We start from the raw sequence: 57,671 nt of genomic DNA, 5'->3' as shown, positions 1-57,671 counted from the left end.
CGTTGAGCTCGTAGATGGTTGCGTTCTTGGTCCAATCGGGGTGCTTCACGTTTTTTTTGCTGTATGCCTCTTTGGTGCTGCCTCAAATATAGGGAAGAAGTGGTTGGGGATTCAAGGGGGTGGGGAATAAGATGCGGGATTTCGCCTAAAAAAATGCAGGATCAGTAATTAGAAGAGGAGAGAACTTTATAAAGATGATTTTCTCTTCTTATCTGTTCTTTTTGAAGGGCAAAAAGAACGAAAAACCCTTGGCCCGAATTAACTCGCTCGGTCGCGGTGGAATGTCTCTATCTTAAAGGCTTGCTTCTAGTCCTTTCGTCGCTGTTACGAGAATTGGCGTTGTAGCAGCTCCGCTCGCTCGAACAGAATTCGCGCCGATCTGGTATGGCTTCGCCATGGTGTTCACGGAGAAACTTTATTCTGTACGAGTAAGCATGTCCTCTGTTGGTTGGTTGTTCTTCCAATGATCGTTTTCTTCAATCTGTAAAAGCGGAATCCCTAGGGGATAAGATGCGTTAGGGGTTGGTTGTCGTTTGCTATTGGGGGCGTTCACCGCTTGAGGTGGCGCTGGCCTGCACGGATGTGCGTATGCTGGATGGGGAACTGCTTGGCGAACGGTAGCTCCCCCTTTACTCGTCGCAGTAGCTCCAGAGCTGGTCGCAGTAGCTTTAGAACTCGTCGCAGTAGCTTCAGAGCTTAGCGCAGTAGCAAAAGAGCTTAGCGCAGTAGCAAAAGAGCTGGCCACAGTAGTTCCAGAGCTGGGCGCAGTAGCTCCAGAGCTTAGCCCAGTAGCAAAAGAGCTGGGCGCAGTAACGGTAGAGCTGGCCGCAGTAGCAGAAGAGCTCGGCGCAGTAGCTTCAGAACTCAGCTAAGTTGCTCTAGAGTTTAGGCTGGAAACAAAAGAGCTCAGGCTGGAAGCAAAAGTACTCGGACTGGAAGCCGTAGAGCTGGGGCTGGAAGCAAAAGTATTCAGACTGGAAGCCGTAGAGCTGGGGCTGGAAACAAAAGTACTCGGACTGGAAGCCCTAGAGCTGGGGCTGGAAGCAAAAGTACTCGGACTGGAAGCCCTAGAGCTTAAGCTGGAAGCAATAGTACTCAGGCTGGAGGCAGTAGAGCTGAGCTAAGTTGCTCTAGAGCTCAGCCTGGAAGTAAAAGAGCTGAGGCTGGTGGCCGGAGAACCCGGAGATGGAGGCAAAAATAAGAGGCTGCTCGTGCGAGCAGCCTCTATGCGCTATGGTATGCTACTTTACGAAGATTAAGAACTCCCAAGGTTTTAGGGTGACCTTGGTGTTGGGCTTGTAGGTTTTGCCGCTGAGGTACTCCTTCTTTGCTGACGAAGGTGTCGCCATTTGGACCTCTTTGCCGCTCATGTTGAACAGGGCTACTACCCGGTTCTGCTCCTTGGTGCGCTCGATGATTAGCGTATTACCCTTTGGATCGACCTTGTACGAAACGTTGCGGTTGTCGCCGCTCCAAAGGGCCTTGTTGGCCTTGCGGAGCTGGTTGAGCTTTTGGTAGAAGGTGGTGTAGGCGGCGTCGTCCTTCCAAGCGATGGAATCCTTCTTGAAGAACTCGAGGCGGCGGTTAAAGGCAACCTCCTGTCCGTTGTAGATTAGCGGCATGCCGGGCATCATGTAGCAGAGCGCAGCGAAGGTTTTGGCCGCAGGGCCCATGCGCTCGAACTCGGTGCCGTTCCAGGTGTTCTCGTCGTGGTTCGAGGTGAAGCTCATCCTGATGGCGCTTTTGGTGTAGAGCGAATCCTGCTTCTTGAAGTAGCCGGAGATGGCGCTTACATCCTGCTTGCCCTGTGCAATCTGGTTCATGATGTGGTGAAGGTTCCAGGCGTAGTCCATGTCGAAAGCCTTTAGGGTAAGTTCGGGCTTCTCGGCTTCGGCGAGCATGAATACGGGCTTCACCTTGTCGAGCTCGCGACGGGCATCATCCCAGAAATCGGTGGGCACCTCGCCGGCCACATCGCAGCGGAAGCCGTCGATGTTGGCCTCGGTGAGCCAGAACTTCATGGCGTCGACCATGGCGGCGCGCATCTCCTTGCTGGTGTAGTCGAGCTTGGCCACGTCGCTCCAGTCGAATGGGGCAAGCACGTTCCCGTCCTTGTCCTTTACGAACCACTCGGGATGCTCGATGAGCCACTTCGAGTCGCGCGAGGTGTGGTTGGCCACCCAGTCAATGATTACCTTAAAGCCGAGCTTGTGGGCCTCCTTAACGGTGGCCTTAAAGTCATCCATATTGCCGAACTCGGGGTTGATGCTCTTGTAGTCCTGAATGGAGTAGTAGCTGCCCAGCTCGCCCTTGCGGTCCTTTACGCCAATCTTGTGGATGGGCATAAACCAGAGGATATCGACGCCGAGCTGCTTGAGGCGGGGGAGGTGTGCCTGCATGGCCTTGAAGGTTCCCTCGGGGGTGTACTGGCGGGTGTTTACCTCGTAGATTACGGCATTCTTGGCCCAGTCAACATGCTTGATGGTTGCCTGAGGGCTCTGCTTGGGTTGGCCGAATGAGGTAGCGGCAACAATTAGCGCAAGAGCACTTGTGATAAATCGTTTCATATTACGTATAGTTGACCTCTGTTGGTGATTATAAAAAGAAGAGGGGTTTCCCTAAAGAAACCCCTCTTAAAATTAGTAGTGCTTTATAGCTTTACGATGGTGTAGGTTCCTGTGTAGGTATTGCCATCCTTCTTCACCGTTAGGGTGATTTTGTACTTACCTGCCTCAGAAATTGCAATGTTATTGCCGCCTTGGGTTAGCGCTCCTGGTGTACCACCAAGGTTCAACCCCCAGTCGTTGTTAAACCTAAACTTAATTTCGCCAGCGTTTAGCGTAACAATAGCCTCGTACTGTCCTTCTACATCGCCATCGTCCATAACAAAGTCAGGACCATTCCATCCGTTTGGAGTTGCGCTACCAACAATACCCCACGATTTTACGTCAACAGGGGTGTTGAAAGGAGTAACGGTCATCGTTTGTACGGCTGTAGTGGCACCGCCAGCAGGGTAGGTGGTGCGAGGAAGACCTGCTACAACGGCAACAACTCTGTAGTAAATGGTTGCTGCAACGTTTGGTGTTAGCTTTAAGCTTCCAAGAAGGAACTTGTCGAATTCTAAGTTCGAAAGGCTGTACTTGTTGCTAAGCGAAACCGTGCTAAGCACCTTAGGCCTCGACATGTCGCTGTTCTTCGAAAACTGAATTTGGTACTCAATTGCAGCCTTAAAACCGTAGTCGGCTTTGCTCCATACAAACTGCGTAAACGTTTCGTCTTTGGTTCCTTCGGTTAAGGATATGGTCAGCTTATCTGCTGGAGTTGATAGCACGGGTGCTGTTGATTTATCGGATAGATAAACCTTTGTTTCGTCCTTTTCGCATGATGCTAGTAAAAAGATGCTAGCAAGGGCATATGCTAAATATTTTAATCTTTTCATGTCTTGGTTGTAAATGGATTAGTAACCAGGGTTTTGCTTCATGTTAGGATTCGATCCAACTTCTTGGTAAGGAAGAGGAAGCAGGTTGTACTTAACATCGGTAGCTTTACCATCCTTTGCACCACCTTTCCAAGGCCATAGGTAGTCTGCCGAAGTAAACTTTCCAAAGCGGACAAGGTCGGTACGGCGAGTTGCTTCGTAGTACAATTCTCTTCCACGCTCGGCAAGGATAAAGTCTAGCGTAAGATCTGCTTTAGCGACGTTGTGGTTCTCATCTCCAAATGCTCTCTTACGGATGTCGTTTACGAATGGAACGGTTGCATCAACATCACCACCGCCTCTAACTGCTGCTTCGGCGTACATTAGGTAAACATCGGCTAAGCGCAACATAGGGAAGTCGGTATCAGGGAACGTTCCGGTAGGATCGCTACCTACGGCACCTGTCGAAGTAATATTCTTAAACTTCATGATTCCGACACCTTGAACAAAGGTTTTCCAGTCATTCATTTTGATGTCGTCGAGCATTCTAAACATAGCACGCTTGTCTGGGCAGCTTTCAAGAGATGCCTTATCGGTAATGCCGAATAGCTCAGCTAGCTTTGCAGTACCTCTATTACCATTCCATCCACCTTGAAGGCCTATAGCCGACTTCCATGCAGCATCGCCACCGTTGGTTGAAGAGTTCATGATGAAGGTAAGGTTGGCAAAGCTTTGAGTTCTGGTACCATCGCTGGCGATAGGCCAAATGATCTCGCTCTTGTTTACATCGTTATCTGCCAAGAAATTGTAGGCGTAGTTGTTTTGTAGCTTGTAGCTTGATTCGGTAATAACCTTCTTAGCGTAGGTGTAAGCATCGGTGTAGTGCTTTTCCTTTATGTAGGTTTCTGCATTTAGGTAAAGCTTGGCAAGCAAAGTCCATGCAGCAGCTTTGTCAACTCTTCCGTAAGCATTGCTGTTTGGGGCAGCAAGCTCGTTTTGCACTTCAAGAAGCTCTTTTTCTACGAAGTCAAAAACTTCTTTTTGAGTTTTTTGTATTGGAAGACCTGCCCCAATCTGGTCGGCTTCGGTTACTACAGGAATGTTTCCGAATAGGTCTAGGCCAACCCAGTAGATGTAAGCTCTTAGGAAGCGAACCTCTGCACGGTATTTTTGTACATCAGGCCAAATATTTCCAAGACCACGTCCTTTTACCTTGTCTTCGGTAGTTTGACGTAGGTACTCGTTCATAAAGGTTGCCGAGAGCATAACGCGGTAGTACATGTAGTACACAAACTGGTTTTCGGGCGAAAGCTGTCCGAAGTTTAGCTGATCGATACCAGCATCACCCCAGGCGCATTTTGCATTATCCGAAGTTAGCTCTTGGATGTTCCAGTAAACACGAAGGAATCCAGAAAAACCTTCATCACCAGAGATGTCTCCCTTGATACCATCACCGGTTAAGCTAAAAAGACCGTATATTTTTGCTAGGCCTTGAGAGTACCCCTCAGGCTTTGAGTAAACAACTTCTGCTGTTACATCATCGGGATCGATTGGCTTTACATCCAAATCCTTTGTACACGATGTGATTCCGAAGACAACGGCGATCAGCATCAGTATGCCATATTTTATTTTTTTCATGGTAATCGCTTAAATTGGGTTAGAAATTTAACGTTAAGCCAAGTACGTATGTACGTGGAGTTGGATAAACTTGGTTGTCTATTCCGTTAAACACCTCTGGGTTCAAACCGCTATAATTTGTAATAACAAAGGCATTTTGTACAGTTCCTGTTACAACGGCCGACAGCTTGGTTGAGAATATCTTGTTGAAGGTATAGCCCAACGTGATATAGTCCATCTTAAAGAAAGATGCGTTTTCAACAAAGTAGTCAGACTTTAATAGGTTTGAAGTAAGAGTCTTAAATCCAGTTTTTACAGTCGATCTTGGAATGTTTTGAAGGAATCCAAGGTTGTTAGGGAAAATCTCACTATAGGTAGACTTAGACGCAACGTTGTTGTAAACGTAGTTGCCTAGAGAAAGTCGACCTGAGAAGTTAAACATCCAGTTCTTGTAGGTAAGGGCTGAGTTTAATCCCATTGTAACAGGCGCATATGGCGACTTGTAGATGTAACGGTCTTTTCCATCAATCTTGCCATCACCGTTCAAATCTTCGTATAGCGATTCGATTGGCTTTCCGTTTTGGTCGTAAACTTGCTTGAATACGTAGAAGCTGTTAAGAGGGTTGCCAACGGCATTGAGCTGAATGTTGTTGTTTTGAGCACCAGCAATACCTCCAACTTCATTTCCAACAAAGCTAGGATCTTCAAGAAGGGTAAGCTTCTTGATCTTCGTCTTATTGTAGTTAAGAACATAGGTTAAAGACCAGTTAAGATCTTTCTTGTTTATAACTTGGCCAGTCAGGTTGAGGTCGATACCTCTACTTTCGAAGTTGCCAACGTTGGTGATAATGTTTTCGGCAAAGTTGGTACCTGCAGGAATAGCAATGTTGTTGATCAAGTCAGAAGTGTACTTGTAGTATAAGTCAACTGATCCTGTTATTCTGCTATTGAAAACGCCAAAGTCTAAGCCAACATTGTACGATTCGGTTTCCTCCCACTTTAGATTTGCATCGTAAGCAACTGGGGTAATTACGTTGTAGTAAGTTCCTCCAAGTGGGTACTGGTGGGTGTTGTTACCGTAAGTGTACCTTGCTAGTGCAGGGTAGTCGTTGTTGGTAATATCTTGCTGACCTGTAATACCCCAACCTGCACGTAGCTTCAATGAAGAAAGAACAGGTATGTTCTTGAATATTTCTTCTTGGTCTAGCTTCCATGCAATTGCAGCAGAAGGGAATGTACCCCATTGATTGTCGCCTTGGAATCTTGAAGAACCATCTCTTCTAACAGTTGCAGTAAGCAGGTATTTGTCAAAAATCGAATAGTTTACTCTACCAAAGAAGGATACTAGGTAGTTCTCTGTTTTGTTGTCAGATTTGCTGGTAATTGTACCAGGAATATTAGAGTTGTCGTTGCTTTCCGATCTCCAGAAATGTTGCCAAGAGTAACCTGCAGTTATGTCTAGGTTGCTTTTCAAGAAGTCGAAAGGCTTATTGTAGTTAAAGTAGAAGTCTAACAGCTCGTTCTTTTTTTCTTGATCGTACTTGTTGTTTATGCCTTTGTCGTAGTATGCAAAACCTGCATTTTCTGAAGCATAAACCTTTCCATTACTCTTAGAGTAGTCGTATCCAAGGTTTAGTACAGCCTTTAATCCTTCTAGGTAAGGGATCTTATAGTCTAGCTGTAGATTCCCGATGCTTCTGTAAGCATATCCTTTGTCATAGCGTTGCTCTAGTTGAGAAAGAGGGTTGTAGGCAAATTTTAGCGGTTTGCCTGCATTGTCAAGCCAAGTAAAGTAGCCTCCATATGGCTGATATTTAGGATCGCTTGATTTTGGAGTTTTTGTAGGATCGTAAAGAAGCGACTCGTTAATTGCTCCAGCCTGATTAAACCTATTTTCTGAGTAGGTTCCTTTCAAGTTTAAGTTAACAGAAAGGCTCTTGTCAAAGAAGGTAGGAGAAAGGTTAACAGCCATCGTAGTTCTTTCTAGGCCAGAAGTCTTAACGATACCGTCTTGTTTGGTATAACCAAGCGAAACACGGTAAGGTAGGAACCCTTTTGTTCCAGATACGCTAATGTTGTTGTCTGAGCTAAATGCATTTCTTAAAATCGCATCTTGCCAGTCTGTATTAACTTTTGTATCGGCAGCATTGATTACAGCCATTGCTTGCGAGTTGCTCGCATAGTAGTTTTTGGCAATATCAATTAGCTCTTTAGAAGAAAGAACCTCTAGAGATTCAGTAGGAGTAGCAATGCTATTCTTGCTCTCGAAGGTTACGTTAAAGCCACTCTTACCCTTTTTCGTGGTAATGATAATAACCCCATTTGAAGCACGAGCACCATAGATGGCTGTAGAACTTGCGTCCTTAAGGACATTTATGCTTTCAATGTCGTTTGGATTGATTGATTGTAGCGCATTTCCAACACCTGAAATGGCGTTGTTGTCTACAGGAACGCCATCAATTACAATTAGAGGATCGTTGCTGGCTGACACAGACGAACCTCCTCTAATTCTGATTGTAGGAGAAGAGGTTGGGCTACCACCATTAGAGGTTACAGTAACACCAGAAAGTTTACCTGCAATCAACTCTTGAGGCGAACTTGCCATTCCTTTAGTAAAGTTCTTTGACGATACAGCCTGTACTGATCCGGTAGCATCTTTAATCTTTACAGAACCATAGCCAATTACAACAACCTCGTCAATAGTTTTTGTTGCTTCTACAAGTTTTACGTTAAGTATTGCTCCTTCTACAGTAGCCGAGAGTGGAGTATACCCAACGAAAGAGAACTCCAGCGTAGCACCTTTCGATGCATTAATAGAATACGCACCGTTGATGTCGGTGGCTGTACCAGTGGTGGTACCTTTAACGATTACGCTTACCCCTGGGAGACCTTCACCAGTTTTCGAATCAGTTACTTTCCCTGTAACTTTCAGTACTTGTGCCATGGCACCTACCGAAAATAGGGAAACTACCAGTAGAGTCATAAGGGATTTCCTTAATGCGGAAATGGGTAGTTTCATAATTCAAGTGTTAATTTACGTTCTAGAAATTGACCTTTTTGCACCGCTAATTTATTATAAGTTTAATAGCGTTAAGCAGTGTTAGTTGAGGGGATTTTTATCAAACGTTGTCGCAAACGATTGCAATGTTAAAAATATGTTGTAAAACATAAAAAACACCAAACCCAAAACCTGCTTTCTGATCATTGTAACATCTTTTTTTTTAAATTGTTTACTTTGCAAGTGGATAATTGAAATATCTAACCTAATGAAAAATAGCCGAGTAACCATTAAGGATATTGCTAAAGAGCTAGGGCTGTCTGTTTCTACGGTGTCTCGAGCACTGAAAGATCACCCTGATATCAGCGTTGAAACTAAAAAAGCCGTGGTTGAGTTGTCACAAAGGCTTAAGTATAAGCCAAATATGATGGCGCTTAGCCTGAAAAATAGTCGAAGCAATATTGTAGGGGTGATTATTCCTGAACTGGTTCATTACTTTTTTTCTTCTGTTATTTCCGGAATACAGGAGGTTGCCGATAAGCATAAAATGCGCGTAATAGTTCAGCAAAGTAACGAAAGTTTTGAGCAAGAGGGAGAGGCTTTAGATGCATTTTCTGATGGATGGATTGACGGTTTAATCGTATCTATTTCAAAAGAAACGTCAACCTACGAGCATTTTGACGAGCTTCAAGCCAAAGGTATTCCGATAGTTTTTTTCGATAGGCCTATTGAGCAGGATAACGTAGACTCTGTTGTTTTTGACGATTATAAAGGAGCATACGATGCGGTTGAATACCTTCTTAAAATTGGACGTCGAAGCATTGCCCATTTTGCAGGACCAGCATCAACGCATGTGGGGCGAGAGAGGCTTAGAGGGTATAAGAAAGCATTACAAGATAATGGTATTCCTTTTAGTGAAGATCTAGTGCTTTATGCCGATTCTTTTGAAAAGGGAGGGGCTGGCGTAGAGGCCTTAGTTGCAAAAGGAATTGAGTTTGATGCTATATTTACATGCAATGATTTTACAGCAATGGGTGTTTTAAAAGCCTTGAAAAGAGAAGGGATATTGGTTCCTGATCAGGTTGCTGTGGTAGGGTTTGGCGATGAAGATATCGCACGAATGGTGGAACCTCCATTAACGACCGTTCGGCAACCTGGAAGGGAAATGGGACGTGTCGCGATGCAGACCTTGATAGATAAAATAGATAAAGTTCCTACGAAAGAACGTGTCCATACGCTTGAGGCAAGTATTATTGTTCGAGAGACTACCTAGTTTTCTATACGACAAATAAAAAGGGGAGTGCTGTTTGAGCATTCCCCTTTTTATTTGTTAGTAGTTCTGTAATACTACTTTTTAGATGGAACTTTTTTGCTTTTTCTGTTGTTTTTTGGAGAGATTAGTATCTTGTTATTAAAAAAGAATTTTCTCGCAAACCTTTGCGGCGATAAACATTGTGGTATAAAAACATGTTATAAAACATAAAAACAAAAATATTTGGCGATTTTTTTGCCATTGCAAACGATTGAAATGTAAAAATCAGTCTTTTGCACCCTTTTAAGAAAAATGTGGGGTTGAAATTCAAAAGCTCTTTTTCCTATTTTTGGCAGTGTATTTAGTTTATTTTAACGTAAAATTTAAGCACGCACGATAATGAAATCTAAACCTAAGCTGTCGTTTTGGCAAATTTGGAACTTAAGTTTTGGATTCTTAGGGGTTCAAGCAGGCTTTGCGCTGCAAAATGCTAATGTATCTCGCATACTATCCAATTTTGGAGCCGACCTGCATCATCTCTCCTTCTTTTGGCTTGTCGCACCTATTATGGGGTTGGTAATTCAGCCTTGGGTTGGTGCCGCTAGCGATAGAACTTGGAACAGGCTTGGGAGAAGAAAGCCGTTCATCTTAGGGGGGGCTATTGCTGCAACATTAGGGATGTTCCTAATGCCAAATGCGAATTGGGTCGTTGCAATTATACCTCCTATTATATTTGGTGCCATCATGTTGGCTCTTATGGACGCTTCGTTCAACGTTACCTTTCAGCCATTCCGCTCATTGGTTGCAGATATGACGCCAGGCGAACAAACAACTTTGGGTTATTCTGTACAAACATTTCTGATAAATGTTGGGGCAATAATCGGATCGTTCCTACCTTATGTTCTTACAAATTTTATGGACATCGATAACACTGCACCTGAGGGGCAGGTGCCCGATTCTGTGATATGGTCATTCTACTTAGGTGGAGGAATATTACTATTGTCTGTGCTTTGGACTGTATTTCGAACAAAAGAATATGCTCCAAAGGAATTTGCAGAATATCAGGGAAAATCCTTGGAAGAAGAAAAAGTTGCCGAGAAATCCAGCTTTTTTAAGACTATCGTAAATATGCCTGCAGTGCTTGGTCAACTTGCTGTAGTTCAGTTTTTTTCTTGGTTTGCTCTTTTTACTATGTGGGTGTACACTACTCCAGCTGTCGCTCAACATATCTGGGGTACCCCCATCGGAGATTCTTCGTCTGCAGCATATAACGAAGCTGCAAATTGGGTAGGAGTGCTCTTTGGCCTGTACAGCGTTTTTGCAGCATTATTCTCTATCATAATGAATAAGGTTGCTGATAGTTTTGGAAGAAAGAGAACTTTTTCTTTAGCGCTTTTTGTTGGTGCGCTGGGGTTTTTATCGATCTACTTTTTTAAGGGACAGTATGCGCTCATATTTTCAATGGTAGGAGTTGGAATTGCGTGGGCTGCTATTCTTGCAATGCCTTATGCTATTCTTTCGCAGGCTTTACCAGCTGGAAAGACAGGCGTTTACATGGGAATCTTTAACATTACCGTTGTTGTTCCTCAAATCATTAGTGGGATTTTATCTGGAACGCTTCTCAAGTACGTTTTTCATGAACGTGCTATTTACATGATAATTATGGCAGGTATCTCTTGGTTGCTTGCAAGTATGATGGTCTTTGTTGTTAAGGATAGAAAAGGAGCGTAGTTTGTTTGGAGTGCAAAGTTTGTTTACAGTGAAAGTGGTTATTAACCATTAGAAATACCTTTTGCCCATTATTCACTGTAACTTACTCTTGTTTGAATTGTTAGTTAATTTATAGTAGGTGCAAAATGAGAAATGTAAAAGCCTGTATTTTCGACTTGGATGGAGTTATAGTCGATACTGCAAAGTATCACTATTTAGCGTGGAGAAGATTGGCCGAAATGCTTGGTTTTGAGTTTACCGAGAAGGATAATGAGCGATTAAAAGGCGTGAGCCGAGTACGATCGCTAGAGATTTTGCTAGAGGTTGGCAATATAGATGCAACCCCTGAACAAAAAGAGAAATGGGCGCACGATAAAAATGAGTGGTATGTTGACTATATCACAAAAATGGGCGCTGATGAAATACTTCCCGGAGTTGTTCCTTTTCTTGTTGAATTGCGACAAAAGGGCATTAAAACGGCCATTGGGTCGGCAAGTAAAAATGCTAATCTAATTCTTTCTAGGCTTGGTTTAATGAGCCACTTTGATGCCATTATTGATGGCAATAAAGTTAGCGCTGCTAAGCCAGATCCAGAGGTGTTTGTAGCCGCTGCTAATGTTTTGGGGGTAAGTCCAGAGCATAGCGTAGTGTTTGAAGATGCGGAGGCTGGTATTGAAGCAGCAAAGGCTGGCGGCATGTTTGCAGTTGGCGTTGGTAGCGATCAGATCCTAGCTAAGGCAGACGTAGTTATAGGTAGTTTGGCAGATCTTAACTACGAGAAGTTTATGTGTTTGTTGAACGTAAAGTAATCGTATCTGTACTATGAACAATTATAAAGTTGACGAATGGAAAATTATTGAAGAAACCTTCGAGCCTCAGCGGGTTAAGGGGTCTGAGAGTATTTTCAGCATCGGCAATGGGATGATGGGCCAACGTGCTAATTTCGAAGAAGATTATTCGGGCGAAATGCTGCGAGGTAGCTACATTGCTGGCGTATACTACCCCGATAAAACTAGGGTAGGCTGGTGGAAAAATGGCTATCCAGAATACTTTGCAAAGGTGCTGAACTCCGCTAATTTTATTGGTATTCGAGTTAAGGTTAATGGCGAGCCTATCGACCTTAGCCAAAATAAGGTGGTAAGTTTCTCGCGCATACTTGATATGCAGCATGGATTGCTTCAGCGCAGCTTCGTAGTAGAACTTCGCAATGGGGGCAAGATTGAAATTGTGGCAGAGAGGTTTATGAGTATGGCTCGACCTGAAATTGCTGCTATTTCCTATTCTGTTTGTGCTTTAGACTGCGATTCAATAGTAGCTGTTGAAGGCTATGTTGATGGAGATGTGGTGAACGAAGACTCGAACTACAACGAAAAATTTTGGGACGAGGTCGCAAAAAGTGCAACTAGCAGGGGTGGCTACCTTGTAATGAAGACCAAGAAGCTTGACTTCAACGTATGTTGGAACATGAGTCTTGAGTATTCTATCGATGGGGCTGAGATGCCTGCTAAGGCTATTTCGATCGAGCGGGAGAAGTACGTTTCGAATAGCGTTGAATTTAATCTGAAAAAGAACCAAACGCTAACCGTGAATAAGTATGTCGCGGTAACCTCAACCCTTAACCATCCTTTTGAAAATCTTGTTTCTAAGTCTGACGAGATTCTCTCTAAGGCTGCTCTTGATAGTTATGCCGTACTTAAAAATGAGCATATAAATAAGTGGTTGGATAAATGGCAGCATGCCGATATTGTTATTGAAGGTGATGCTGAAGCACAACAAGGTATTCGATTCAATATCTTCCAACTTTTCCAGACATATACGGGCGAGGATGAGCGTTTGAATATTGGTCCTAAAGGTTTTACCGGTGAAAAATATGGTGGATCTACCTATTGGGATACTGAAGCGTACTGCTTGCCTTTCTATATGTCGACAGCAGGAGAGCATGTGGCAAGGCAACTGCTAATATATCGCTATCGACAGCTGGATAAAGCTATCGAAAATGCGGCAAAACTTGGCTTTACAGATGGTGCTGCTCTATTTCCAATGGTAACAATGAATGGAGAAGAGTGCCATAATGAGTGGGAGATTACCTTCGAAGAAATTCACCGTAATGGTGCTATTGCTTATGCGATAAAACGTTACATTGACTATACTGGAGATAAGGGGTATCTTACGGAGTACGGTCTTGAGGTTCTTGTTGGAATTTCTCGTTTTTGGGCTCAACGAATAACATGGTCGGATGAGCGTCAAAAGTATGTAATGCTGGGGGTTACTGGGCCTAATGAGTACGAGAATAATGTCAACAACAACTGGTATACCAACTATCTTGCTGTTTGGACGCTGAAATACACAGCAGAGGCTATTAGTTATGTTAATAACACGGATGCTTCCACATGGGCTGCAATCAAGGGGAGGATATCCTTTAAAGAGGATGCTGAACTAGCCAAATGGGCGGATATTGTTGCAAAGATGCACTTTCCTTACAACGAAAAGTTAGGTGTAATAATGCAACAAGATGGGTTTATGGATAAGGAACAAATCCTTGTGAAAGATCTTGATCCAAGTCAACGTCCTTTGAACCAAAAGTGGAGCTGGGATAGAATTCTTCGTTCTGTATTCATCAAACAAGCAGATGTTCTTCAGGGTGTCTACTTTTTTGAGAATGATTTTGATCTTGAAACAATAAGGAAGAATTTTGACTTTTACGAGCAGCGAACCGTTCATGAGTCATCTCTTTCCCCTTGCGTCCATTCAATATTAGCGTGCAAAATTGGAGATATGGAGAGAGCTAAGACAATGTATCTTCGCACTGCACGTCTTGATCTTGATGACTATAACAAAGAAGTAAATGAAGGACTTCATATTACCTCAATGGCTGGAAGCTGGATGTCTGTTGTTGAAGGGTTTGGAGGACTTCGTATAAAGAATGATACGCTATACTTCAATCCTTTTATTCCGGATAATTGGAAGAGCCTTGCTTTTAAGGTTATTTTTAGAGGAAGAACCATTAAAGCAAAATTTGAAGGCGGAAAGACAATATTGACGAATGAAAGCGAGCAGCCTTTGTCTGTAATGGTTAAAGATGCAACTATTTGCATACCGGCAAATAGTACCATTGGTGTTTAATCTTTTAGCCCTTGTAATTCTCTAGCATACTTTAAAGTAGTAGGGATGATTGCTTGTTTTCATTGTTAGATTTATAAATAGTTCGCAAACTACGCCTCTTTTTTTGTAAAAGGAATGCTGCAACTTGTACAGAAAAGTTACCTTTGTTGCGGCAGGCGTGCACTCTAAGTAAGCATTGCTTATTCTGAAGGAGACGCTAATTACATACATTGAATTGCATTTAGCAATTACTATACGTTTTTTTATGTGGTTTTAGAAGGTCGGTCATAGTCGTGAAGATTATGGCCGATTATTTTTTGCTACAAGCCTGTTTAAAGGCTTAAACAGAAGGTTAATTAGATTTTTGTGAATCTGTCTTTTGGATTGATAGTTGAGTATGTATTGGAAATCAATTCTTTTGCAGTAAATCTATATTGTTGTGTTCAGCCTGTATTTTATAATATTAGGTTAACGGTAAAAATTTTTAGTTAACGAGCGTTACGGAATAAATATTATAGTACATTTGCGACGACTATTATTATTCAATTAACCTAAACATTATGGTAACACACGTGAAAGTGGCAATTCGACTTGCCACAGTAATGCTGCTGTTGGCGTTTACCAATGGCGCGTTTGCGCAAAGAACCATTACCGGAACGGTAAAAGATGCGGCTGATGGTTCTACGATACCGGGCGTTAACGTTGCGGTAAAGGGAGCAAAAGGAGTGGGTACTGTTACATCCATTGATGGTGCCTTTACCATTAAGCTTCCCAATGGGCCCCAAACCCTAGTTGTTTCTTTCATTGGCTACACAACCCAAGAGGTAGCCGTAACCAATCAAACCAAAATCGATGTACTCCTTCAACCTTCAACACAAAAGATTGACGAGGTTGTGGTAACGGCTTTGGGTATTAAGAGGCAAACTAAAGCACTTGGTTATGCAGTAACAGAATTAAAGGGGGATGATCTTAAAACAAACAACATCAACCCTGTATCTTCGTTGCAAGGTAAGGTTGCCGGTGTGGAGATTGCCAACTCGGATGGTGGAATGTTTGGTTCAACAAAGATTCAAATTCGTGGTGCTTCTACTCTGAAAGGGAACAACCAGCCTATTTATGTTGTGGATGGTGTTATTCTGGACAATGCAGCTTCCACTTCTGGAGATGCTGACTGGGATGGGAATTCTAACGACTTTGGTAACGAGTTGAAAAACCTAAATCCTGATGACTTTGAATCGGTTTCTGTTCTTAAAGGTGCTGCAGCAACAGCTCTTTACGGTTCAAGAGGTTTGAATGGTGCTGTTGTTATTACTACTAAGAGTGGTAAGGCTAGGAAAGGATTAGGAATCTCTCTTACCCAGTCTTTTGGAATAGATCATGTTTATGCAACTCCTGATCTACAAAATGAGTATGGAAATGGGAACTATTTTGGGAATGTTGGTTATGGTCAGGTAAATCCTGCAACTGGTGGATACTACAAGTATGACAATGCTAACCAGTTTTACTTAAATGGAGCAGGACAGCCAACCATAAGGCCTGCAACTAATCGCCATTTTGGCCCAAACTATAGCAAGTATGGCTCTACAATGATAGAGGACTACGATGGTTCTATGGTGAAATATGCTCCAGTAAAGAATAACTATCGTGATGCTTATGAGTTGGGGTACAATACTAACACTAACCTTGCTGTTACAGGAGGTAATGATAAGACTACGTTCTATTCGTCACTTTCATATAAGTATGCAACAGGTACATTACCCCGAAATTCTTTCGAGAGGGTGGCATTTATGACTAAAGCATCGCATAAGATTACTGACAAGGTAAAGTTGGATGCGTCAATTTCTTTTGCTAACTCTACTCCCAAAAACCCTCAACCAAACTTGGGTGATTACTTTGCTCAGGGGATTTTTGGTCGTTCTTATAATACTAAGAAGTATATGAAGGATTATAAGAGCGTATTTGGCGGTGTTGCTAGTACTAAGTATGGGGATCCCAACGGCTATAATCCTTCTTCGGGTTTATGGTTTTCTTTGTACGAAGATTCGAACATCCAAAAGGAAACCAACGTACGTCCAACTCTTGCTTTAGAAGTTGATCTTCTAAACTGGTTGAAGTTTAAAACAGAAGGTAACTTTAACTACTACTACGTTCGTGGTGAGGAAACTCAGTTAGGTCAGGGATATGAAAATGAAGGAGGCTACTACGAGATTAGTCAAAGGACAAAAGAACAAACAAACCTTAATGCGAGCTTCCTTATTAATAAGAATGTTGGCGATTGGAATTTTGGCGGTTTCCTTCGTGGCGAATACTTTAACACTTGGAGCCAGTACATGTCTGCTAACACCTCTGGTGGACTTGTAATTCCTGGTCAGTACTTCCTAGATAATAGTAAGGAGACTCCATCTACTACTGGACGCGTTGAAGCGACAAAGCGTATGATGTCGCTTGCTTTTCAGGCTAGTGCAAGCTGGAAAAACCAGATTTTTGTGGATGTAACCGGACGTAACGACTGGTCTTCTGCGCTAGTTTATACTAATGAAACTGGAAATTTCAACTACTTTTATCCTTCAGTTAATGGTTCGTGGTTGCTAAGTGAAACCTTTGATATGCCCGAATGGATCTCTTTTGGAAAGATTCGTGCATCTTGGGCTCAGGTAGGTAATGATACTGATCCTTATGTTATTAATCCAGGATATACCTTAAACAGATGGGCCCAAGCTGGAGGTAATATTTACGGGCTGTCTGTTCCTACAACGTTGTATGATCCTTCCATTAAACCAGAGCGTAAGAATGCATGGGAAGTTGGTTTGGACTGGCGCTTCTTTAATAGCCGTGTTAGCTTAGATGCAACCTACTATAAGGAAAATACCAAAGATCAGATTATGGAAATTAGCGTTCCTTCGGTTTCTGGTATCAGCTCTCAGTTTATCAATGCTGGTAATATTCAAAACTCGGGTATAGAAATAGCCCTTAATACAATTCCTTTTAAGAACAACGATTGGGAATGGACTCTCGATTTCACTTACACTAGAAATGAGAATAAGATTGTATCGCTTCACGAAAACGTTGCCGACTACATTTCTCTTTCTGGTTATGTTAACTATGGGAACTATCGTATTGGTTCTGTTGCAAAAGTTGGGGGTGAGTATGGTATTCTGATGTCTGACTATGCCCCTAAAAAGGATGCTCAAGGGCGTACTATATTTGCTTGGAGAGATGATTTTCGAGTTGCATACCCTGCTCAAAGCGGAAAAGTTGAAGAAATTGGTAAAATCACTCCTGACTTCCTAGGTTCTGTTTCAACAGGTTTACGCTGGAAGGATGTAAGCCTTCGTGTTGCACTTGATGCTCGCTACGGGGGATATGTCGCATCCTTTGGTTCTCGCTACGCAACAGCATACGGCTTATCTGAGGCTTCTTTGAAATGGCGTGATCCAGAGCATGGCGGTATGACCTTTACCAGCATATGGGATGGAAAAACCTATACTGATGGGATGATTCCTAACGGAGTGTTTGCGGAAGGACAGGTTGTTCAAATGCCCGATGGCTCTCAAAAGAATGTAGGCGGAATGACCTATGAAGAAGCATACAAGCAAGGATTTGTTGATCCAGTTCATGCTTCTGCATACCACTACTGGAGCAACTCTTGGTTTACTGGTACGATTAATGATAACTGGTATAAAAAGCTAAACTATATTGCTCTTCGTGAGATATCGGTAAGCTACAATATGCCTTCAAGCATTTACTCTAAGATTGGGGCTAAAAATTTGAGCTTAGCATTTTCGGCTCGTAACCTTGGTTACCTATATAATACCATGCCGAACAACGAAAACCCAGAATCTGTACGTGGTACAAAATCTACAGAATTCCGTGTTCGTAACTTTAGCCCATACACAGCAAACTACACGTTTACGCTTAATGTAGGCTTCTAGTACGCAAATTTTTTAAATTATGACGACGATGAAACGTAAATCATTAATAGCGGTTTTCGCATTAGCTGCCACCCTATTTACGGGGTGTAAAGATGATTTTGCTGACATAAATACGAATCCAGCAACAGTAACAAAGGGGAATGTTGTCAGCTTATTCACCCAAGGATTGCAAAGCTTCGAACCTTCTGGATACCTGTATTGGTATTACAATGCTAGCCTTACCCACCAATGGTGTCAGGCATTTACTCCTTCTGGAGGATTTACCGATAACTTCAACGTTCATGGTGCACTAGGAGATCAGGGTGAGCAAGTTATCCGTGTAATGAGGTATTTCCGTGAGGTAAACGATCTTATTTCAAAGATGGAGCCCAATGAGGCAAAGAAGTACACTGCCGTTAAGAGCATGTTCTATCCGTTGATGGTGTATATGGGAATGTTCGATTCGGACATGTTTGGGGATATGCCTTACTCTGAAGCCTGTATGGCCAAGTACACCTCTCCAATGCTGCTTACTCCTAAATATGACACCATGGAGTCGTTGTACGATCTATGGTTGAGCGAGCTAAATACTGCTCTTGAAGGGTTTAAAGCAACTGGGCAGGTAGCCTTGGATAAGCAAGACTTTGTTTACAATGGGGATGTGAAGAAGTGGGCCAAGTTTGCAAACTCTTTGAAGTTAAAGATCGCGGTACGCCTACTAAACGTTAATAAGACAAAGGCTCTACAAATAGCCGAAGAGGCAGCAAGCAATAGCGCAGGTCTTATAACCAGCATGAATGAGGATTTTATTTACAACAGAGCGATCTCTACTACAAAAGATGGTGACGATCCTTTCCATTTTGGGAACAGCGTATCTTCTGGCGTAGGCTCTAAGCCTGTTGTCGATTTGCTTGTTAAGAATAGAGACCCTCGCGTTCGCTTCTTCTACAACAAGAACGATTTCAACTCGCGCGTTGTTCAAGGCTTCTTCGATGCCGGTAAGCCACTTCCTGCTTACATTGAGAGCAACGTTGAGTTTACAACTGATGCTAACGGAAAGAAGAAGTTTGTTGCATGGAAAGGTGCGGGTGAGCCTTGGGTTCGCTATTACGGACTCCCAACCGAGTATAATGCAAAGGATCAGTCGAAGTATTTCGACTACTTTGATAGCAACCGTTGGAAGATTTCTAAAGAGATTAACGGTGAAAAGATTGAAAAAACCTACTATCCATGCGCAACTTTCCAGGAAGAGCTGGTTAGAGGCCGTATAGAATACACCTACCCCGATGTCCCAGGAGCTGCTGTTGCTCAGGATAAGGAGCAACAGCCATGGTTCGGGATGTTCTTTTCTGCAGCAGAGGTTAACCTTTACTTGGCCGAACTTAAGCTTCAAGGAGCTAAGCTTCCAGGTACTGCTGAATCGTACTACAACCAGGGTGTAGAGCTGTCTGTAAAGGCATACGATAAGCTTGCTATGCTGAACAAGATACCTTACTACACTAAGACGTACGACGAAAATGAGGTGGCGATTGCTTTGAAGGCTGGCGAAGTTGAAACCATGATGGCAAATGCAGACTATAAGCTAACAGGAACTCCCGCAGAAATGCTGGAGAAGGTATACCTACAACAGTACTTACACTTCATGTATCAGCCAGACGATCAGTTTATGACTGTACGTCGCTCGGGTGTTCCCATGAGGGGTAGCGCAATCCTGCCATGGGCAGACATTGCACCTCAAGGAAGCACCTACATCCCTCGCCGCTTCGACATTACCAGTCCAAGCCCAACCGATTTGATGTATAACATTAAAGTTGAGGCGGCCAAGCGTCAGGGCTTTAGCTTTGGCAAGCGAGAGGAGCCTAATACCCTTAACGCAGAACGCGTTTGGATCGATAAGGGTGCTCCAAACTTTGGTGAAGGTCCAAAATTGTAGTTCAGTAAAGACGTATAACTGAATAATACTAGTTCTAGGCACGGGAGTCTCGATTCCCGTGCCTTTTTTTGATCTATACCGTTACGCATTTCCCCTTCAGCGCAAAAAATCACACCGAAAAGTACTGCCGAATAATTTTTTCAATACTTTTAGTCCGGCTCTTTTACATCCTACCAGGGCAGAAGGTACGGCAGGCTCTATTTCTTTGGGCTGTGGGCCGCTGTACAGCGCGAATTTCTGAGCGGTGAATACGTTTCACCGAACGAGTTCGTAGTCTACCTGCCAAGGCAAAGAGTGGGGGTAAATCTAAGCGGGATCTTTGATACGCGGCGTAAATCGGCATCAACCTGGGGCTACCTTCCGAGACGAGGGACAGCTCTGTTCCCCAACGGGACGAGTCCTTTTTTTCTGGGATAGCTCCTCTTTTAGGTGGGACAGCTCCTTTTTTTTCGGGATAGGTGCTTTTTCGGCTGGGACAAGTCCTTCCTCAAACGGGACAGGCTCATTTTTTTAGGGACAGCTCCTCGCATTGGCGGGATAGGTGTTCCTATTAGTGGGACAGGCTCTTTGGGGTGAATTTTAGACTTTGTTCAGGGTTTACGCAGGTGTACTATCGAACCGAACCTTCCTATACTTCCTGCTCGCGTTGCCGGGGAGCCGTTTCCAATCGTAGCTTTTAAGCAAGTTTTAATCACAATAGGGAATTCGTTTGCGAAAACCAGCTGGAGCTAGCGCTTCAGCGATTAACAGCTTATTTAAAAAGATAACGATGAATACAACTGTAAACAAGCTTTTTGACGATACCGAAAGGGTATTCAACTTTCATGAGTCGGATAACGTAAAGCCAGTCATGGAAAAGTATGGCTATTCTGAGGCAAAGATCAGCGAGGGTAAAACGCTATTCGAGGCAACCCGAGCTGCATGTAACCGCTACGCCAAAGAGTATGGCGAGCAGCTTCAGGCATACGCAACCCTAGAGTCGCGCCTTGCCCCTTGCCGGGAGCGCTACAGCCTCGATCTTGAGATTGCCCGGTTTGTGTTTAAGAACCATGCTGATGCCCAGTCAACGTTGGAGCTGAACGGGAGGCGTAAACACTCATTTACCGGGAACTACGCTCAAATGGTAGACTTCTACGATCGGCTTACCGTCAACGCCAGCTGGGTGGCCGCTATGGCTAAGATGCAGGTAACACCCGAACTGCTCACCGCTCAGAAAGCTGAGCTGACGGCCATTCGCAAGTTCAAGGACGACCATAGCCGCGAGAGGGGCGAGGCTCAGCAGGCGATAGTTGACCGTGACCGTATGCTCGACCAGCTCGACGAGTGGGTGAGCGACTATGTAAAGGTTGCAGGCTTTGCTTTAGCGGCAACGCCCCAGCTGCTCGAGGGATTAAACAAGGTGATAAGGGCAAAATCCTAGCCTATGCTGCAAGGTTGTCTCTTGAGATAACCTGACTAATGCGATAGTAGCTCACGAAGCTGCGCTTCCATGCTTGGAGGTGCGGCTTTTTTTGTGCAAACCGCACCTGGACGTCACATTATAACCAAGTGGCTCTCTTTAATTAAATTCTAGCGTACTTTTTTGAGATTTTTCGCATTCTATAATGCCATCGTGTATTAAAAAATACCCTTCCGCAAACAATTTAAACTACCCTTGTGTTTATCACTAAGTTAACGGCTGCTCGGTATGATCCTGTCAATTGGTCCCAATGGGGCTGTTGATGCGATAAGAGATGAAAGCTAGAGCCTTTTCGTACATCCCGGGCTAACGTTTTTTTAATCAAATAACCTAAACACTATGGTAACAAACGTAAAAATGGCAGCTAGGCTTGCCACGTTGCTGCTGTTATTGGCTTTCGCAGGTAGCGCTTTTGCGCAACGAACCATCACCGGAACGGTAAAAGATGCCACCAATGGTACTACCATACCCGGCGTAAACGTTGCGGTGAAGGGTGCGCGAGGAGTAGGTGTCGCAACAACCATCGATGGAACCTTCTCCATTAAGCTTCCTGCCGGAACGCAAACTCTGGTATTCTCGTTTGTTGGCTACACCACCCAAGAGGTGGTTGTTACCAACCAAGCCAGCATCGAGGTGCTGCTACAGCCCTCGACCCAAAAGATAGACGAGGTGGTGGTAACAGCTTTGGGTATTAAGCGGCAAACTAAGGCGCTTGGATACTCGGTAACCGAGCTGAAGGGCGACGACTTAAAGACCAATAACATTAACCCTGTATCGTCGTTGCAAGGTAAGGTTGCCGGTGTCGAAATCGCCAACTCCGATGGAGGTATGTTCGGTTCTACTAAGATTCAAATACGAGGAGCTTCGACCCTGAAGGGGAACAATCAGCCAATTTACGTGGTTGATGGTGTTATCCTCGATAATGCAGTATCTAATTCGGGTGATGCCGACTGGAGCGGTGATGCTAACGACTTTGGGAATGAGCTGAAGAACTTAAACCCCGACGATTTTGAATCGGTATCGGTGCTAAAGGGTGCTGCAGCAACCGCACTATACGGGTCTAGAGGCTTGAATGGTGCCGTTGTAATTACTACCAAAAAGGGTAAAGCCATGAAGGGAGTAGGCATAACTGTATCCCAGACCTTTGGTTTTGATCATGTCTTTAATACTCCTGATTTGCAGAACGAGTATGGCCCAGGAAACTACTTTGGAAATGTTGCCTATGGCGAGAAAGATCCTGCAACGGGTGGCTATTATAAGTACGACAACGCCAACCAGTTTTACCTGAACGCATCTGGAAAGCCATCGTTAAGAGCGGTATTCTCTGTACGCCATTTTGGTCCAAACTATGCAAAGTATAGCACAAAAATGATTGAGGACTACAATGGAACAATGATACCTTATGCACCTGTAAAAGATAACTACAAGGATGCTTATAAAACAGGTTTTAACACCAATACAAACGTAGCCGTAACCGGCGGAAACGAAAAAACAACGTTCTACACATCGCTTTCGTACAAGCATGCAACCGGAACATTGCCCAAGAACTCGTTTGAGCGGGTTGCCATAATGGCAAAAGCTTCTCATATGATCTCGAACGCCGTAAAGCTGGAGGCTTCGGTTTCGTTTGCCAACTCAACCCCCAAGAATCCTCAGCCTAACCTTGGCGATTACTTCTCTCAAGGGCTATTTGGTCGCTCGTATGATACCAAACAGTACATGAAGGATTACAAGAGCGTTTATGGAGGTGTTGCGAACACTGCGTATGGCGATCCTAATGGGTACAATCCAGGGGCTGATTTGTGGTTCTCCATATACGAGAACTCCAACATGCAAAAGGAAAACAACGTAAGGCCTACGCTCTCGTTAGAAGCTGATCTTTTGAGCTGGTTAAAGTTTAAGGCCGAGGGTAACTTCAACTACTACTACATCCGTGGCGAGGTAAAACAGCTCGGACAAGGGTATCAAAACGAGGGCGGCTACTATGGGCTAAGCCAACGAACGAAGGAGCAAACCAACTTGAATGCGAACTTTTTAGTAAATAAGACCATTGGAGATTGGACTTTTGGAGGTTTCCTTCGAGGCGAATTATTTAATACGTGGAGCCAGTATATGGCTATAGGAACCTCGGGCGGGCTTGTTATTCCCGGACAGTATTTCATAGCGAATAGCAAGGAAACTCCATCGACTACAGGGTTGATTGAGAGTACAAAGCGAATGATGTCGGTAGCCTTTCAAGCAAGTGCTAGCTGGAAAAATCAGGTTTTTGTAGATATTACCGGTCGTAACGACTGGTCTTCGGCTTTGGTTTATACCAATGAAGAAGGTAACTACAGCTACTTCTATCCATCAATAAATGGATCGTGGTTGGTTAGCGAAACCTTTAAGTTCCCAGACTGGATTTCTTTCGGAAAGATTCGAGCTTCGTGGGCGCAGGTAGGTAACGATACCGATCCATACCTCATTAATCCAGGCTACAGCTTGAGCAAGTGGGCTAAGGGGGATGGCTATATATATGGTTTGTCGACACCGTCTACGGCCTATGATCCTTCTATAAAGCCAGAACGTAAAAACGCTTGGGAAATTGGCCTTGACTGGCGTTTTTTCAATAGCCGTTTGAACCTGGATGCTACCTACTATAAGGAGAATACGAAGGATCAGATTATGGAAATAAAGGTACCTTGGGTTTCAGGTATTAACTCGCAGTTTATCAACGCTGGTAATATTCAAAACTCTGGTATTGAAATAGCCTTAAACACGATACCGTTTAAGTATAACGATTGGGAGTGGAGCCTAGATTTAACCTATACCCGAAACGAGAACAAGATCATTTCGCTTCATCCCAACGTTGCCGAATATATTTCGCTATCGGGAACTGCTGATTATGGTAACTACCGTGTAGGCTCGGTTGCCAGGGTTGGAGGATCGTATGGTATTCTAATGTCGGACTATGCTCCAAAGAAGGATGGACAAGGGCGTACAATTTTCGCATGGAGAGACGATTTTCGAGTAGCCTATCCTGCTCAGAACGGTAAAGTGGAAGAGGTTGGTAAGATTACGCCAGACTTCCTAGGATCTTTATCAACGGGGCTTCGTTGGAAAGACCTTAGCCTACGAGTTTCTTTTGATGCTCGATACGGTGGCTATATAGCATCTTATGGCTCGCGTTATGGAACTGCATACGGATTGACTGAGGCTTCGTTAAAGTGGCGCGATCCGGAGCATGGAGGCATGACTTTTAAAAGCATCTGGGATGGGAAGACCTATACCGATGGTATGATTCCTAATGGAGTTTTTGCTCAGGGACAAAAGATAAATATGCCAGATGGCTCTAAAAAGGATGTAGGCGGAATGACCTATGAGGAGGCGTATAAGCAGGGCTTGGTTGATCCTGTTCATGCTTCGGCATACCACTACTGGAGTAATGCTTGGGCAACAGGTACGCTAAACGATAATTGGTATAAAAAGCTAAACTACATTGCTCTTCGCGAAATTTCGGTTGGGTACACGTTGCCTGCTAATATTTCTTCGAAGATTGGTGCTAAGAATTTGAGCCTTGCATTTTCTGCTCGTAATTTGGGCTACTTGTACAATACTATGCCGAATAACGAAAATCCAGAGTCTGTTCGTGGTACAAGATCAACGGAATTCCGTGTTCGTAATTTTAGCCCATATACAGCTAACTACACGTTTACTATTAATGCAAGCTTCTAGTAAGCAATTAAAAACATGAAAACGATGAAAGGTAAATTGACAATAGCAGTATTTGCATTAGCAGCAACCCTTTCTACCGGGTGTAAAGAGGATTTTGCTGACATAAACACGAATCCAGCAACTGTTACAGAAGGTAATGTGGTAAACTTGTTTACACAAGGATTGCAAAGCTTTGAGCCTTCTGGTTATCTGTTTTGGTTCTATAGCGCAAGCTTTACCCATCAGTGGAGTCAGGCATATGTGCCAACGTCTGGTTTTACTGACAACTTTAATGTTCATGGCGCTTTAGGCGATCAAGGCGAGCAGACGATTAGAGTAATGAGATACTATCGAGAGGTGGACAAGCTAATCTCCGAAATGGATACTGATGAAGCCAAAAAGTACGTTAGTGTTAAGAGCATGTTTTATCCTTTGATGGTTTACTTAGGCATGTTCGATTCTGACATGTTTGGAGATATGCCTTATACCGAAGCTTGTATGGCTAAGTATACAAAACCTATGCTCCTAACCCCAAAGTACGATACCATGGAGTCGTTGTACGATTTATGGTTGAGCGAGCTCAATACAGCCCTAGAAGGGTTTAAGGCAACAGGACAAGTTGCTTTGGGAAAGCAGGATTTTGTGTACAATGGAGACGTTAAGAAGTGGGCTAAGTTTACCAATTCCTTGAAGCTGAAAATTGCAGTTCGATTGCTGAATGTAAACAAAGCAAAAGCGCTTCAGATTGCAGAGGAGGCTGTAAGCAACAGTGCAGGTCTTTTAGATGGTTTGGGTGATGACTTTATTTACAACAGGGCAACCACTTCAACTGGTAATGGTGATGATCCTTACCATTTTGGCAATTCGGTATCTTCGGGTGCAGGAGCAAAGCCTGTTGTAGATATGCTAATAAAGAACCGAGATCCTCGTGTTCGTTTCTTCTACAATAAAAATGACTTCAACTCTCGCGTGGTTCAGGGATTTTTCAATGTTGGGAAACCCCTTCCAGCCTACATTGAAAGCAATGTCGTGTATACTACAGATGGTGCCGGAAAGAAGACGTTTGTTGCATGGAAAGCTCCTGGTGAGCCTTGGGTACGCTACTATGGTCTCCCAACCGATTATAATGCACGAGATAAGGAAATCTACTTTGACTACTTTGACTCTAACCGATGGAAAATTACTATTGGCGGCTCTGAAAAAACGTTCTATCCATGTTCCACTTTTCAGGAAGAGCTAGTTAGAGGGCGTGTTGACTATACCTACCCTGACGTGCCTGGTGCTCCTGTTGTTCAGGACAAGGAGGATATACCTTGGTATGGACTATTCCTATCAACAGCCGAAGTAAACCTGTATTTGGCAGAGCTAAAACTTTTGGGTGCAAATCTGCCTCAAACAGCGGAGTTCTACTATAATAAGGGTGTTGAAATGTCGGTTAAAGTATACGACAATATGGCTAAACTGAACAAGATTCCTTACTATTCGACTACGTATGATGAAAACGAGGTGACAATTGCGCTTAAAGCCGGTGAAATTGAAACCATGATGGCAAATGCAGACTATAAGCTTACAGGAACTACTGCAGAAATGCTGGAAAAGGTTTACATTCAGCAGTACTTGCATTTCATGTATCAACCCGATGATCAATTTGTAGCAGTGCGTCGTTCTGGTGTTCCAAAGAAAGGAAGCTTAATTTTACCATGGGCAGATATAGCCCCTCAAGGAAGTACATACATCCCTCGTCGTTTCGATATCTCGAGTCCAAATCCTACCGATTTGATGTATAACATTAAAATGGAGGCGGCAAGTCGGCAAGGCTTTAGCTTTGGGAAACGGGAAGAACCTAACATTCTTAACACAGAACGATTATGGCAAGATAAAACCGCTCCTAATTTTGGAGAAGGTCCAAAGTAAACGTATTAGAACCATAATTATGATGTAATTTTTAGGTACGGGAACTAAATTCCCGTACCTTTTTTTTAAAAAGATTTTTCTAATACTCTAGATACTATGTTGTATTGCTCCTATCTGCTATATATTATTGAAACAACCTTTGTACAAATTCACCTTGTGATACGCTAAATATCAACATTACTGCCAATTATTAATTTACTTTGTAGGATTAACAACTACTATTTATGAGAACACGCAAACTTTTAATTGTAATGGCATTGCTTGCTCCTTGGTGGGCGTTTTGTCAGCCGAAGCAGCCTGCAAAACTGGTAAATCCATTTATTGGAACAGGAGGCCATGGGCATACCTATCCTGGGGCAACGGCTCCTTTTGGGATGGTGCAGCTAAGCCCTGATACTCGTCTTACAGGTTGGGATGGATGTTCGGGGTATCATTATTCCGATTCCGTGGTTTATGGATTTTCGCATACGCATCTTAGCGGAGTAGGAGTATCAGATTACGGCGATATCCTTCTGATGGCAACCACTGGCAAACCAGTTCTTGCCAATAAAGATTATTCTTCCCCTTTTAAAAAGACAACGGAGAAGGCAGAACCCGGTTACTATACCGTCTTTCTTGAAAAGCCAAAGGTAAAGGTTGAGCTAACGGCGCTTCCTCGTGTGGGAATTCACCGTTATACTTTTCCTAAAAGTAATGAGGCCAACATCGTTCTTGACTTAGAGCATCGCGATGAAGTTCTTGAAACACAAATGGAGGTGGTAGGCAACCGTGAGGTAAGAGGATTTCGTCGATCCAAAGCTTGGGCTACCAACCAGATTGTTTACTTCGTTATCCAATTCTCTAAGCCTTTCGAAGGCGTTTCTTTCACCTCCGATGGCAAAATTCAGAAGATGCTTTCGGGAAATCCTCGTGTTTGCAATTTCAGGTTTAAAACCAAATCAGGAGAGCAAATCATCGCAAAGGTGGGGATTTCTGCTGTTAGCCTCGAAGGTGCAAAGGCTAACCTAAAGACCGAATTCTCGGGATGGAACTTCGATGCTGCTCGAAAAAAAACCTACGCTAGCTGGAATAAAGAACTCAGTAAAATAGAGGTTTCTGGAGGCACGCGCGATCAGGAAGTCATTTTCTATTCGGCGCTATACCACTGTATGGTAGTTCCAAACCTGTTTATGGATGTTGATGGACAGTACTTGGGTACCGATTTAAAGCCTCATAAGGCAAATGGATTTACGCCCTACACCATCTTTTCGTTATGGGATACCTTTCGCGCCTACCATCCCCTAATGACAATTATTGACACCCGTAGAACCAACGATTTTGTTAATACGTTCCTTTCTCATTACAAAAATGGAGGATTGCTACCTGTCTGGGAACTGGCTGGTAACGAAACCTTTTGCATGATTGGTTACCACTCGGTTCCAGTTATTGTTGATGCCTATATGAAGGGAATTCGCGGCTTTGATAGCAAACTTGCACTTCAGGCTATGAAGCATAGTGCTATGCAAAACCACTTCGGGTTGGAATTTTACCGAACTCTTGGCTGTGTACCTGGTGATAAGGAAACCGAAGGTGTTTCGAGAACGGTAGAATATGCCTACGACGATTGGTGCATTGGACAAATGGCAAAGGAGTTGGGCGATATAAATGGCTACAACGAGTATATGAAGAGAGCCCAATACTATAAAAACTTCTTCGATTCTGAGACTGGCTTTTTGCGCCCTAGGGTTAACGGTGGCTTTAAAATACCATTTAGCCCATCAGAAGTTGACTTTAACTACACTGAAGGGAACAGTTGGCAGTATAGTTTCTTTGTGCCTCAGGATATCAAGGGACTTGCTGCTCTTCACGGTGGAAAATATAACCTTGCCAAGAAGTTGGACGATCTTTTCACTACTCAGCTAGGATTAGTTGGACGTGAGGTGGTAGACATTACCGGGCTTATTGGACAGTATGCGCATGGAAATGAGCCTAGCCATCATATGGCCTATCTTTATAACTACGTAGGACAACCATGGAAGTCTCAGCAAAGGGCTCGTCAGATTATGGACGAGATGTACTCTGTTAATCCCGATGGCCTTATAGGCAATGAGGATTGTGGGCAGATGAGCGCATGGCTGGTAATGAGCGCAATGGGTTTCTATCCTGTTTGTCCGGGGACTACACACTACGCTATTGGTACGCCTTGGTTCCCCAAAGTTACCGTTCATCTCGAAAATGGTAAAAAGTTTACCGTTACGGCATTGAATGTTAGTAAGCAGAATTTTTATATCCAAAGCGCAATGCTTAATGGTAATGCTTATGCTAAAAGCTTTATCGACCATTCTGATATAATGAATGGAGGCGAACTTTCCTTTACTATGGGGGCAGTTCCTAATAAGCAGTGGGGTGTAGGCGAGGGCAATGAGCCTGTTACCTCTATTGCAGTGAAGGGGAAGACTACAATTCCTTACATTAAAGCAGCCGGAAAAACTTTCGCCGAAAGTTTAACGGTTGCCCTTCATGCTCCTGATGCTGGTTCGAAAATTTTGTATACCACCGATGGTCGCGATCCTCGCACTAATGGGAAACTGTATGAACAACCATTTACGATTACATCTACTACGGAGGTAAAGTTAGTGGCCGTTGCTGATGGGGATACAAGCTTTACGGTTGAGGGTAAGTTCTATCGTGTTGTTACCGATAAGGAGATCACCATCTCATCTAAGCCAAGCTCTATTTACTTTGCAGGTGGTCCAAAAGGTCTAATTGATGGGATTAGAGGTGAGAAAAACTACCGTTTAGGTGGATGGCATGGCTACCAAGGACAAGACTTTGAGGCTGTAGTAGATCTTGGCGCAGAAATGTCGATTAGCAGAATTGCTGCGGGATTGCTTCAAGATGCTCGTTCGTGGATTATGATGCCTCGCGAGGTTGAGTTCTATACCAGCAACGATGGTAAGAACTTTACGCTTGTTGCTAAAGCAAAAAGTAAAATTGCCGATCCAGAATTGGCGCCAACAGTTGAGGATATTTCTGCTAATGTAAATGCTAACGCCCGCTATGTAAAAGTTATTGCTCGTAACTATGGAAATCTGCCTAAATGGGTAGAAGGAGTAGGTAATCCGGCCTACATCTTTATTGATGAAATTGTGATTGAGTAAGTCTTGTTGAATTATTAGAATTGATAAATAATAAAAAGGGCTGTCTAGTTTTATAGACAGCCCTAAATGCAAAAACAAACTACTAGAATTTTACTAACGGGTACCGCCAGCCCACCATACTTTCTCGGTATAAACATACGAACCATCGCCGTATGCATTACGAACATTAGGATTGGTGGTTACATCGCTACTCCCGTATGTAAATCGTTGAGGAAATTGCAGGGTACTTGCAAGGGTGATTAAATCGTCTCCCATTGCTTTCAACCTTCTATAGTCATTGTAGGCCTCAATACCTTCATCTTCATATGAAGCAAGATACTTTTGGATCATGATTTCTTTTAGTGGATTAGCATCGAAACGGGCTTTTACATTATTGTTGTAGTAGGTTGTGGCATCGGTTGCCGTAAGCCCGACTTTTACAAATGCTGCTTGGATACCCTTGACAAGTTCAGTTTCAGCAGCAGCAACCTGTGAAGGGGTTGAGCGAACAAGCGCTTCTGCTTTTAGGAACTGAAGTTCGTGGTAGCTCATCAGATAGGTTGGAGCCGTTACTGATGTAAGGCCAGAATATCCGTAATAAGCTTGTCTCTGTTCCGGATTTCCATTGGGCGCAAAAATGACGGATGATTGACCCGTTGCAGGCTTGAAGAATTTTGCAGAACGAGGATCGTTCCGTTCTGTTAGCTTATCGCTAAGGCTTTTGCTTGCACCAAAGTAGTTTCTGTCTTGGAAGAAGCGTGAAAATGGATTTACAGAAGCGGAACCTGTATAGGTGTATTTAAGTTCTTCTGCTGCCCCTGTAAACGATGCATTTGCATATTCAATTACCTTATCGTACTTAGCACTTCGGAACGATAAACGCATCGTAAAGCGTGCTTTTAGAGCATTGGCCGCTTTGATCCATTTTGCTTTGTCACCTTTATAAATCAAATCCTGATTGCCAATGGAGGGGTAGGTTGTTGCCTTTCCTAAATTTAGGATAGCTTCGTCTAACAATCGGAACACCTCTGTATAGACGGCTTCCTGTTTGTCAATTCTAGGTTGATAAACTTTGCCAGGTTGAAGTGCTTCTGTTACTGGTATATCTCCCATTAAATCTGTCAACATTGCTAGGTTGTAGGCAAATAAGATTTGTGAAATACCGAGATTTACGAAATTTCCTTTTTCAGGTCCATTTTCTGAACATTGTTCAATTGAAGTCTTCAGTTCGTAAAGATTTCGATACTGTGCATTCCAACTGTTGTTGTAGGTGGTGGCGCTAGCTGGATCTACTAACCGTTTCTCCGCATTATACATCTGCCCCCAAATGCCAACGTTTAGTTCCATATAAACGGACGAGTAGAAGGCATAGTCGGAGCCTGTTATGCTGAATGCTGTAGACGTCATTACATCGGTAAGAATAAATCTGCTTTCAACCTTTTTGGGGTTGTTTGGATTATTGTTGATCGTATCCATAGCATCTTCGGAGCAGCCAAAGAGTATAGATAATAGCATGATCAGTGAGTATAACTTAATTGTTTTCATTCTTCTTCTCATTTTGAAAATTAAAAAACAAAGTTGAGTCCCATACCAAAGCTCATAGACTGTGGCGTTGTAAAGCGTTCGAAAGCACCTCCCATATTGGTGTTACCTTGAGTTGCTTCTGGATCAAAGTTTGGTAGATTAGTCCAAATTAGGATGTTGCGTGCAAATCCAGTCACATTGATATCGATACCCTTGATCTTTGGTAAACGGTACGAAAGGGTCAATTCTCTTAACTTTACGTATGAATTGTTGAAAATGAACGCTTCATCAATGTTTCCTAAAGTATTTGCATATAGATTGTAGTATGCTGCTTGGTCGGTGGAACCTCCGCGTTGAATGTCGTTAGGGGTACCATCGGCTTTAAATCCAGGATAAACAAACACAGAAGTACGATCTTCAGTTGACTTTGCTAGACCATAAGTATAGCTTAAAAGACCATTTGTGCCATGATACATTTGTCCACCTTTTTTCCAATCAATTGTTGATGAGATGGTTATTCTTTTGTATCTTAAAGTGGTGGATGCCCCAAGTGTAAAGTCTGGGGCAGCCGACCCTATTACATCTGGCTTACCCTGCATTGGGAAACCGTAATATGGGTTGGCAACACCGTTTATCGTAGCTCTTTCGTCTACCAAAATTCGTCCTTGAGCATCTTTCTTAAAAGAGGAACCGTATATTACAGGGAACTTTGAACCTACACCAGCTCGTACTTGAGGTGTTGTAAATCCGCCTAGGAAGATACTTTCAACACCTTCTGCTAGTTCCTTTACATAGTTGTCCATCTTTGTGAAGTTAACGTTAATAGACCATTCAAGGTCTTTTTGGCGAATAGGGTTAATGCTTACGACAACTTCATGTGCGTTGGTGTAGATTGCTCCTCCGTTCATAGTAAGAGCTGATGCTCCTGTCGAACCGGCAAGAGGAACGTCGAAAATCTGATCCTTAACATCCTGTCTTGAGAAGGTGTAGTCAATACCAAACAGGTTGTTGAAGAATCTCAAATCTGCACCAACCTCAAACGATACTGTATTTTGAGGTTTTAAGTTTGGATCGTACTGAGTAGTGTTAGGAATATATGCTGTAACTCCTGATAGCGGATATTGGATTGGATTCCCAGTCCAGAAACCACCACTGTAGGATGGAGTAACATAGTAGTTCTCGTAATAACGTCCTGCTTGTCCTACCTCTGCATATGAAGCACGTAACTTCGCAAATGATAGAATGCTGTTGCCCTTTAGGGCCTCTAGTTCTGTAAGGACAAAGCCGAGGGATACAGAGGGATAGAAGAATGTTCTATTTCCTCTAGGCATCGTCGATACAACGTCTTGTCTACCGGTAGCGTTGAGGTATATAAGGTCGCGATACGATAGAGAAAGGTTTCCGAAAAATCCCACAGTCCTACTACGCGATTGGTTTTCTGAAGTATTCTTTATTGTTGCATTGTTTATATGAGCCCATCCTCCGAAATTGAAGTTAGATCCGGATTCGCTGTAGGTCTTGTTGTTCTCCTGATTTATTTCATTACCAAGAAGTAAGTTAAACTTGATATCTTTGGTAATATTCATATCGAAGGTAACCGTGAGTAGCGAGTTGTAAGTAGTTGCTGTTATTCCATAGTTGTTTATAGATCCTAGGGTGTTCTTGCTCTTATACTCATTGATATCTTGGAAGTGAGTAGAGTATGAATCCATCCCTAACTGGTACTTGAAATTCAACTTCTTATCACTATCTCCAAAAATATTTGGGGAATATTCAACAAAACTATTTCCATAGAATCGGTTGGTCTTTTCGTCAAATTTGTTATTGTTAATAGCCCAGTAAGGGTTGTTAAAGTTGGTGGCCCTATAAAGGATTTGGTAGTATGGATCGGTAGGCGATGCGTATGGAATCCCCTTTAAGTTATAGTTTCTAGGAGCTGAAAATACTGTTGCTACTAAACCATCATTTGCACCAGGAGCCTTCATTATATATGTTTGGGCATAGTTAGTAGAGAATCCCGTCTTCCAAGAATTTGCTACCTTAATTTCTGCTGCTGCTTTTGCAGTGTAGCGATCCATGGAGGTGCTAGGTACAATGCCTTCTTGAGTCGTGTTACTTACGCCAAAAGAGTAGTTGCCCTTTTCCATGGCTTGACTGATGTTAAATGAATTGTTGAGCGTATACCCAGTTTTAAAGAAATCATCGACATTGTTGTATACTTGAGGAGTAACCCAACGGTCGGCTTCTTCATAACCCGCATCTTTTAGTTGAGGCACGTAGTATTTCCCAGGATACTTAGAGGCATTGTTACCATTGTTTGCATTAGCTACGTTACCTCCGTATGTTTTGTCATTAGGAAGGTCTGCAATTTTTGGTCCCCAGTTAGTTGAAGCGTATGGGTTAAAAGAGTAGCCACCACCAGCAGCAGGTGCACCTTGAGCCCATGTCGACTGCATTTCAGGCTTTCTCGATATGAGGTCGGCGCTGTAGTTGGTTGAGAATGTTATAACTGCTTTAGATCCTTTTACATTCTTACCGCTTTTTGTGGTAATTATAACAACGCCATTAGATGCTCGAATACCATAAAGCGCAGCAGCGGCTTGGCCTTTTAAAACATTGATACTCTCAATGTCATTAGGATCAATATCAACTGCTCGGTTGGCAACGTCTGTTCCTGTTACACTATTTCCTGTGCTGTAGTCTGCATTTGATGCGATTGGCATTCCATCAATAATGTAAAGAGGTGCGTTGTTGCCTGTAAACGAACGTGCACCACGGATAGTAATGTTTGTTGAGGCCCCTGGCATACCGCTCGAAGGTTTGATTTCAACACCGGCAAGTTTGCCTTGCAGTGCAGTTCCTACGGCGCTGCTCCCTGCCCGGGTAATGGCTTCCGCTTTGATATCCTGTACGGCATATCCTAATGCCTTGCGGTCGCGTTTCATTCCCATTGCAGTAACCACAACCTCATCAATTTTTTGGGTCTCAGGAACGAGGGTTACGCTAATTTCACCCTCTCTAATGTTGACCTCTTGGGTTTGGAAGCCAACAAATCGAAAAACTAGGGTTTTGGCGTTTGCTGGAATATTCTTTAAGGTAAACTGACCATCAATATTGGTTGTTGTACCAATACTTGAAGCTTCCTTAACGAATACGCTTACACCAGGAATTGGGCTTTTGTCCTCGGAAGAGAACACCCTACCAGTTACCTGTTTAGGTTGAGCGTACGTTGCACCAACACAAACAAGTACCATCACAAGTAACGAAAGAAATCGCCTCATAATTAGTTTTTTTGCAGTTAGAAATTCGTTGCAAGAATTGATTCGGATACCCTTTATTATCCTTTGCCATTTGAAAGTCGCTATAATGCGCTTTAATTAACCCTCTGCTGACTCTGGAATAATGAATTATTGCTATCCGATACTCTTGCTAACAGAGGTGGGGCTAACATTGTTTAGCAGAGGGAATATATTTTTTAATAACCTGTAAAGAATATAAAAGTTTGCGACGACAGGAACTCTTTTATCCTAGTCTTTTTTGAGGTGAGGAAAGAGTTGTTTGTTGTTAGGAGTGAGCGAATAAACGAAATAATAGAAGAGGAATGCAAGCCTAAATAGATAACCTTACATGTGTATATATAAATCAAAAGCGACAAAGCTATCCCCAAACTTTTTTGTAGAAATCCTTTAGCGAGTTTACCGAGTCGGCTAATATGGTAAGTTTATCACCTGGACGAATGCGGGTAAAGCCATCGGGGATAAAGATGTTGCCATCGCGATGGAGCATTGATATGGTAATGCCTTCGGGAAGCACAAGTTCTACCAGCGTTTTACCCACGCATCGGTATTCTGGAAGTACATCCAGCTCTATAATAATGGATTTTACTTTATTGGCGAGCTCGATATCTACGGTTGACTTTTTTCGGATGTGCATTGGCACGTTTAATCGTAATCTTTTTGCAATATACGGGATGGTAGTCCCTTTTATTAGCACGGAGGTTAGCGAGATGAAGAAAACAAGGTTGAAGATGAGCTTTCCCTTCTCGACTCCTGCATCTAGCGCATATATCGAAAGAATAATTGGAACGGCACCACGTAGGCCAACCCAGGATATAAAGATCTTAGAGCGCGTTGTGAACTGCGATTTTGCTAAGCAGGTAAAGACGGCAATAGGTCGTGCAACCAGAATGATAAAGGCCGATAGCAGTAGGCCAATGCCTACGAGAGGGAGCAGATCTGACGGGTTTACCAGTAGCCCAAGCGTTAGGAACATGATGATTTGCATCATCCAAGCTTGACCGTCGAAATGTTTTATGAGGCTGCGCTTGTGGACAAACTCGTGGTTGCCAAGAATAATGGCGGCAAGATAAACCGAAAGAAAGCCGTTGCCTCCCAAAAAGTCGGATAGCCCAAATACGAGTAGCGATAGGCTTAGCAGCAGCACTGCGTAAAGCCCATCGAAGTTAAGGTTGATGCGGTTGATGATCTTTATAATGGCAAACCCCATCGCTACACCAATAATGCTTCCTAGCGTAAACTGCTTAAAAAAGAACCAAATGTAGCCACCAATGTTGGTGTCGGGCTGCTTAATAAGCATAATGAAGATAATGGTAAGCAGGTAGGCCATCGGATCGTTGCTGCCGCTTTCGAACTCGAGCAAAGGTCGAATGTTGTTCTTCAATCCCATACTTTTCGAGCGCAAAATGGTAAACACGGAAGCCGCATCGGTAGACGAGATTATGGCGCCAAGCAGCAGCCCTTCCTTGATGTTGAGCTCTGTGGTATAGGCTATAAAAAGGCCGGTAAGAATGGCTGTTATAACCACTCCCAGTGTTGATAGCAGGATTCCCCGTTTGGCAATAGGACGGATATCTGTATATCGGGTGTCCAAACCTCCCGAAAATAGAATAAGCACAAGCGCAAGCGTTCCAATAAACTTTGATATTTGGGTATTGTAGAAGTTTATGCCCCCTGGGCCATCAATACCGGCAAGCATTCCTACCAGCATAAAGAGAATTACGGCGGGGATGCCATATTTGCTTGTTTTACTAAGAAAGATGCTCAGCACCAGTAGCGCAGAGCCAACTAAAAGAAGGTTGTTTAAGGTAAATTCCATCGGGTTTACATTCGCTAGTCGCCAATATAGAAAAAATGGAGCAATTTTTTTTGCGCTAGGCGCATTTTATCTGGTGGGCAAAGGGTAATGGCGCTTATTAGGCTGTCAAGATGAGGTGCCTTTTTCATTTATGAGACCTAATCAGGAATGCTCTTAGGAGCACATTGCTGTTGCTTTAATGGCTATGATTTGATACCTCCGTAGTGGTACGGAAGGTGTTTTAGGTGCCGATTAATGCTTCTGTAGTATTGTAAAAGGATGGCTACCGAGGTGAACCATCCTTTTTAGTACTAATTGTTATGTGTATCGGTCATTTTTTTAGCTTGGTAGAGACTTTTCTTACCGCTGAGGCCTGGAAGAATCCTACAGCACCGTTGGTAATATTTCCGGTGATGGCTGAGCCTGGAGGAGGAAAGAATGGTAGCGGTTCGCTTGTGGCATTCTCAGCAGCATCAATAAAGTCGTGGTACTCCTTGCTGATGGAGTAGGAGTATACGGTGATGTTGTCGCCAACACTACCCTCAACATCGCCAAATGCCATAATATCCTCAAAGTTCTTCCCGTTGGTAAGCTTATCGCTGTAGGTCGACCACTTATCTAACGTATCGATCATTTGTCCATTTCGGGCATACTTAAAAAGGATGTAGTCGCCCTTTTCGGGGTTATCGGTAAAGGTAAGCCGTATCTCGAAGTAGTCTGCGTTAAACTCGTGCGTTTTGGTGGATGCGGCATCCATTACCTGTGCAGGATTCATCTTCGACGATGCCTTGTATACTTGGCCATCTACGGTAATGGTAAGGTTGTAGGTTTTGCTTACTTGGCCGATAAACCCATCGGGAGCAAAGTACCTGCCCGGCTCTTTTTGGGTAAAAGGTACTACTTGATTATCGACATTAACTACAACAGTGGCGTTTTCGACAGCCTGAGCCTTTACCTGCTTAAGGTAGCTAACCGTACGCGTTAGCTCTATTACCTGAGGTTCGTTTTGGTCGGTAATCATTCCCTCTACCACCAGCAGGTTCTTGTTTTGGGCGTTGAGGTCGAGGTCGAACTCCTTCTTGCAGCTGGCAAAGAGGGAGGCTATGGCTATTAGTATTGTAAGCTTACGCATGGCTGTTAGAACTTAAAGTTATAGGTTATAGATGGAATAATTGGGAACATAACCATCTTGTAGGTTTTGATCTTTGACTGATCCTTTTCGTCGGTCTCGAAGTAAACCGAGTAGGCATTGCCGCGGTTGTAGACGTTGTATACGGCAAAGTTCCATTCGCTTTCCCAACGACGACCCGGTTTGCGCTTATTCTTTAGGGTAAGCGATAGGTCGAGGCGGTGGTAGTCGGGTAGGCGCGAGGCATTCTTTTCGCCGTAAATGGGAAGGTTCATATTCCCATGGCTAAAGCGCATGGTGGGGTAGGTGATGGGCGTGCCGCTGTAGTACACCCACGACGAGGTTAGCTCGGCGCGCTGGGTAAGCTTGTAGGTAAGCGTTACGTTCAGGTTGTTGGGGTGGTCGTAGTTGGCGTTGTACTTTCTCCCATTGTTGATATCCGGAAATTTACGGGTGGCCTTCGAAAGGGTATAGCTAATCCATCCGGTAAGCTTTCCGCTGTTCTTACGGGCAAACAGTTCGACTCCGTACGACTGAGCTTTGCCAAAGCGAAGCTCTTTTTCGAGCTGGTTGTTCATCAGCAGGTCGGCGTTATCCTTAAAGTCGATTTGGTGGTCCATCCACTTGTAGAATCCTTCTACCGACACCTCGTAGGTGTTGTCGTCGAAATTCCTGAAGTACCCTAGTCCAACCTGATCGGAAACCTGCGGCTCTACGTAGTCCGACGAGGGAAACCAAACATCCAGCGGAGATCCAGCAGCCGAGTTCGAGGCCAGCTGCAGGTACTGATGGGTACGGCTGTAGGCGGCTTTTATCGATGCGGTTTCGTTGAGGCGGTAGTTGGCGCTGAAGCGGGGCTCTAGCCCGTACGAGGAGTGGTAGATGTTGTTCGTTTTATGCGAAACGGTATCGGTTACCTCGAAGGTTTTCCTGTCAATGGTGTAGGTTGTACCTCCCATGTTGTGGAACGACGATAGGCGTAGCCCGTAGTTAAGGGTCAACCGTTGTCCTACCTTCTGCTCGTTGAGCAGGTAAATGGCATTCTCTATGGCTCGGCTGTCGGATGTTTCAAAGTCGCTCCTTTTGCCATCTACCTTAAACTTGCCGGGCTGAATGTAGTGCAGCGTGCTAGACAAGCCGAACTTAATGGTGTTCTTAGCACCTTGGTAGAGCGAGAAGTCGTACTTCAGCCCAACATCTTCGAGGTTGGAGCGCCATTTGAAGCTGGGTTTGGCGTTAGAGTTGCCAAGCTTGTACTGGTAGTTGGAGTAGATGAGGGTGAGGTTCGAGAAGAGCTTGCTGGTAAAGGTATGGTTCCATCGGGTGGTTACCGTAGCGTTACCCCAGCTAAACGAGAAGTCGTCGCCAAAGCCCGTTAAGTCGCGTCCAAAGTAGGCCGAAACGAATATGCGGTTGTTCGGGTTGATATCGTAGTTGGCCTTGGCGTTCACATCGTAGAAGTAGAGCCTGTTCTTGCGCATCATCGAGTCGCTGGATAGCTTTAGGAACATATCGGCATACGTTCTACGGGCCGATACGATGAACGATCCCTTATCCTTTTTTATGGGGCCCTCTACCGTAAGGCGGCTGGAGATAAGGCCAATGCCTCCGTTGGCATGGTACTCCTTTCGGTTGCCATCCTTCATGCGGATATCCAGCAGCGACGATAGCCTACCTCCGTTGGTAGCCGGAATATCACCCTTGTAGAGCGTTGCATCCTTAATGGCATCGGAGTTGAACACCGAGAAGAAGCCCATTAGGTGCGAGGCGTTGTATACGGGGGCTTCGTCGAGCAGAATGAGGTTCTGGTCGGATGATCCTCCGCGAACGGAGAAACCGCTCGACCCCTCGCTGGCGGTTTGCACGCCCGGCATCAGCTGTATGGATTTCATGATGTCCGATTCGCCCATCAGCACGGGAAGCGTGTTGAGCTTGCGGGGATCGAGCTTGGCCATGCCCATCTGGGTGCGGCTAATGTTTTCGTCCTTGCGGGTGCTGGTTATCACCACCTGCTCCATTTGGACGTTCTCGTTCTCCAGCTCTTCGCTGAGGATGGTATTGGCGGTAAGCTTTACCTGCTTTTCCACCTTGTTGTAGCCCACAAAGGTGATGGCTACCGTGTACTCGCCTTTGGGGAGCGTGATGGAGTAGAATCCGTAGGGGTTGGTAACAACGCCCTGCTTGGTTTCCTTGATAAAAACGGTTGCTCCGATGAGCGTTTCGCCGCTCTTCTTGTCCTTCAGATAGCCGCTCAGCGTGTAGCGGCCTTGAGCGCTTAGCTGCAGGGTGGTTGCAATTAGCAGCAGTAAAAAGATGTTCCTAATGTAAAACATGGGTTTGGTTTAAATAAGTAATGCGTTGCAAAGTTGGCTGTTCTAAAGCCCTATCCCAACAAAATATCGACGAATGGCAGAAATATGGCGATAAGCCGACTGCCTGTTGCTTCTTGTTGTCATATTTGGGCTTTCTGTGAGCATAGAGGGGGGGCTGTGCGCTTTGTACTCGGGTGCGTGGTTGAAAAGATGTTAATAGAGAGAAAAAGTTTCGCAGCATTGATGTAGGAAGAGTAGAGCCCTTAAAGAAACCATAGGCTGTTGCACCCCTGCAATTGCGTCACCAGAGTTCGGCGAGTCACTTACACCCCTGTAATTGCGTCACCGAAGTTCGGCGAGTCACTTACACCCCTGTAATTGCGTCACCGGAGTTCGGCGAGTCACTTACACCCCTGTAATTGCGTCACCGAAGTTCGGCGAGTCCCTTACACCCCTGTAATTGGTCCGCCAGAGTTCGGCGAGTCACTTACACCCCTGTAATTGCGTCACCGGAGTTCGGCGAGTCCCTTACACCCCTGTAATTGGTCCGCCAGAGTTCGGTGAGTCCCTTACACCCCTGTAGTTGGTTCTCCCATTTTCAGGAAAATACAATTCCTCTACGGTATCGGTTTTCGAAAATTTTATGGATTGAGGTTCTCTGGTGTTGCTCAAATCGTTGTTTTTCACCTCGTACTTCTTACATTATAATTCCTATCTTTCGGCACAAAAGAATTCAACGTTTCAAATGGCTAACTTTAAGCAGGATTTACGTGGTGTAAAGGCTTTTGCCTTTGATATTGACGGTGTTTTTACCGATGGTTCGGTGTTCATCCATCCCAGCGGGGAGATGCTCCGGACGCAAAATGTTAAAGACGGCTATGCCGTTCAGCTTGCCGTAAAGCTGGGATTTCCGGTGGCCGTTATCTCGGGTGGACGAGGCGATTCTATGCGCCCTCGGTTCAACAGCCTAGGGGTAACCGACATTTACCTTGGCTCGCACGATAAGGTTGACGATTTTATGGATTTCTGCTTTAAGTACGATTTGAAGCCCGAAGAGGTGCTCTTCATGGGCGACGATATTCCGGACATGGCGGTAATGCAAAAGGCCGGAATGCCTACCTGTCCTGCCGATGCGGCTCCCGAGGTAAAGGCAATTGCCCGTTACATCTCCGACCGTAAGGGTGGGGAGGGATGTGTTCGCGATGTCATCGAGCAGGTCCTTCGTTTAAACGATAAGTGGCTAACCAATACTACTCGCAATGTACAATCTCTTTAAGCTCGTACGGCTGAACAACCTGGTGATGATTGCCATCACCCAGTACCTCGTTCGCTTTTGCATAATTGCCCCGATACTTACCATTAAAGGGCTGTCGCTACAGATGTCGGAGTTTTGGTTCGCTATGCTGGTGCTGGCCACCGTTCTGCTGGCTGCTGGCGGTTACGCTATAAACGACTACTTCGATACCAAGACTGATTCCATTAATCGTCCTAATCGGGTGCTGGTGGGCAAGGCCTTTACTCGGCAGTTTGCCATAAAGCTGCATTTTGTGCTAAGCACCATAGGCTCGCTATTGGGTATTGCTGCTTCTTTTTACGTGGGGGTATGGCAGTATGCGCTCATATTTCCGCTGGTAGGGGGGCTGCTTTGGCTTTACTCTACCACCTACAAGGCGCAGCTGCTGGTTGGTAATCTCATCATTTCGTTGATGGCCGCAATGGTTCCGCTTATTGTGCTCATGTTCGAGGTGGCACGAATTACCAAAACCATTCTTCCCGTACTGCAGCAAAATCAGATAACCCTTAATGCAATAGCCTACTGGGTTGTTGGGTTTTCCTTCTTTGCGTTTATCACAACCTTTATTCGCGAGGTGGTTAAGGATATGGAAGATTTCGATGGCGATGCGGAGACCGGCCGAAATACCATTCCCGTAGCTTTTGGAATGACGGCTGCTAAGGTCGTTGCATGCATTGCTGCTGCTGTTGAGGTTGCCGCTATTTACGGAATTTACTTCGGATACCTTTCCGTGCTTCCTACGGGGGAGGTAGACTGGCTCTCGCTCTCGTACATTACCCTTACAATTGCCATCCCTTTTGCTATTCTTCTTTTTAGGATTGTAAAGGCAAAGGCTCCTTCCCACTATAGGCTCACAAGCTTGCTGATAAAGCTTATAATGCTTGCCGGAGTTTTTTATACGGTGATATTTTACGTTGTGCTAAGCAACGTTTACCAGCTTAGCTAATTTGAGGATCGAAAGTATTAAACAGATGAATTGGATAATTCTTATAGTTGCCGGGCTATTCGAGGTGGGCTTTGCCACCTGCTTGGGCAAGGCAAACGAAACGGTAGGGCTAACCTCTAAGCTTTGGTTTGGCGGATTTTTGCTTTGCCTATCGGTGAGCATGCTACTCTTGTTGCAGGCAACAAAGACGCTGCCCATTGGAACTGCCTATGGCGTTTGGACTGGTGTTGGTGCTGTTGGCTCCGTACTCGTTGGCATCTTCTACTTTAACGAGCCGGCAACCTTTTGGAGGGTGTTTTTCCTTACAACGCTTATAATATCGATTATTGGATTAAAAGTGGTGTCAAACTAGTAGCCGAAAAATGTTTTTCATACTCCTTTGAAGGTTCTCGTCAAGCATGAGAACCTTTTTTGTTTTTAGATACTAGTTTTTTGTTGATATGCTTAAGCTTTGCAACCCCTTTAGCCTTATTGCTCCATAAGAAGCATCTTAGACAAGATGATATAAGAAACCCGCCGAGTATTATCTACTGGGCGGGCTTTTCTTAGCCTAAGGCTAAGGGAATAGAAATTATATGGGATTTTGGTTGGTTCGTATGATTTGAATGGTGCTCGTATATGCTCCAAATATGCCAACACCATTGCTAACGTTGGTGTGGATTTGGACAGGCTGCGTGAATGGCGAGTCTACATTCTCATCGTAAAGGAAGAGCGTACGCTTATACTCCCAGAAATCCTTGCTGCAGCGCTTAACGATGCATTCTGTTCTGTCATTATACTCATTGATAGTTTCAAAATAGAATTGAATCTTCCTCTTCTCGCCGTTAAAGGAGATATCCTTAAACAGTAGCTGACGGTTCGATTCGTCTTCCGATACATTCTCACAAAATATATCCTTCGTGTATAGGTTGTGGTATTCATACCATGGGTATAATCTCGATTTATCTTCAACTACATCTCTCACTTCTATAATGTAGTAATCTTCGGTTTCGGAGGGGTCGTCAATGGTAACGGAGATGTAGTAGATTTTTTTGTATGACGATTCGGTTCTATGCACTGTGGTATTCTCTAATGATGGCAGCGATGGAATCGTACAGGATGCTGTAGCTGTGGTTAATCCCGTTGCTTTAGCTTCAATGGTGTACTTTTTACCTATTGTAGGCTTTAAGGGTGATGTGTATATCCCATTTCCTTCCGGTTTAAGGCGAATCTCTCCATCCTCCGATTTTATGGTTACCTCTGCGTTGTCGATCTCTTTTGGGGTAGATGCTTTGTCGAATAGAGGGATGGTTTGTCCTACGTATACCTTCCAGGTGCTATCGGGGTTTGCTCCGCAGTTAATTACTAGTTTGGTCTTGCTTTGAGGAAGGGGTAGGTTTATATCCTTCTCGCAAGCGGTTAGCATTACTGCTAGAATGGCTACTAGAACGTATGGTATTTTGCTTGTTTTGTACATGGTTTTAAAATTTATAGCTGTAGCTGATTGATGGGATTACGGTAAAGAGGCTGAACGACTTCAATGTTCCCTTTTCGGTGTTGGGGTATACAAAGAACGTGTTCTTCCGGTTGTAGACGTTGTAAACGCCTACCGACCAGGTGCGCTCTCCCCATTTTTTCTTCTTTCGGAAGTTAACCCCTATATCGAAGCGATGGTAGGCTGGTAGCCTGATGTTATTCCTGTCGCTGTTGTTCGAAACCTCGGTGCTGCTTATTACATTGGGTATATCAGATGTATAGGGCTTGTAGGTTTCGGTGCCAAGGGTAAAGGCTCTTCCGGTGTTATACACCCAGGTTGCCCCAAAATCAATACGGTTAGATGGTTTGTAGTTAAGAACAACGCTAATGTCGTGTCGCTTATCGTAACTAAAGGGAAAGGTGCGTCCCGCGTTAAGATCGTCGAACTTACGATCTGCCCAGCTAAGCGTGTAGGATATCCATCCGGTTAGCTTTCCACTCCTCTTTTCGCCCATAAGCTCTACGCCGTATCCGGTTCCTTTTCCTGCCGTAACTTTATCCTCCCAGCTTGTGTCGTTTTCGTCGAAGTAAGCCCCATCCTTATACTCGATAATCCTGTCCATCTTTTTGTAGTACGTTTCGAGTGTAAGGTTGTACTTGTTGAGGGTTTTGGTGATGCCAAGCGCTACCTGTTTGGAGCGTTGTGGTTTTACCTTACTGGTGGTAGGAACCCATAAGTCGGAAGGTAGTGCCATCGATCCCGATGTCAAGAAGTGGAGGTATTGGGTCATCTCCACGTACGAAAGCTTGACGGAAGATGATTCCGTTGTTTTAATGTTGAAGGATAGCCGAGGTTCTACCGCATGGTAGCTGGCTCCATCAACCAAGAAGAGCGACCCTCTTACACCTGCATTTAAGCTGAGGGTTTGGTTGATGTCGTAGGTGTCTTCGGCGTAGATGGCGAGCTCTTTTGCGTATGTTTTTTTTCGTTCTTTTTGTTTGATGTTTGACGAAGGATCATCCTCGTTTATAACGCTACTTTCGCTGGCCGAAGGGGTGAAGGTATGGTAGGTTGCCGAGGCTCCCAACTTGATGGCGTGAGCCGTAGAGGGTAAGTAGTCGAAATCAACTTTTGCTCCTAGGTCATCAATCCCGGAAAAAAAGCTGCTGGAGCTTCGGTTGTATTTTGGATCAGAACTACTATTTGTTGTTGAGCTTTTAAAGTCGGTATTTACGTTGAAGCTATACCTTGTATAGGTTGCCGTTGTGTTGGCAAAAAGCTGGGGCGAAAAAATGTGGTTCCATCGTACAGCACCAATGGTGTTCCCCCAGCTGAGGTCTAGGCTGGTTTTGTCATTGGTTGTTGAAGTACCTTCGGTATAGGTATCCTTTGTCTCTGCTTTGGTGATGTCTTTGCCTCCATAATAGCTCAGGTAAAGCCTATCAGTATCCGAAAATTTGTGGTTAACCTTTGCGTTGATATCGTAAAAGTAGATGTTTGCCACATCATTGTTGCTGTTGTCGTCATCTTTTACTTTATTAAGTAGCTCTGCGCCCTTAATCAGCAGATCGGCATAGGTACGGCGAGCCGATACGATGAACGAGGTTTTGTCTTTTACGATAGGCCCGCTTACGCTAAGTTTCGAAGATATGAGGCCAATGGCAAATTCCCCTTCGTACTTCTGCATGTTACCTTCCTTCATTCGTACGTCTATCACCGACGAAAGGCGTTCGCCATATCGTGCCGGAAAGCCACCCTTGTAGATCTGGGTGCTGTTGATGGCATCGGCGTTAAATACGGAGAAGAAGCCGAGCATGTGCGAGGCGTTGTAAACCGGAACCCCATCCAAAAGTATTAAGTTTTGATCGGGAGTCCCTCCACGAACGTATATTCCCGACGTTCCTTCGCTACCCGATTTAACTCCAGGTAGCAGCTGTATGGTTTTAAGGACATCGGCTTCGCCAAACAGTACAGGAGTAACCTTCACCTGACTCATCGAAAGCGTGTTGAGGCTCATTTGCGGTCTCAAGTGTAGCTCGTTCTCCTTCTTTTGGGTAATAACTACTTCTTGTATGCGTTGACCTTCGCTGAGCGATACGTTTATCTGGCGATTTTCTGAAAGATCTACCTTTTGGACAGTTGGTTGATAGCCGACAAAGGTGAAGATTAGGTTGTAGCTTCCTTCTTCGAGGGTTAAGCTGTAGAAGCCAAACTCATTCGAGATGGCTCCTGCAGCTTTCCCTTCGACGGCAACGCTGGCGGCAATTAGCTTTTCGCCGCTGCCCTCTTGGGATACATATCCGCTAATGGTATATTTTTTTTTCCTATTCGATTGGGAATCGTTATTTGAATTGGTTTTCTCCTTAATAATGTACGATCTGGACTCTACCTTTTGAACCGTAAGGCTGGTTTTGCGGGTGAGCATTTTAAGGGCATCTTCAACGCTTTTGTCGGTAATGGTTAAGTTCTCCTGTTCCTTTTCGGTAAGGGTAGGGTTGTATGCAATATGGATGTAGTGCTTCTTTGCTAGCGTGGTTAGAGCCTGTGTTAGCGTTATCTTGTAGAAGCGCTCGTTAACCATTTCTTGTGCCTGAACCTCGATGCCCAGCACGGCAAGCAGAAAGAGAAGTAGAATTCGAGTTACTTTAATTTTTGTGGGTCTGATGTGCATGAACTATTCCTTTTCTGTTAGTATAATCTCGTTTCTTGATGTTTTGTAGCCAATGCCAAGGGGACTTAGGGTCATCTTTAGGGCAACGTTTACATCTTTGGTGTTGAAGTAGCCTGTGTAGGATAGATTCTTAAAGCTGTCTTTTCTTGCGAACTTGATGTTAAACTGGCGCTCGAGCTCGTTAAGAACATCTTCAAACCTTGCTTTTTCGAAGTAGAATTCACCAGAGGTCCATCTGGGCTCAGTAATTTGGGAGTAAAGCAGTTCTCTGTGAACTTTTTTGCTTTGCATGTCGGCGCTAAAGCATTCTCCAACTTCAAGTATTTCATGCTTATTTAGGAGGCTTGTCCCAACTTGAATTTTTCCCTGGTAGCACTCCACCCTATACTTGGTGTTGCGGCTGTAAACGTTGAATTGGGTTCCGAGAACCTTAACCTCGCCTATCGAGGTCTTTACCCCAAAACCTTTTTGGTGATTGCCGTAGAAATACCCTTCTCCATCGAGGGTTACCGATGGCGTAAGCTTCCACAGGAATGAGTTGTAGGCTAAGGATGATCCAGAGTTGAGCTTTGCCTTCGAACCATCGGGGAGCACTATCGCTTGTTGTGCTCCGTTTGGTGTAACAATAAGCTTGCGCCCATTAAGGATTAGAGCCGAAACCGAGATAATGCCTACAAGGGCTGCAGCGGCAGCCCACTTGGTTACTTTAAGAAGGTATCCTCTACGATTTGCTGATGTGCTTCTAGCTATAGTTTCAGCAATACGATTCCGCAGTAGAAATTTATTTACCCTTTCAGCATCGTCACCTTTTAAAGGGAACGATTTGAGCTCTGTTCTTAGCTTATCGGCAAGCTGCCTGTTTTCGAGGTTTTGCTTGTACCAGCTGTTCCATGGGCTTTCGGGGCTCGAAGTGAAAAGCCATTGGATAAAGCCCTCCTGTTCGAGCAGCTCGTTTATCTTTTTCTGATCCATTTTCATGCTCTTTATACCCCAAAGAGCGAGAAGGAATGGTTTTGTACTTGCCTATAACGGCAAAATAGTGTTAAATGAATTTGGAGAGGGTGGTTATGAGCAGAAGCGACGGTAGCTGAGTCTCGCTGCGCATGCGCTTTAACCCCTGCGAGAGCAGGTTGCGAACCGATTGGTTGTTGATCCCAAGAATTTGGGATATCTCGTCGTTGGACAATCCGTTGTAGAAGCTTAGGAAGATAACCTCGCGCTGCCGATCGCTAAGGCTATCGATCACTTGTTGTACTTGTTCTAGCTGCTCTTGCTTTAGCTCCGATCGGATAATTGCCTGTTCAATATCGATATCAAGGATGAACTCGGATTGCGAAATATCTTTCTGAGGTACATTTTGGCGCTTGATGTTTAGGAGTATCTCGCGCCTAAGCGATGTTAGCAGGTATGCTTTTAAGGAGTTTGGACTGTTTAGGCTATCCCGCCGCTCGTATAGACGAACAAACAGATCGTGGATGCAGTCTTCAATAAGCGTAGTGTCGCGGGTAAACCGGCTGCCATACCGTAGCAGCTCATCAATATGGTTATTGTATAGCGTTTCGAATGCAGCTGCATCTCCTTTTTTAAATCTTTCCCATAAGAAACTTACCTGCATACTCAATCGCTGTTAATGCTAAACTTACAAGGTGCAAAGGTATTTTAATTTTGAATACAAGGAGAATTTGCTTGTATGGGATGGTTATGAATGTGTTTTTTGTCTTTGACAAAGTAGGCTTTATTGGAGATTACCTATCACTGTTACGATGATGAGAGTCGTTTAATGTTAAATTAAAATTTTTATAAAGAATAGAATGGCTTATTTATGCTGTTGATAATTTGCGGTTTATGTTAAGTTGTGTTTGTAAAAGCTTTTCATTTAGTGTATTGCTTAGGCGCGAAAGATGGCATTTGTTTTTTTAAATCATCTTTATTGCACATATTTGCCTAGCGTTTCTTACGCATATTTTAAATCGTATTTGCTGTTAGAATGAAGTTGATCAAAAAGTTTGTTAGCGGTAGCCTAAAGCGTAGGATGCTGCTGAGCATAATTGGAAGTATTAGCATTATATTTATTTTCACGGCTCTAGTTACTGTTCTTAGAGTACGAACATCTCTAATACAAGAGAAAGAACTGACTATTCAAGCGTTATCAAAAGGGAGTACTTTACTGTTATCCTCTCAGATTAATCAAAGCATGAAGCAGGTACAAACCTTGGATTTAGCGTTTGAGAATATCTATAATGTACCTCGACAGGAGCGTAGACCCGTTGTTGTGAAGGAGCTAAGAGAAGCGCTAGCTTCAAGTTCTGAGGATATCCTTTCTTTTTGGACAGATTGGGAGCCAATGGCGATTGATAGTCTTGATGCCCAGTTGTTAGGAGCCCTAAGCTCTTCGTCTAGCGGTCGGTTTTGTGCAACAATCTATCGAAATGGTGGCGCTGTCGATCTGAAAAACAACAGCACGTCAGCCGACAGCGAATCGCTTAACAGCGAATACTACTTAGGCCCTAAAAACTCCAAGAACATTTACATCACAAAGCCTTACCTAGACGATTATGATGGCAATACGCAAATTCTGATGATTAGCGTTTCATCTCCCATAGTTGTTGGAAATGCAGTTAAGGGGGTTATTGGTGCCGATATCAATATTTCGCATATTAATAAGGAGATAAAGGAGTCGCTAAAAGAGCAGGAAGGACGATTCTTTGTTGTAGATGCAACGCAGAACCTAGTTCTATACGATAAGGAGGATAAAGTTGGTAAGGCTGCAGCTGAAGTTCTTGCCAATCAGCATAGCCGGAATGAGAAGTTGATGGAGGCGTTGACAAGTAAAGACTCCGGATTTTACACCTACTACGACGAGGATGGAAAGAACTACATTGCCTATGTTAGCGAATCTGAGATATTCAACAAGGGAGAGCATTCCATTCTGCTAATCCCATACTCGTTTATTAGAAGCGCTATTATTGAGACTGTTCTAGCAGGAATTATTCTCATTGTTATTGCAATATTGATAATCTACCTAGTTACGGTTCGAATTGTTAAAGGTATAGTCGATCCTGTGGAGAAGGTTACCTCTGTGCTGAAGGATCTTGGTGATGGCAACTACGATAGGGCCTCTACCATCGAGATTAAGACCGACGACGAAATTGAAACCATGGCTAACTCGCTTAATAGCCTTTACCATTCTATTGGCGAGATGTCGGATTTTGCCAATGCCATTGGTAGTGGGGACTTGGCCGCAAGGCTCGACTCGAAAGGCGAGGGCGATCGCTTGGGCAACTCGCTGATTAAGATGCGCGACAGCCTCGAAAAAGCTGCAAAAGAGGAAAAAGTAAGGAAGGAAGAAGATGCCAAGCAGGCTTGGGTAGAGCGAAGCGTTGCTAAGTTTGGTCAGGAATTGCGTAACGATACGGGCGATACAAAGACATTATACAACAATATTGTTAGGCTGTTGGTTAACGATCTTGGGGCCAACCAAGGTGCGCTATACCTGCTTAACGACAACGAGGAGGATGATAAGTTCTTCGAGATGGTGGCTTGTATTGCCTGGGACCGTATAAAAATGGCACAGGGGCGCTTCCTTTTAGAAGAAGGATTGCTTGGTGCCTGTTACTTCGAAAAGGCTCCTATTGAGCTTACCGAGATTCCTGACGATTACATAAGCATTACCTCTGGTTTGGGAACTTCGAAGCCAAAAGTGCTAATGCTGGTTCCGCTTATCCACAACGAAATGGTGATTGGAATCATTGAGGTTGCCTCGTTCTTTAAAATTGACGATCATAAAAAGGTTTACCTGGAGCGTATTGCCGAAACCTTTGCCGCATCGCTTGTATCCATAAAGGTTAATGCACGTACCAACGAGCTGCTGCAGGTATCGCAGATGCAGGCCGAGGAGATGGCCGCACAGGAAGAGGAGATGCGTCAGAACATCGAAGAGCTGCACGCCACCCAGGAGGAGATGAAGCGTAAGTCGCAAAAGAGCGATCTGCTTCAAAAGGCGATCGATCAGGCGTTCGTTTCCATAACCATTAGCCGAGACCTTACCATTCTTGACTGCAACGAGGTTGCTAGCGGAATATTTGGTAATGTGCCATCGGCTGTTATTGGGCAGCATCTCGATCAGCTTATGAATGAGACGGAGGTGCAGCAGCTGCTGAATAACCTAGGCTCTTTGGATGGCGATAGGCTTGTTTCTGCTGATATTTCGTTCAGTAAGCTTACGGGAAATACGAAAAAAGTTAAGGCAACTTTTGTTGCCGATGGCGACACGAATGGCTCTACCACCATTATTGGTTACGAGCTGAACTAAAGATACTTCTTCAAACAGGTATATGTAAAGACCCGGGGGCAGCAATGCTTTCGGGTTTCTTTTTTGGGGTTGTTTGGGATGGGAGGCACTAGATTTCTTGTAACTTTTTACCAAGAACAGCGTCTAGAAGACATCATAAACAATAAGCACGATTTTTTTATCTAAAACTCAAACATGAAAAAGCTGTTTTTGCTAGCATTACTGGCGTTGCTACTTGTAAATTCTGGAATAGCAAAGGGAACAAAGACAAAAGTGGTTACTCTTGCTACCATACATGGGCTCCATCTTCAAAGCAAGTATACTTACCAAGATGTAATTCGTGCCATTGACTCCTACAAGCCCGATTTGATCTGCTTAGAAATTCGTCCCGAGGAGTTTCGTACCAAAACTTACCTTCAGGAGATGATGTATGCTACGGCTTATGGCGATTTAAATAAAATAGCTGTGGCTCCGATAGACTGGTATACAGGCGATGCAAAAAGAAACGATAGGACTATTCGCGACTCGCTGATGAAGCTGGATAACTATAAGGCTATGCAGAGGCAGCTCGATTCGTTGGAGAATGCCAGCGAAATTATGAAGGCTTTTACGGCAAAATATGGACAAAACATATTTCAAAGGAAAGATCTTGGCTTTGAGTTCTACAATGGAGACGATTTTAATGGATATAACAGAGAATACTACCGTTTGTCCATTTCCATCTTTGGCGATAGCCCCGTTAACCTTAGCGCCGTTACCCGAAACAAGAAGATGACCCAACGCATAATAGATGCAGTAAAGAAGTACAAGGCAAAACGGGTGGTAGTGCTTTGCGGTGGCGAGCATAAAAGCATCATTGAAGATTTCCTGAATGAGAATGGTACAGTTGAGGTACTGTCGGCTTCTTCCATCTTGCCTTTGAATGATTATAAGCTTAGCGATGTGATGGTGAGCGCGCGTCCTAACCTCTACTTTACCAAGGTTGACACGGCAGAAGCTAACAGCTACTACAGCTCGATGATTTCGCCCCTACTGATGAAGAAGCATTCCATGCCCAGCTTCTCGGAAAATGACTATTTCGACCTTTCGACGGTAGGAAAGGTGCTCCAGAATTGGGAAAAGGATGTGCCTACGTCGGCTACAATGATGTACGAGCAGGCTTGGTACAATTTCCTTGTTAAGAACTACGACAAATGCATCGAGTACGCCAACGCATTCCTTCAATCGCCCAACCTAAACAAGCAGGATGTTCCCGATTTCTTCGCCTACCGCCTTTTAGGCTTTAGCTACGACATGAAGAACGACAGAGCTGCCGCCTTAGAATCGTATAAAAAGGGGAAGGCAGCTATGGCGGAAAAGAAAATGAAGGAGGAAATGGTAAATAGTTTACTGGGTAAATACGAAACCACTCCTTTCGTCCGTTAGTATTAATAGTAGCAAGTATTAGTAGCTGCTCTGTTCTCATTTATGGTATCATGACTCACGTATCAAGTAGCACGAGGCTTACGCCAAAAATACTTGAGGGCTTTTACAAACGTTATTGGTGTATTTCGTGATACCGTTGTCGTGTGTCGTGGTACCATAGGTGCTGAAAAGCTAGAAGTTATATTAGGACAGATATACATTTAAAGCGTGGGGGATGCTCTATTCATGGAGCATCCCCCTTTTTGTTGTACTTTTACCCTGCAACTAAACACGAAGAGATGAAAAAGCTACTTTATTCAGCATTACTACTTGTGGTACAGCAGCTGCCTATGGCCCAAGCAAGCCCTACTGGGAACCTTCTTGTGACTAAAAAGATTAGCACAGGATGGCAGCTTAGGCAGGTAGGAAAAGATCAGTGGTATCCAGCTACGGTTCCCGGAACGGTAAACACCGATTTGCTAAAGAATAAGCTTATCAACGATCCTTTTTATGGTGACGAGGAGACAAAGCAGCAATGGATTGGCGATGAAGCTTGGGAGTATAGAACAACCTTTACTGTTGATGCCGCTACCCTTAATAGGGAGAGCGTAGAGCTGGTGTTCAACGGCCTCGATACCTATGCCGACGTTACCCTTAACGGTAAGGCAATTCTCCAAGCCAATAACATGTTTCGCACATGGCGGGTCGACGTTAAGCCGCTGCTTAAGGCGGGCAAGAACGAACTTGTGATCCTCTTCAAATCGGCCTACAAGGAGGGCCTAAAGGAGCTAAAGCAGTTCCCCATTCAGCTGGTGAACGACAACGACCGTGGCGAATTCAAAACCAGCGTTTTTACCCGCAAGGCACAGCACCACTACGGCTGGGACTGGGGTGCACGCTTCCTTACAGCCGGTATCTGGCGCCCCGTAGAGCTTCAGGCATGGGATAAGGTTCGTATCGACAATATTCAGTACAAGCAAAAGAGCCAATCGTCCGCTTTGGCCGCTCTTGATGTGGTATTCAACCTAACATCAACCACCACCCAAAAGGTAAAGCTATCGGTTGCCGGTGTAAAGGGTAAGGTGTATGCTACCAAGGAGGTTTCATTGCAGAAAGGTGAGAATAGCATCACCATACCAATTGCCATCAGCAATCCAAAGCTGTGGTGGCCTAACGGGCTAGGCGATGCCTACCTTTACAAGCTTACCGCCGGTGTTAAAGCAGCCGATAGCAAAAGCGTATCCAATACACAAAGCATAGGTATCAGAACGGTTGAGGTTGTTCAGCAGCCCGACGCCAAGGGAAAGTCGTTTATGTTCAAGGTTAACGGCGTGCCCGTGTTCATGAAGGGGGCCAACTACATCCCATCCGACCATTTCCTACCCCGTGTCGATTCGATGCACTACGCCAAGCTGATTAAGCAGGCGAAGAATGCCAACATGAACATGCTCCGCATATGGGGTGGGGGCGTTTACGAGAACGATCTTTTCTACAACGAGTGCGATCGTCAGGGTATCCTGGTTTGGCAGGACTTTATGTTCGCCTGCAGCTTCTACCCTTGGAACGAATCGTACCTAAACAACATCACCGAGGAGTTCCGCCAGAACGTTATCCGCCTGCGCAACCACCCAAGCATTGCCATGTGGTGCGGCAACAACGAAGTACGCGAAGCGTGGTACCACTGGGGCTACCAAAAGGTGTACAAGTGGTCGGCCGCTGACTCGGCAGCCATTTGGCACGGCTACCTAAAGATTTTCGAGGAGACTATCCCCAACGTTTTGAAGGCCGAAGATAACAGCCGCTACTACTGGCCATCGTCGCCCTACTACGGATGGGGTTCTCCGAAGAGCCTAACCGAGGGCGACTCGCACTACTGGGGCGTTTGGTGGGGAATGGAACCCTTTGAGACCTACGAGAAGAAGGTTCCCCGCTTTGCAAGCGAGTACGGCTTCCAGGCAGTCCCTTCGGCCAAGACTTTAGAGGAGTTTATCCCTCGATCGGAATGGAGCACCAGCTCGCCCATCTTTAAGGTGCACCAAAAGAACGCCCGTGGATTCGAAACCATCGATACCTACCTTAAGCGCGATCTTCCCGAACCTAAAAGCTTCGACGACTACATCTACCTAAGCCAGGTGCTTCAGGGCGATGGCATCACCCTTGCCATCGAGGCCCATCGCCGCAGCATGCCCTACTGCATGGGCTCGCTCTACTGGCAGCTTAACGACTGCTGGCCCGTGGTTTCGTGGTCGAGCATCGACTACCGCCTTCGCCCAAAGGCCTTACAGTACATGGCAAAGCATGCCTTTGCGCCCCAGCTGGTTTCCTTTGCCGATAACGGCGATGACTTGAGCATCTACCTGGTTAACGACCATACCAAAGCCCAAAAGGGAACGCTATCGTGCCGCTTGTACAATCTTTCGGGAAAAGAGCTGTGGAGCAACGGCCGCAGCGCTACCGTCGATGCTAGCGCATCGGCCAAGGTGCTTACCCTTGCCAAGAGCAAGCTGCTTTCGTACGGCGATTCAACCTCCTTGGTGCTGGTTACCCGCTTTAACGGAGTTGAGGCCGCCCACTACCTCGCCAAAACCAAGTGGCTGAAGCTCGAAAAGCCCGATTTCAGCATCACCCTAGGGGCCGATAGGCAGGGACAGTTCCTTACCGTTACCGCGCGTAACGTGGTTAAGAACCTCTTTATCGATTCCAAGTACGACCTAGAGCTTAGCCAGAACTTCTTCGATGTTATGCCCGGCGCTTCGGTAAAGGTTCGCATCGGCTGCAAGAATAAAATCACCCTAAAGGACATTGCCACCAAGAGCATGTACGATTGCATGACGAGATAGAAGCATGTAGAACCGCACGGCTGTGGGGCTCTACGATACCAATGGAACCGCACTGCGGTGCGGCTCTATTGTATTGCCAAAGGGGCATAGCCGTCAAGCGAAGTAGGGTCTGCTGAAAAACAACTATTCCGAATCCCCAACCCCCAAGGGGCATAGCCGTCAAACTAAGGTTTTTTTTCAAAGCCTAATGCATAATCATGGCGCTTTATCCCCTCCTTGGAGGGGGTAGGAGGTGGGTTTACTCGTTTAAATCAACATTTTTACTCCATTTCACGTTCTTAACCCACCCCAACCCCTCCCATGGAGGGGATAAGCAGCTTCAATCATGCGCTGATGCTTGATCTCTATCCTTTTATTTCTATAATTTAGGACTATACAACTCTTAGGTTGACGGCTATGGGCAATAGCCTCAGACGAACGTGTACCTAACAGGTTTTCAAAACCTATCAGGTCTACCGAAAACAAATTGCGTGTTGAACCTATATCCTTTAAAAGCGAAATCCCTGAGATAACGCTAAACATTATTGCCTTTTACCTGTTTACCTCTACTTTTAGACCTTACGTAATATCGATTGAAATGACAGAAAGGGAGCAAAAGCTTTACCGACAGGCGTGGTACTTGAGCCTGTTTACCATCTTCTACAACATTGTCGAGGGGGTGGTGTCGATGCTTTTAGGGTATCAGGACGAAACCATTGCGCTGTTTGGGTTTGGTGCCGATAGCTTTATCGAGGTAATGTCGGGTGTTGGAATTGCGGTTATGGTTCTTCGGATCAGGCAAAACCCCAGCAGCGAAAAGACCCGATTCGAAAAAAGGGCGCTGCAGATTACCGGTGCGGCATTCTACCTGCTAACCGTTGGTCTGCTTGCCGGAGTTATCCTAAATGTTGCTACGAACCATAAGCCCGAAACCACATTTTGGGGTGTTGTGGTCTCGTCGGTATCTATTCTGGTGATGCTTTGGCTTACCCATGCTAAAAAGAGCATAGGGAAGCAGCTCGGCTCCGATCCCATTATTGCCGATGGCAACTGCACCAAGGTTTGCGTTTACATGTCGGTTGTGCTGCTAATATCAAGCCTTATCTACGAGCTTACTGGCTTTGCCTATGCCGATGCCATTGGAGCAGCGGGTTTAGCCTACTTCTCGTTTACCGAGGGTAGGGAGGCCTTCGAAAAGGCAAAGGGGAAGGAGTGCTGCTGCTGCCATTGCAGCAACGAATAAGGGGCGATCCGCCCGGCCGTTCGGTTCGATACTGCCAATGAATATGGCAAGCCGCCCAGCATCGTTAGGTTGATGCTGGGCGATTGGCTTTTTCTATGCTCTGCTGTTTTTACAATCGCCTCGTCAGTAAGGGCCATCCTTTGCCCATATTTGAAAGAGAAAGGAAGCATAACCGTATTCGAGCACAACAGCGCCAATCGCTGCACCTAATTTATTGCACCCGTAGAGGCGAACGGCCATACGCCTCTACCTTGTTCGCCGATAAGCCAACGGCCCATCTTCCTATGGTTGAAGATGGGCCGTTGTCCTTTATGATGGATATCGGTAGCGCAAGTAAACCGCCGACCTAACACCTCGCTTACATGCTTGCAAGGAGAAGAGATGTAGCTGTGATATAGGCTGATCAAAACAAAGGCACCCCTAAGGATGCCTTTGCCATACCACTGTAAAAACCTATACTAGTACAATCACTGCACAAAAATTGTGAATACATCGCTTAGGTTAATCTTGCCGTTGGTTCCCAGGTAACCCGCTCTTACGGCTTGTTGAGTTCCGGGCGTTAGTCCGCTTATAGTTGTCTTATGCTTGGTAGATAGCAGGTTGTTCCACTCCTTTATGTTTTCGGGAGCAGGCATAGGAGCATGGTATATGCTGTAAACACGGGTATTCCTTTGTACCGGTATGTCCACTACAATTTCGCCATGGGCTAAGCCCGACTTTAGCTTTAACGATGTAGGTGCTGGAAACTCAGGATAATTTTCTGCTTCTTTGCGTGTTGGAAATCCAGAAGATTTTAAAATCATAAGATCGCCGCCAGCCTGTTGGTTTACCACCTTGGCAATTATCGATGTTGTTTCTAGAAGCTTGGTTCTAGCTAAGTTCTTTGCAACAATCTCAACCTTACCTCCGTTTTCGCACTTTGCCTTTGCGTTGGTAAACGAAACGATATCGTTGTTAAACGATTCGAGCTGGCCATCCAAAAAGTTGAAATACTTATTCCCCTTTAGATTGCTGTAAGCAATGTTACCAATGTTAAGCAGCTCGTTATCCGAGCTGTTGTCGAAGCATGTGTTAATATAATTCTTCCCCATATGCTAATGGTTTTTGTAGTTATGTATGCATATTACGGTGACTTTAACTAAACTTCCACTAAGTCTTTGTGATAAAATTAAATATAGTTAAATGTTTTATATTTTTTTATTTGTCCATAGTAGAGCTATAATGCTATATTGTAGGTGTTAGGCTTCGAATACCCATTTATGGTAATGAGACTGTTCATGCAACTGTGTCTGCAAAATGATAACGTTAACTTTGCAGACAATGGAAGAGAAAGAAAAAGCAGCGAGCTTCAGCTACGAGGAT

32 protein-coding genes (1 of these 32 running past the window's edge) are annotated in these 57,671 nt (G+C 44.5%); 17 read left to right on the top strand and 15 right to left on the bottom strand.

The genetic code is table 11. From position 1 onward, the window contains the following. The 5 genes from CLV25_RS11765 to CLV25_RS11745 form a co-directional block, all read right to left on the bottom strand. On the bottom strand, positions 1-49 hold the start of the coding sequence (locus tag CLV25_RS11765; protein ID WP_131839853.1) for an alpha-amylase family glycosyl hydrolase. The gene continues 1,205 nt to the left of window position 1, outside the view; 49 of the gene's 1,254 nt are visible here — the first part of the coding sequence; it begins with the start codon at positions 47-49; its stop codon lies off the left edge, out of view. Between the two features lie 1,192 nt (positions 50-1,241). Next, positions 1,242-2,567: an alpha-amylase family glycosyl hydrolase gene (locus CLV25_RS11760; RefSeq protein WP_131839852.1), complete on the bottom strand. Its 1,326-nt coding sequence runs from the start codon at positions 2,565-2,567 to the stop codon at positions 1,242-1,244. 83 nt (positions 2,568-2,650) lie between these two features. Further along, the gene (locus CLV25_RS11755) at positions 2,651-3,439 is read right to left on the bottom strand and encodes a SusE domain-containing protein (protein ID WP_131839851.1); all 789 of its coding nucleotides are present in this window, start codon (positions 3,437-3,439) and stop codon (positions 2,651-2,653) included. An 18-nt stretch (positions 3,440-3,457) separates the two neighbouring features. Then, positions 3,458-5,056 carry a RagB/SusD family nutrient uptake outer membrane protein gene (locus CLV25_RS11750; RefSeq protein WP_131839850.1) on the bottom strand — a complete coding sequence of 533 codons (1,599 nt, stop codon included), beginning with the start codon at positions 5,054-5,056 and terminating at the stop codon, positions 3,458-3,460. 19 nt (positions 5,057-5,075) lie between these two features. Then, entirely contained in the window at positions 5,076-8,054 is a 2,979-nt protein-coding gene (locus CLV25_RS11745) for a SusC/RagA family TonB-linked outer membrane protein (RefSeq protein ID WP_131839849.1), read from the bottom strand. 247 nt (positions 8,055-8,301) lie between these two features. Between CLV25_RS11745 and CLV25_RS11740 the strand changes: the two genes are divergently transcribed. The 10 genes from CLV25_RS11740 (at position 8,302) to CLV25_RS11695 (ending at position 30,147) form a co-directional block, all read left to right on the top strand. Next, the gene (locus CLV25_RS11740) at positions 8,302-9,306 is read left to right on the top strand and encodes a LacI family DNA-binding transcriptional regulator (protein ID WP_131839848.1); all 1,005 of its coding nucleotides are present in this window, start codon (positions 8,302-8,304) and stop codon (positions 9,304-9,306) included. A gap of 378 nt (positions 9,307-9,684) precedes the next feature. Continuing rightward, a complete protein-coding gene (locus CLV25_RS11735) occupies positions 9,685-11,016 on the top strand; it encodes an MFS transporter (protein WP_207895663.1) in 1,332 nt (443 codons plus the stop codon). Between the two features lie 125 nt (positions 11,017-11,141). Next, on the top strand, positions 11,142-11,804 hold the full coding sequence (gene pgmB / locus CLV25_RS11730; RefSeq protein ID WP_131839846.1) for a beta-phosphoglucomutase: 663 nt from the start codon (positions 11,142-11,144) through the stop codon (positions 11,802-11,804). A gap of 13 nt (positions 11,805-11,817) precedes the next feature. Further along, positions 11,818-14,118: a family 65 glycosyl hydrolase domain-containing protein gene (locus CLV25_RS11725; RefSeq protein ID WP_131839845.1), complete on the top strand. Its 2,301-nt coding sequence runs from the start codon at positions 11,818-11,820 to the stop codon at positions 14,116-14,118. 539 nt (positions 14,119-14,657) lie between these two features. Next, positions 14,658-18,029 (top strand): SusC/RagA family TonB-linked outer membrane protein, encoded by a 3,372-nt coding sequence (locus CLV25_RS11720; protein WP_131839844.1) that lies wholly within the window; start codon positions 14,658-14,660, stop codon positions 18,027-18,029. A 28-nt stretch (positions 18,030-18,057) separates the two neighbouring features. Continuing rightward, positions 18,058-19,941 (top strand): SusD/RagB family nutrient-binding outer membrane lipoprotein, encoded by a 1,884-nt coding sequence (locus CLV25_RS11715; RefSeq protein WP_131839843.1) that lies wholly within the window; start codon positions 18,058-18,060, stop codon positions 19,939-19,941. A 769-nt stretch (positions 19,942-20,710) separates the two neighbouring features. Next, on the top strand, positions 20,711-21,361 hold the full coding sequence (locus CLV25_RS11710; protein ID WP_131839842.1) for a hypothetical protein: 651 nt from the start codon (positions 20,711-20,713) through the stop codon (positions 21,359-21,361). Positions 21,362-21,739: 378 nt separating this feature from the next. Next, complete coding sequence (locus CLV25_RS11705; RefSeq protein WP_131839841.1) at positions 21,740-25,114, top strand: SusC/RagA family TonB-linked outer membrane protein; 3,375 nt, start codon at positions 21,740-21,742, stop codon at positions 25,112-25,114. Positions 25,115-25,138: 24 nt separating this feature from the next. Beyond that, positions 25,139-27,007 carry a SusD/RagB family nutrient-binding outer membrane lipoprotein gene (locus CLV25_RS11700; protein WP_131839840.1) on the top strand — a complete coding sequence of 623 codons (1,869 nt, stop codon included), beginning with the start codon at positions 25,139-25,141 and terminating at the stop codon, positions 27,005-27,007. Positions 27,008-27,231: 224 nt separating this feature from the next. After that, positions 27,232-30,147, top strand: a complete 2,916-nt coding sequence (locus tag CLV25_RS11695; RefSeq protein WP_207895661.1) for a GH92 family glycosyl hydrolase — start codon at positions 27,232-27,234, stop codon at positions 30,145-30,147. A gap of 93 nt (positions 30,148-30,240) precedes the next feature. Here CLV25_RS11695 and CLV25_RS11690 read toward each other — a convergent pair whose 3' ends face one another. The 5 genes from CLV25_RS11690 to CLV25_RS11670 all read right to left on the bottom strand — a co-directional run bounded on the left by CLV25_RS11690 (position 30,241) and on the right by CLV25_RS11670 (position 40,206). After that, the gene (locus CLV25_RS11690; RefSeq protein WP_131839839.1) at positions 30,241-31,671 is read right to left on the bottom strand and encodes a SusD/RagB family nutrient-binding outer membrane lipoprotein; all 1,431 of its coding nucleotides are present in this window, start codon (positions 31,669-31,671) and stop codon (positions 30,241-30,243) included. A gap of 20 nt (positions 31,672-31,691) precedes the next feature. Continuing rightward, on the bottom strand, positions 31,692-34,934 hold the full coding sequence (locus tag CLV25_RS11685; RefSeq protein ID WP_243649630.1) for a SusC/RagA family TonB-linked outer membrane protein: 3,243 nt from the start codon (positions 34,932-34,934) through the stop codon (positions 31,692-31,694). 373 nt (positions 34,935-35,307) lie between these two features. Beyond that, complete coding sequence (locus CLV25_RS11680; protein ID WP_131839837.1) at positions 35,308-36,765, bottom strand: potassium/proton antiporter; 1,458 nt, start codon at positions 36,763-36,765, stop codon at positions 35,308-35,310. Positions 36,766-37,075: 310 nt separating this feature from the next. Then, positions 37,076-37,876: a DUF4249 domain-containing protein gene (locus CLV25_RS11675; protein WP_131839836.1), complete on the bottom strand. Its 801-nt coding sequence runs from the start codon at positions 37,874-37,876 to the stop codon at positions 37,076-37,078. A gap of 5 nt (positions 37,877-37,881) precedes the next feature. Then, complete coding sequence (locus CLV25_RS11670; protein WP_131839835.1) at positions 37,882-40,206, bottom strand: TonB-dependent receptor; 2,325 nt, start codon at positions 40,204-40,206, stop codon at positions 37,882-37,884. A gap of 724 nt (positions 40,207-40,930) precedes the next feature. On the opposite strand from CLV25_RS11670, the gene CLV25_RS11665 reads away from it, so the two are divergent. Genes CLV25_RS11665 through CLV25_RS11655 form a run of 3 tightly spaced genes read left to right on the top strand, consistent with a single transcriptional unit; the run spans position 40,931 to position 42,777 of the window. Beyond that, on the top strand, positions 40,931-41,461 hold the full coding sequence (locus CLV25_RS11665) for a KdsC family phosphatase (RefSeq protein ID WP_131839834.1): 531 nt from the start codon (positions 40,931-40,933) through the stop codon (positions 41,459-41,461). Beyond that, the gene (locus CLV25_RS11660; RefSeq protein WP_131839833.1) at positions 41,445-42,425 is read left to right on the top strand and encodes a geranylgeranylglycerol-phosphate geranylgeranyltransferase; all 981 of its coding nucleotides are present in this window, start codon (positions 41,445-41,447) and stop codon (positions 42,423-42,425) included. Before CLV25_RS11665 ends, CLV25_RS11660 begins: the two co-directional genes overlap by 17 nt. Before the next feature lie 25 nt (positions 42,426-42,450). Then, entirely contained in the window at positions 42,451-42,777 is a 327-nt protein-coding gene (locus tag CLV25_RS11655; RefSeq protein WP_131839832.1) for a DMT family transporter, read from the top strand. A gap of 219 nt (positions 42,778-42,996) precedes the next feature. Here CLV25_RS11655 and CLV25_RS11650 read toward each other — a convergent pair whose 3' ends face one another. The 4 genes from CLV25_RS11650 to CLV25_RS11635 form a co-directional block, all read right to left on the bottom strand. Next, positions 42,997-43,881, bottom strand: a complete 885-nt coding sequence (locus tag CLV25_RS11650) for a DUF4249 domain-containing protein (protein ID WP_131839831.1) — start codon at positions 43,879-43,881, stop codon at positions 42,997-42,999. 4 nt (positions 43,882-43,885) lie between these two features. Next, positions 43,886-46,552, bottom strand: a complete 2,667-nt coding sequence (locus CLV25_RS11645; RefSeq protein ID WP_131839830.1) for a TonB-dependent receptor — start codon at positions 46,550-46,552, stop codon at positions 43,886-43,888. 3 nt (positions 46,553-46,555) lie between these two features. Further along, complete coding sequence (locus CLV25_RS11640) at positions 46,556-47,524, bottom strand: FecR family protein (protein ID WP_165877074.1); 969 nt, start codon at positions 47,522-47,524, stop codon at positions 46,556-46,558. A gap of 70 nt (positions 47,525-47,594) precedes the next feature. Beyond that, positions 47,595-48,167 (bottom strand): RNA polymerase sigma factor, encoded by a 573-nt coding sequence (locus tag CLV25_RS11635; protein WP_131839828.1) that lies wholly within the window; start codon positions 48,165-48,167, stop codon positions 47,595-47,597. A gap of 579 nt (positions 48,168-48,746) precedes the next feature. Here CLV25_RS11635 and CLV25_RS11630 point away from each other — a divergent pair. From CLV25_RS11630 to CLV25_RS11615, 4 genes are all read left to right on the top strand, one after another. Beyond that, positions 48,747-50,864: a PDC sensor domain-containing protein gene (locus CLV25_RS11630; RefSeq protein ID WP_165877073.1), complete on the top strand. Its 2,118-nt coding sequence runs from the start codon at positions 48,747-48,749 to the stop codon at positions 50,862-50,864. Between the two features lie 174 nt (positions 50,865-51,038). Further along, complete coding sequence (locus tag CLV25_RS11625) at positions 51,039-52,268, top strand: hypothetical protein (RefSeq protein WP_131839826.1); 1,230 nt, start codon at positions 51,039-51,041, stop codon at positions 52,266-52,268. 278 nt (positions 52,269-52,546) lie between these two features. Then, positions 52,547-55,087 (top strand): glycoside hydrolase family 2 protein, encoded by a 2,541-nt coding sequence (locus CLV25_RS11620; protein ID WP_131839825.1) that lies wholly within the window; start codon positions 52,547-52,549, stop codon positions 55,085-55,087. Positions 55,088-55,664: 577 nt separating this feature from the next. Beyond that, on the top strand, positions 55,665-56,309 hold the full coding sequence (locus CLV25_RS11615; RefSeq protein WP_131839824.1) for a cation transporter: 645 nt from the start codon (positions 55,665-55,667) through the stop codon (positions 56,307-56,309). A 467-nt stretch (positions 56,310-56,776) separates the two neighbouring features. Here the strand turns inward: CLV25_RS11615 and CLV25_RS11610 are convergent, their stop codons facing one another. After that, complete coding sequence (locus tag CLV25_RS11610; RefSeq protein ID WP_131839823.1) at positions 56,777-57,400, bottom strand: hypothetical protein; 624 nt, start codon at positions 57,398-57,400, stop codon at positions 56,777-56,779. Positions 57,401-57,671 lie beyond the last annotated feature (271 nt).

The sequence above is a fragment of the Acetobacteroides hydrogenigenes genome, assembly GCF_004340205.1.
Classification (GTDB): domain Bacteria; phylum Bacteroidota; class Bacteroidia; order Bacteroidales; family ZOR0009; genus Acetobacteroides; species Acetobacteroides hydrogenigenes.
The sequence above is the reverse complement of the archived record's forward strand: the minus strand, read 5'-3'. Positions and strand labels throughout refer to the sequence as shown.

What these genes read in the sequence shown, in the direction of transcription:
- CLV25_RS11675 (WP_131839836.1), bottom strand. Translation starts at nt 37,876, where the DNA reads ATGCGTAAGCTTACAATACTAATAGCCATAGCCTCCCTCTTTGCCAGC.
- CLV25_RS11635 (WP_131839828.1), bottom strand. Translation starts at nt 48,167, where the DNA reads ATGCAGGTAAGTTTCTTATGGGAAAGATTTAAAAAAGGAGATGCAGCT.
- CLV25_RS11665 (WP_131839834.1), top strand. Translation starts at nt 40,931, where the DNA reads ATGGCTAACTTTAAGCAGGATTTACGTGGTGTAAAGGCTTTTGCCTTT.
- CLV25_RS11625 (WP_131839826.1), top strand. Translation starts at nt 51,039, where the DNA reads ATGAAAAAGCTGTTTTTGCTAGCATTACTGGCGTTGCTACTTGTAAAT.
- CLV25_RS11740 (WP_131839848.1), top strand. Translation starts at nt 8,302, where the DNA reads ATGAAAAATAGCCGAGTAACCATTAAGGATATTGCTAAAGAGCTAGGG.
- CLV25_RS11630 (WP_165877073.1), top strand. Translation starts at nt 48,747, where the DNA reads ATGAAGCAGGTACAAACCTTGGATTTAGCGTTTGAGAATATCTATAAT.
- CLV25_RS11700 (WP_131839840.1), top strand. Translation starts at nt 25,139, where the DNA reads ATGAAAGGTAAATTGACAATAGCAGTATTTGCATTAGCAGCAACCCTT.
- CLV25_RS11695 (WP_207895661.1), top strand. Translation starts at nt 27,232, where the DNA reads ATGAGAACACGCAAACTTTTAATTGTAATGGCATTGCTTGCTCCTTGG.
- CLV25_RS11620 (WP_131839825.1), top strand. Translation starts at nt 52,547, where the DNA reads ATGAAAAAGCTACTTTATTCAGCATTACTACTTGTGGTACAGCAGCTG.
- CLV25_RS11650 (WP_131839831.1), bottom strand. Translation starts at nt 43,881, where the DNA reads ATGTACAAAACAAGCAAAATACCATACGTTCTAGTAGCCATTCTAGCA.
- CLV25_RS11715 (WP_131839843.1), top strand. Translation starts at nt 18,058, where the DNA reads ATGAAACGTAAATCATTAATAGCGGTTTTCGCATTAGCTGCCACCCTA.
- CLV25_RS11640 (WP_165877074.1), bottom strand. Translation starts at nt 47,524, where the DNA reads ATGGATCAGAAAAAGATAAACGAGCTGCTCGAACAGGAGGGCTTTATC.
- CLV25_RS11755 (WP_131839851.1), bottom strand. Translation starts at nt 3,439, where the DNA reads ATGAAAAGATTAAAATATTTAGCATATGCCCTTGCTAGCATCTTTTTA.
- CLV25_RS11610 (WP_131839823.1), bottom strand. Translation starts at nt 57,400, where the DNA reads ATGGGGAAGAATTATATTAACACATGCTTCGACAACAGCTCGGATAAC.
- CLV25_RS11735 (WP_207895663.1), top strand. Translation starts at nt 9,685, where the DNA reads ATGAAATCTAAACCTAAGCTGTCGTTTTGGCAAATTTGGAACTTAAGT.
- CLV25_RS11750 (WP_131839850.1), bottom strand. Translation starts at nt 5,056, where the DNA reads ATGAAAAAAATAAAATATGGCATACTGATGCTGATCGCCGTTGTCTTC.
- CLV25_RS11655 (WP_131839832.1), top strand. Translation starts at nt 42,451, where the DNA reads ATGAATTGGATAATTCTTATAGTTGCCGGGCTATTCGAGGTGGGCTTT.
- CLV25_RS11720 (WP_131839844.1), top strand. Translation starts at nt 14,658, where the DNA reads ATGGTAACACACGTGAAAGTGGCAATTCGACTTGCCACAGTAATGCTG.
- CLV25_RS11710 (WP_131839842.1), top strand. Translation starts at nt 20,711, where the DNA reads ATGAATACAACTGTAAACAAGCTTTTTGACGATACCGAAAGGGTATTC.
- CLV25_RS11680 (WP_131839837.1), bottom strand. Translation starts at nt 36,765, where the DNA reads ATGGAATTTACCTTAAACAACCTTCTTTTAGTTGGCTCTGCGCTACTG.
- CLV25_RS11660 (WP_131839833.1), top strand. Translation starts at nt 41,445, where the DNA reads ATGTACAATCTCTTTAAGCTCGTACGGCTGAACAACCTGGTGATGATT.
- CLV25_RS11615 (WP_131839824.1), top strand. Translation starts at nt 55,665, where the DNA reads ATGACAGAAAGGGAGCAAAAGCTTTACCGACAGGCGTGGTACTTGAGC.
- CLV25_RS11745 (WP_131839849.1), bottom strand. Translation starts at nt 8,054, where the DNA reads ATGAAACTACCCATTTCCGCATTAAGGAAATCCCTTATGACTCTACTG.
- CLV25_RS11760 (WP_131839852.1), bottom strand. Translation starts at nt 2,567, where the DNA reads ATGAAACGATTTATCACAAGTGCTCTTGCGCTAATTGTTGCCGCTACC.
- CLV25_RS11670 (WP_131839835.1), bottom strand. Translation starts at nt 40,206, where the DNA reads ATGTTTTACATTAGGAACATCTTTTTACTGCTGCTAATTGCAACCACC.
- CLV25_RS11690 (WP_131839839.1), bottom strand. Translation starts at nt 31,671, where the DNA reads ATGAAAACAATTAAGTTATACTCACTGATCATGCTATTATCTATACTC.
- pgmB (WP_131839846.1), top strand. Translation starts at nt 11,142, where the DNA reads ATGAGAAATGTAAAAGCCTGTATTTTCGACTTGGATGGAGTTATAGTC.
- CLV25_RS11725 (WP_131839845.1), top strand. Translation starts at nt 11,818, where the DNA reads ATGAACAATTATAAAGTTGACGAATGGAAAATTATTGAAGAAACCTTC.
- CLV25_RS11645 (WP_131839830.1), bottom strand. Translation starts at nt 46,552, where the DNA reads ATGCACATCAGACCCACAAAAATTAAAGTAACTCGAATTCTACTTCTC.
- CLV25_RS11705 (WP_131839841.1), top strand. Translation starts at nt 21,740, where the DNA reads ATGGTAACAAACGTAAAAATGGCAGCTAGGCTTGCCACGTTGCTGCTG.